Source organism: Cnuibacter physcomitrellae, from assembly GCF_014640535.1.
Lineage (GTDB): Bacteria > Actinomycetota > Actinomycetes > Actinomycetales > Microbacteriaceae > Cnuibacter > Cnuibacter physcomitrellae.
This window is the reverse complement of record NZ_BMHD01000001.1, coordinates 1597796-1654503: the sequence shown is the minus strand read 5'-3', so window position 1 is coordinate 1654503 and position 56708 is coordinate 1597796. Positions and strand designations below refer to the sequence as shown.

50 protein-coding genes (1 of these 50 cut by a window edge) are annotated in these 56708 nt (G+C 72.0%); 25 read left to right on the top strand and 25 right to left on the bottom strand.

Translation table 11 applies throughout. The features are described from left to right. Window positions 1–222: 222 nt before the first annotated feature. Window positions 223–795, bottom strand: coding sequence for an NUDIX hydrolase (locus IEX69_RS07685; protein ID WP_085020450.1), 573 nt, complete (start codon window positions 793–795; stop codon window positions 223–225). A 174-nt stretch (window positions 796–969) separates the two neighbouring features. Between IEX69_RS07685 and IEX69_RS07680 the strand changes: the two genes are divergently transcribed. Further along, window positions 970–1404, top strand: coding sequence for a hypothetical protein (locus IEX69_RS07680; protein WP_085020449.1), 435 nt, complete (start codon window positions 970–972; stop codon window positions 1402–1404). 308 nt (window positions 1405–1712) lie between these two features. Here the strand turns inward: IEX69_RS07680 and IEX69_RS07675 are convergent, their stop codons facing one another. The 4 genes from IEX69_RS07675 to IEX69_RS07665 all read right to left on the bottom strand — a co-directional run bounded on the left by IEX69_RS07675 (window position 1713) and on the right by IEX69_RS07665 (window position 7349). Continuing rightward, window positions 1713–1913 carry a DUF3073 domain-containing protein gene (locus IEX69_RS07675; protein WP_085020448.1) on the bottom strand — a complete coding sequence of 67 codons (201 nt, stop codon included), beginning with the start codon at window positions 1911–1913 and terminating at the stop codon, window positions 1713–1715. Between the two features lie 185 nt (window positions 1914–2098). Continuing rightward, window positions 2099–4129, bottom strand: a complete 2031-nt coding sequence (locus IEX69_RS07670; RefSeq protein ID WP_444542118.1) for an APC family permease — start codon at window positions 4127–4129, stop codon at window positions 2099–2101. Window positions 4130–4266: 137 nt separating this feature from the next. After that, window positions 4267–4392 carry a hypothetical protein gene (locus tag IEX69_RS21080; RefSeq protein ID WP_268235388.1) on the bottom strand — a complete coding sequence of 42 codons (126 nt, stop codon included), beginning with the start codon at window positions 4390–4392 and terminating at the stop codon, window positions 4267–4269. A 248-nt stretch (window positions 4393–4640) separates the two neighbouring features. Further along, window positions 4641–7349, bottom strand: a complete 2709-nt coding sequence (locus IEX69_RS07665; protein WP_085020446.1) for an ATP-dependent DNA ligase — start codon at window positions 7347–7349, stop codon at window positions 4641–4643. Between the two features lie 86 nt (window positions 7350–7435). On the opposite strand from IEX69_RS07665, the gene ku reads away from it, so the two are divergent. Beyond that, entirely contained in the window at window positions 7436–8389 is a 954-nt protein-coding gene (gene ku, locus IEX69_RS07660) for a non-homologous end joining protein Ku (protein WP_085020445.1), read from the top strand. A gap of 223 nt (window positions 8390–8612) precedes the next feature. Then, on the top strand, window positions 8613–9659 hold the full coding sequence (locus IEX69_RS07655) for a malate dehydrogenase (protein ID WP_085020444.1): 1047 nt from the start codon (window positions 8613–8615) through the stop codon (window positions 9657–9659). Window positions 9660–9794: 135 nt separating this feature from the next. Here the strand turns inward: IEX69_RS07655 and IEX69_RS07650 are convergent, their stop codons facing one another. Next, window positions 9795–11123 (bottom strand): alpha/beta hydrolase, encoded by a 1329-nt coding sequence (locus IEX69_RS07650; RefSeq protein WP_085020443.1) that lies wholly within the window; start codon window positions 11121–11123, stop codon window positions 9795–9797. A gap of 179 nt (window positions 11124–11302) precedes the next feature. On the opposite strand from IEX69_RS07650, the gene IEX69_RS07645 reads away from it, so the two are divergent. Beyond that, window positions 11303–12688, top strand: a complete 1386-nt coding sequence (locus tag IEX69_RS07645) for a glycine--tRNA ligase (protein WP_085020442.1) — start codon at window positions 11303–11305, stop codon at window positions 12686–12688. A gap of 338 nt (window positions 12689–13026) precedes the next feature. Here IEX69_RS07645 and IEX69_RS07640 read toward each other — a convergent pair whose 3' ends face one another. After that, window positions 13027–13971, bottom strand: a complete 945-nt coding sequence (locus IEX69_RS07640; protein ID WP_085020441.1) for an aldo/keto reductase — start codon at window positions 13969–13971, stop codon at window positions 13027–13029. Window positions 13972–14187: 216 nt separating this feature from the next. After that, complete coding sequence (locus IEX69_RS07635; protein WP_085020440.1) at window positions 14188–14715, bottom strand: GNAT family N-acetyltransferase; 528 nt, start codon at window positions 14713–14715, stop codon at window positions 14188–14190. A gap of 75 nt (window positions 14716–14790) precedes the next feature. Here IEX69_RS07635 and IEX69_RS07630 point away from each other — a divergent pair, with 75 nt between their 5' ends. Together IEX69_RS07630 and IEX69_RS07625 are read left to right on the top strand one after the other, a co-directional pair. Further along, the gene (locus IEX69_RS07630; protein WP_085020439.1) at window positions 14791–15609 is read left to right on the top strand and encodes an MBL fold metallo-hydrolase; all 819 of its coding nucleotides are present in this window, start codon (window positions 14791–14793) and stop codon (window positions 15607–15609) included. Window positions 15610–15683: 74 nt separating this feature from the next. Next, the gene (locus IEX69_RS07625) at window positions 15684–16280 is read left to right on the top strand and encodes an HhH-GPD-type base excision DNA repair protein (RefSeq protein ID WP_085020438.1); all 597 of its coding nucleotides are present in this window, start codon (window positions 15684–15686) and stop codon (window positions 16278–16280) included. A gap of 209 nt (window positions 16281–16489) precedes the next feature. On the opposite strand, the gene IEX69_RS07620 is transcribed toward IEX69_RS07625, so the two are convergent. Beyond that, entirely contained in the window at window positions 16490–17356 is an 867-nt protein-coding gene (locus tag IEX69_RS07620) for an LLM class F420-dependent oxidoreductase (protein ID WP_085020437.1), read from the bottom strand. On the opposite strand from IEX69_RS07620, the gene IEX69_RS07615 reads away from it, so the two are divergent. Next, window positions 17339–18295 (top strand): DUF6578 domain-containing protein, encoded by a 957-nt coding sequence (locus tag IEX69_RS07615; protein ID WP_157127251.1) that lies wholly within the window; start codon window positions 17339–17341, stop codon window positions 18293–18295. The two genes, IEX69_RS07620 and IEX69_RS07615, sit on opposite strands and share 18 nt — an antisense overlap. Window positions 18296–18364: 69 nt before the next feature. Continuing rightward, complete coding sequence (locus IEX69_RS07610; RefSeq protein WP_085020435.1) at window positions 18365–21112, top strand: HAD-IC family P-type ATPase; 2748 nt, start codon at window positions 18365–18367, stop codon at window positions 21110–21112. Between the two features lie 324 nt (window positions 21113–21436). On the opposite strand, the gene IEX69_RS07605 is transcribed toward IEX69_RS07610, so the two are convergent. Further along, the gene (locus IEX69_RS07605) at window positions 21437–22081 is read right to left on the bottom strand and encodes a helix-turn-helix domain-containing protein (protein ID WP_085020434.1); all 645 of its coding nucleotides are present in this window, start codon (window positions 22079–22081) and stop codon (window positions 21437–21439) included. A 35-nt stretch (window positions 22082–22116) separates the two neighbouring features. Here IEX69_RS07605 and IEX69_RS07600 point away from each other — a divergent pair, with 35 nt between their 5' ends. Beyond that, a complete protein-coding gene (locus tag IEX69_RS07600; RefSeq protein WP_085020433.1) occupies window positions 22117–23049 on the top strand; it encodes an NAD(P)/FAD-dependent oxidoreductase in 933 nt (310 codons plus the stop codon). 175 nt (window positions 23050–23224) lie between these two features. Here the strand turns inward: IEX69_RS07600 and IEX69_RS07595 are convergent, their stop codons facing one another. The 3 genes from IEX69_RS07595 to IEX69_RS07585 form a co-directional block, all read right to left on the bottom strand. After that, window positions 23225–23680, bottom strand: a complete 456-nt coding sequence (locus IEX69_RS07595) for a hypothetical protein (RefSeq protein WP_085020432.1) — start codon at window positions 23678–23680, stop codon at window positions 23225–23227. 68 nt (window positions 23681–23748) lie between these two features. Next, the gene (locus IEX69_RS07590; RefSeq protein ID WP_085020431.1) at window positions 23749–25005 is read right to left on the bottom strand and encodes an MFS transporter; all 1257 of its coding nucleotides are present in this window, start codon (window positions 25003–25005) and stop codon (window positions 23749–23751) included. A gap of 465 nt (window positions 25006–25470) precedes the next feature. Then, window positions 25471–26325: a maleylpyruvate isomerase N-terminal domain-containing protein gene (locus tag IEX69_RS07585; RefSeq protein ID WP_174604485.1), complete on the bottom strand. Its 855-nt coding sequence runs from the start codon at window positions 26323–26325 to the stop codon at window positions 25471–25473. Between the two features lie 111 nt (window positions 26326–26436). Between IEX69_RS07585 and IEX69_RS07580 the strand changes: the two genes are divergently transcribed. After that, complete coding sequence (locus IEX69_RS07580) at window positions 26437–26982, top strand: dihydrofolate reductase family protein (protein WP_085020429.1); 546 nt, start codon at window positions 26437–26439, stop codon at window positions 26980–26982. A 29-nt stretch (window positions 26983–27011) separates the two neighbouring features. Beyond that, window positions 27012–27368: a VOC family protein gene (locus IEX69_RS07575; RefSeq protein ID WP_085020428.1), complete on the top strand. Its 357-nt coding sequence runs from the start codon at window positions 27012–27014 to the stop codon at window positions 27366–27368. Between the two features lie 127 nt (window positions 27369–27495). Here the strand turns inward: IEX69_RS07575 and IEX69_RS07570 are convergent, their stop codons facing one another. After that, complete coding sequence (locus IEX69_RS07570) at window positions 27496–28161, bottom strand: SIMPL domain-containing protein (protein WP_085020427.1); 666 nt, start codon at window positions 28159–28161, stop codon at window positions 27496–27498. A gap of 95 nt (window positions 28162–28256) precedes the next feature. Between IEX69_RS07570 and IEX69_RS07565 the strand changes: the two genes are divergently transcribed. Further along, complete coding sequence (locus tag IEX69_RS07565) at window positions 28257–28571, top strand: tetratricopeptide repeat protein (protein WP_085020426.1); 315 nt, start codon at window positions 28257–28259, stop codon at window positions 28569–28571. A gap of 354 nt (window positions 28572–28925) precedes the next feature. Continuing rightward, a complete protein-coding gene (locus tag IEX69_RS07560; protein ID WP_085020425.1) occupies window positions 28926–29588 on the top strand; it encodes a 4a-hydroxytetrahydrobiopterin dehydratase in 663 nt (220 codons plus the stop codon). A gap of 70 nt (window positions 29589–29658) precedes the next feature. On the opposite strand, the gene IEX69_RS07555 is transcribed toward IEX69_RS07560, so the two are convergent. Together IEX69_RS07555 and yczE are read right to left on the bottom strand one after the other, a co-directional pair. After that, on the bottom strand, window positions 29659–29868 hold the full coding sequence (locus IEX69_RS07555) for a hypothetical protein (RefSeq protein WP_157127250.1): 210 nt from the start codon (window positions 29866–29868) through the stop codon (window positions 29659–29661). Between the two features lie 10 nt (window positions 29869–29878). Beyond that, the gene (gene yczE, locus IEX69_RS07550) at window positions 29879–30586 is read right to left on the bottom strand and encodes a membrane protein YczE (protein ID WP_085020423.1); all 708 of its coding nucleotides are present in this window, start codon (window positions 30584–30586) and stop codon (window positions 29879–29881) included. 62 nt (window positions 30587–30648) lie between these two features. Here yczE and yczR point away from each other — a divergent pair, with 62 nt between their 5' ends. Then, window positions 30649–32118 (top strand): MocR-like transcription factor YczR, encoded by a 1470-nt coding sequence (gene yczR, locus IEX69_RS07545; protein WP_085020422.1) that lies wholly within the window; start codon window positions 30649–30651, stop codon window positions 32116–32118. A 131-nt stretch (window positions 32119–32249) separates the two neighbouring features. Here yczR and IEX69_RS07540 read toward each other — a convergent pair whose 3' ends face one another. The 5 genes from IEX69_RS07540 to IEX69_RS07520 form a co-directional block, all read right to left on the bottom strand. After that, entirely contained in the window at window positions 32250–33005 is a 756-nt protein-coding gene (locus IEX69_RS07540) for an acyltransferase domain-containing protein (RefSeq protein ID WP_085020421.1), read from the bottom strand. Continuing rightward, a complete protein-coding gene (locus IEX69_RS07535) occupies window positions 32948–33505 on the bottom strand; it encodes a Dps family protein (RefSeq protein ID WP_085020420.1) in 558 nt (185 codons plus the stop codon). The genes IEX69_RS07540 and IEX69_RS07535 overlap by 58 nt, the downstream gene beginning before the upstream one ends. A gap of 55 nt (window positions 33506–33560) precedes the next feature. Continuing rightward, complete coding sequence (locus IEX69_RS07530) at window positions 33561–34043, bottom strand: pyridoxamine 5'-phosphate oxidase family protein (protein ID WP_085020419.1); 483 nt, start codon at window positions 34041–34043, stop codon at window positions 33561–33563. Window positions 34044–34086: 43 nt separating this feature from the next. Continuing rightward, complete coding sequence (locus IEX69_RS07525; RefSeq protein ID WP_174604484.1) at window positions 34087–35166, bottom strand: serine/threonine-protein kinase; 1080 nt, start codon at window positions 35164–35166, stop codon at window positions 34087–34089. A gap of 160 nt (window positions 35167–35326) precedes the next feature. Next, window positions 35327–36553, bottom strand: a complete 1227-nt coding sequence (locus IEX69_RS07520; RefSeq protein WP_085020417.1) for an AI-2E family transporter — start codon at window positions 36551–36553, stop codon at window positions 35327–35329. 126 nt (window positions 36554–36679) lie between these two features. Between IEX69_RS07520 and IEX69_RS07515 the strand changes: the two genes are divergently transcribed. Beyond that, the gene (locus IEX69_RS07515) at window positions 36680–37048 is read left to right on the top strand and encodes a DUF7882 family protein (protein ID WP_229756276.1); all 369 of its coding nucleotides are present in this window, start codon (window positions 36680–36682) and stop codon (window positions 37046–37048) included. 117 nt (window positions 37049–37165) lie between these two features. On the opposite strand, the gene IEX69_RS07510 is transcribed toward IEX69_RS07515, so the two are convergent. After that, a complete protein-coding gene (locus IEX69_RS07510; RefSeq protein WP_085020416.1) occupies window positions 37166–39325 on the bottom strand; it encodes a S8 family serine peptidase in 2160 nt (719 codons plus the stop codon). Between the two features lie 206 nt (window positions 39326–39531). On the opposite strand from IEX69_RS07510, the gene IEX69_RS07505 reads away from it, so the two are divergent. The 6 genes from IEX69_RS07505 (at window position 39532) to IEX69_RS07480 (ending at window position 49347) form a co-directional block, all read left to right on the top strand. Further along, entirely contained in the window at window positions 39532–42879 is a 3348-nt protein-coding gene (locus IEX69_RS07505) for an efflux RND transporter permease subunit (RefSeq protein ID WP_085020415.1), read from the top strand. Window positions 42880–43052: 173 nt separating this feature from the next. Then, complete coding sequence (locus IEX69_RS07500; protein ID WP_157127249.1) at window positions 43053–43223, top strand: hypothetical protein; 171 nt, start codon at window positions 43053–43055, stop codon at window positions 43221–43223. Between the two features lie 133 nt (window positions 43224–43356). Next, complete coding sequence (locus IEX69_RS07495; RefSeq protein ID WP_157127248.1) at window positions 43357–43617, top strand: hypothetical protein; 261 nt, start codon at window positions 43357–43359, stop codon at window positions 43615–43617. A 78-nt stretch (window positions 43618–43695) separates the two neighbouring features. Next, window positions 43696–44328, top strand: coding sequence for a TetR/AcrR family transcriptional regulator (locus tag IEX69_RS07490; RefSeq protein ID WP_085020412.1), 633 nt, complete (start codon window positions 43696–43698; stop codon window positions 44326–44328). Window positions 44329–44344: 16 nt separating this feature from the next. Further along, window positions 44345–47329, top strand: a complete 2985-nt coding sequence (locus tag IEX69_RS07485) for an MMPL family transporter (protein ID WP_085020411.1) — start codon at window positions 44345–44347, stop codon at window positions 47327–47329. Continuing rightward, window positions 47326–49347, top strand: coding sequence for a YhgE/Pip domain-containing protein (locus IEX69_RS07480; protein WP_085020410.1), 2022 nt, complete (start codon window positions 47326–47328; stop codon window positions 49345–49347). Before IEX69_RS07485 ends, IEX69_RS07480 begins: the two co-directional genes overlap by 4 nt. Window positions 49348–49374: 27 nt before the next feature. On the opposite strand, the gene IEX69_RS07475 is transcribed toward IEX69_RS07480, so the two are convergent. Further along, a complete protein-coding gene (locus tag IEX69_RS07475; RefSeq protein ID WP_085020409.1) occupies window positions 49375–50004 on the bottom strand; it encodes a TMEM175 family protein in 630 nt (209 codons plus the stop codon). Between the two features lie 53 nt (window positions 50005–50057). Next, window positions 50058–50978: a ketopantoate reductase family protein gene (locus tag IEX69_RS07470; protein WP_085020408.1), complete on the bottom strand. Its 921-nt coding sequence runs from the start codon at window positions 50976–50978 to the stop codon at window positions 50058–50060. A 145-nt stretch (window positions 50979–51123) separates the two neighbouring features. On the opposite strand from IEX69_RS07470, the gene IEX69_RS07465 reads away from it, so the two are divergent. From IEX69_RS07465 to IEX69_RS07450, 4 genes are all read left to right on the top strand, one after another. Beyond that, window positions 51124–52368, top strand: coding sequence for an MFS transporter (locus IEX69_RS07465; RefSeq protein ID WP_174604483.1), 1245 nt, complete (start codon window positions 51124–51126; stop codon window positions 52366–52368). Window positions 52369–52437: 69 nt separating this feature from the next. Further along, window positions 52438–53364, top strand: a complete 927-nt coding sequence (locus IEX69_RS07460) for an LLM class F420-dependent oxidoreductase (protein ID WP_085020406.1) — start codon at window positions 52438–52440, stop codon at window positions 53362–53364. 3 nt (window positions 53365–53367) lie between these two features. After that, window positions 53368–54396: a nitronate monooxygenase gene (locus IEX69_RS07455; RefSeq protein WP_229756275.1), complete on the top strand. Its 1029-nt coding sequence runs from the start codon at window positions 53368–53370 to the stop codon at window positions 54394–54396. 89 nt (window positions 54397–54485) lie between these two features. Beyond that, the gene (locus IEX69_RS07450; protein WP_085020405.1) at window positions 54486–55529 is read left to right on the top strand and encodes an RtcB family protein; all 1044 of its coding nucleotides are present in this window, start codon (window positions 54486–54488) and stop codon (window positions 55527–55529) included. A 165-nt stretch (window positions 55530–55694) separates the two neighbouring features. On the opposite strand, the gene argG is transcribed toward IEX69_RS07450, so the two are convergent. Beyond that, window positions 55695–56708 carry the 3' portion of an argininosuccinate synthase gene (argG, locus tag IEX69_RS07445; protein WP_085020404.1) on the bottom strand. 429 nt of this gene lie beyond the right edge of the window, so only the last 1014 of its 1443 coding nucleotides appear in the window; the start codon falls outside the window, past its right edge; it ends in the stop codon at window positions 55695–55697.

Here is a 56708-nt window from a genome sequence, read left to right as displayed (position 1 = left end):
CGGCCGTTCGTCACGAGATGCGCGCAACCGGCGCCGTCTGGGCGGGTGGTGTGCCGGATTCCGTGATGAGCGACGGTCGTGCGTGGCGGACTGGGCGGGTTGGCGGCGGTGGGGCGCAGGGTCCTCGTCGGGGTGGGCGCGTCGCCATCCCGGTCGTTCGTCACGGGATTCGCGCAACCGGCGCCGTATGGGCGTGTGGTGTGCGGGATTCCGTGATGAGCGTCAGGGGTGGCGGGGGAGGAGGGCGTCGAGGAGGGGGAGCTGGCCCGCGACGAGGCGCTCGCGAGCGAGGGGGAGCGGGGTCCACTCGGCGCGGTCGACCTCGGGCACCTCGAGGGTGCGGCCCGACCGCGGGGGCCACTCCAGCGGGAAGGTGTTGCTCGTGATCGACGGCGGGTCGAAGTCGGGAGCCTCGACGGCGAACGCCGTCACGATCTTGCCCGAGCGCTGGCGGAACTCGCCGAGCTCCTCGTAGGGCTCGCCGCCCGCCGGGCGCGGCGCCACGAGACCGGTCTCCTCGCCGAACTCGCGCAGGGCTGCCGCAAGCGGATCCTCGTCGGGTGAGTAGAGGCCCTTGGGGATGGACCACGCGCGAGACTCCTTGCGCGCCCAGAACGGGCCGCCCATGTGCGCGATCCATACCTCGAGCGAGCCCGACGCCGGTGGGTCTTCGCGGGTTCCGCCCGATGGCGAGCTCGACGACGCCTCCTGGACCGCGACGTCGCTCTGCGCGGGCGCAACCCGCGGAGAGGGCGTCCGCCGCCACACCACCAGACCCGCGCTCCGCTCCGCCATGTGTCCATCCTGCCCCGGGAGCGGCGTCCGCCGTCTGCGGTGCGGTCGTTCCGACAAGTCGCGCCATCCCGCCGGGAGGAAGGGGTCAGGACGAGCGCCCGAGGCGCCCCACCTCATTGCTGCCGCACCCGGATGCGCACCCCACGCCCAGCGGGAGTGCGCGAGAATGGAGGGGTGAGCAGCGAACGTCCCCCCGCACCCGGTCTCGTCGAGACGAGGCAGGCCGTGCAGGTGCGTCGCGCGCCGCGCTACTACCGGTTCATCATCCTCGGGCTGCTGCTCGGCGCGGTCGTCACTCTCGGCGTGACGTGGATGTTCCCCGAGCAGCCCGACTTCGGCCGCTGGCAGGTCGCGGGCCTGCTCGCTCTCTTCGTCGTGCCCGTCGGCGCCGCCGTGGGTGCGCTCGTGGCGCTCCTCATCGACGCGGCGAGTCGGCGCCGCGCCCGTCTCATCGAGGTCGACCACATCGAGGGTCGCGACGAGCCGATCGTGCCGCCCGCACCGCAGCCGGCTGCCGACACCACGACCACTTCCGCTCCGACGGCGTCGCAGACGGATGCGCCGACGGTGGCCGCCGAGCCCGCTCCGTCGAGCGACCCGCGCGACTAGCGCTCGCGGCAGGACGCGTCCGGCGTCCGTGCGCCCTGTATCCTTCCGGGCAGGCGCGGGTCAGCAGCGCCATGCGCCGTGGATCATGTCGGTCGGGCGCGGGTCAGCAGCACCGAGTGGCCATGGCGGTTGAGCCTGGGGCGGCGTCAGGGCCGGGCCGGCGCGAAGGGTTCAGGAGCACCGAGCGCACGCGGGAGCCCGCACCCCGACCATGTTGCCCGCAGCCCGGGAACCGGTCACGCCGGGCGCAGGCATCGGCACAGCGACGGGATCCGAGATCCCGCCGAACGAGAGCGCGCCGAGGGGGCTCAGGCGCGCTTCTGCTCGTTACCCGCCTGATAGGGGTCGAGTTCGTCGTCTTCGTCGTCGATCCACTTCGAGTAGTCGGGCTCATCCGACGACTTGCTGGTCAGCTCACGCTCCAGTTCGGAGTAGTTCGTCTCGGGGCTGTAGTACTTCAGCTCACGAGCGACCTTGGTGTGCTTTGCTTTTTGACGGCCACGCCCCATGCGAGACCCCCTCAGGTTCTGGCCGGGGATCGACGCCCCGGAAGATGATGAATATCAACGAAGACTCGGATGAGTTTAGCACGATGGCCCCTCCCCGCCTGGGCGCGCCGACGCTCTCGGCTGGCGCTCAGCAAGCGGGCCCGGGGAGGACTCAGCCGCTGCCACCGAGTGGACGCGTGAGGGGGTCAGCGAGAGCGGCGGTGCACCGACTCCGCCTGGTGCTGCGCCCGCTTCACGGGGCGCACCGGCTCTCCTCGGCGCTCCTGGCCGGGTAGGGGGCGCGAGCGGCGTCCGTACAGGACCTCGGAGGAGTCGAGCAGCCAGGGCACCAGGGCCACGGTGACGCCGTGCACGAGCATCAGCTTCTTGCGGATGCGCCGCGCCTTGTGGTTGTGCAGGAACGTCTCCCACCAGTGGCCCACGATGTAGATGGGCGTGTAGACGGTGACGACCTCGGAGCCGTGCTCCGCCCGGTGCTTCGCGATGTAGGAGCACAGCGGGTCGGCCACGTCGCGGTACGGCGACTCGATGATGTTGAGCGGGACGTCGATGTTCATCGACCGCCAGTCCGACTCGAGCTGCGCGGTCTGCTCGTCGTCGACCGCCATGTGCACGGCCTCGATCGAGTCGTGCCGTGCGGCGATGGCGTAGTCGAGGGCCTTCAGCACCGGCTTCTGCATCTTGCCGACGAGCACGATCGCGTGGTCGCCGCTGGCGCCGAACGTCGTGGTCGGGTCGACCTCGACCTCCTTCGTCACGTCGCGGTAGTAGCGGTTGACGCCCAGCATGAGGAACCACAGCACCGGCATGATCGCGAACACCAGCCACGCGCCGTGCGTGAACTTGGTGATCGTCACGACGATGAGCACCGTCGCGGTGAACACCGCGCCGACGGCGTTGATGACCAGGCCCCGGATGACCGCCGAGCGGTCGGTGCAGCCCTCGCGCAGCATCCGCAGCCAATGCTTCACCATGCCCGTCTGCCCCAGCGTGAACGACACGAAGACGCCGATGATGTAGAGCTGGATGAGCTGGGTGAGGTTGGCCTGGTAGACCAGCAGGATCAGCGAGGCGGCCGCCGCGAGGATGATCATGCCGTTCGAGAACACGAGGCGGTCACCGCGGGTGAGCAGCGCCTTGGGGGCGTAGGAGTCCTTGGCGAGCACCGACCCGAGCAGCGGGAAGCCGTTGAAGGCCGTGTTGGCCGCGAGGAGCAGCACGGCCGCGGTGGCGGCCTGGATGATGAAGAACAGCACCGAGTTGTTGCCGAACACGGCGGCCGCGACCTGGGCCATCAGGCTGCGCTGCGGTGTGGTGGCGCAGTCGGCGAAGCCGATGAGGTGACAGGCGTCCTCCGCGTAGTGCACGTTCGCGATGAGGGCGACCGCGGTGAGGCCGGCGAAGAGGAAGATGGCGATGCTGCCCATCGCGACCAGGGTGGCCTGCGCGTTCCTCACCTTGGGCGTGCGGAACGCGGGCACACCGTTCGAGACGGCCTCGACGCCCGTGAGGGCGGAGCATCCGCTCGAGAAGGCCCGCAGGAGCAGCAGGATCACCGCCGCCTGGCCGATGTTCTCGGCCTGCACGCCGAACTGGGCGCTCTCCGCGACCGGTGCGTCGCCGAGGGCGACCCGGGCCAGTCCGACCACGATCATGAGCGCGACGCTCGCGATGAAGACGTAGGTGGGGATGGCGAACGCCTTGCTCGACTCGCGCACGCCGCGCAGGTTCACGGCCATCAGCAGCACGACGAAGCCGATCGCGAGCTCGACCCGCCAAGGGTTCAGGAACGGCAGCGCCGAGATGATGTTGTCGACACCGGAGGCGACGGACACGGCGACCGTGAGGACGTAGTCGACGAGCAGGGCCGAGGCGACGATGAGCCCGGCCTTCTCGCCCAGGTTGCGGTGGGCGACCTCGTAGTCGCCGCCGCCGGACGGGTACGCCTTCACGAGCTGTCGGTACGACAGCATCACGACGACGAGGAGCAGGACGACCGCCGCCGCCACCCAGGGGGCGAACGACAGGAAGGCGAGCCCGCCCACGAGCAGGATCATCAGCAGTTCCTGCGGTGCGTACGCCACGGACGACAGGGCGTCGCTGGCGAAGATCGGGAGGGCCAGACGCTTCGAGAGGAGCTGCCCTTCCAGCTTGTCGCTGGGGAGCGGATCTCCGATCAACCAGCGTTTTGCTGAACGGGTCTCATTAACCACGATCGAGAACACTACTCACGCGGTCAGGCGTGTCAAGTCGGTGCGAGTGCATGATGTCGAGACGATATGAGACCGCCGCGAAGCGCGTTCTCACGCGCATTGCGGCGGCCTCACAGCGAGTGCGAAGGATGCGTTCCGGTCTACTCGTCCTCGGGGATCTCGCTGTCGGTGTACTCACCGTGCTCGGGCTCGGGGACGTTCACGTCGGCCGCCTCGGTGTCGGTGTACTCGCCCTCGCGCTCCTGGGGGCGCTTGTCGTCGCTCATGCCTGGGATCCTCCTCGATGTCCACGCCGGCGTTGTGCACTCCGGTCGGTTCGCTCGCGAAGCTACCACCACGGTGGGGCCGCCGAGAAGGGGTCGAGCGCACTGTGCACATCCGTGCGCCGGATGCGCGGCTGTGCAGGACTCGGCCCCGCTGCGGCGGAGGCGGGGAGCGCCTCCGCGCGGCATGACGTGCAGCCGTCGGCTCCACGGCCCGCCGGCGTCGTCTCGTCGGTGTCGAGGTCCGCGGGTCACCCCTCGCGGACGACGTCCGAGGGTTCCTTGTCGGTGCGCCAGCCGCGCCAGGACGGCTGACGCAGACGGTCGTCGCCCGTCCACTCCGCGAACTCGACCTCTCCGACGAGTTTCGGCGTCACCCACTGGGCGTCACGCGCGTCGGGACGGGGCACGTCGACGAAGGGGGAGGTCTTCCGCGCGAGCGGGGCGAGCTTCGCCGCGATGTCGGCGAGTTGACGATCGGTGAACCCCGTGCCGACACGACCGACGTACCGCAGGCCGCCCTCCGCATCCGGGACCCCGAGCAGCAGCGACCCCACCTGCGACGCCCGCCGTCCGTTGCCGGGGCGCCAGCCCCCGATCACGACCTCCTGGGCGAGGTGGTGCTTGAGCTTGATCCAGTCGCGCGTCCGGCGGGCGGTGTACGTGCTGGCCCGGCGCTTCGCCATCACGCCCTCGAGGCCCAGCTCCCGGCTCGACGTGAGGGCGTGGTCGAGATCGCCGTCGAAGGCCGGAGGCACGTGCAGACGTCCGGAGGAGGCGGGCAGGGCGTCCTCGAGCCGCCGCCGCCGCTCGTCGTAGGGCTCGTCGACGAGGGATTCGCCGTCCTCCTCGAGGAGGTCGAAGACCATGAGGTCGACCCTGACCCTCCTGGCCGCCGCCTCGACCTCGCGCGGCTTGCTCAACCCCATCCGCTGCTGCAGGCGGCCGAAGCTCGGGCGGCCCTTCGCGTCGAGGGCCACGACCTCGGCGTCGAGGAGCAGCTCGCGGTCGGCGGTGGCCGCCGCGAGCTCCTCGACGAGCTCGGGGTAGGCGGCGGTGACGTCGTTGCCGTTGCGGGTCACGAGGGCCACCCTGCCGTGGTCGGCGAGCACCAGGGCGCGGATGCCGTCCCACTTCATCTCGAACGCCCACTCGTCCTCATCGCGGATGTCGGTGGCCTGGCCGAGGGTGGCGAGCATGGGCGAAGGGATGCGCGTGCGGTCGAAGAGGTCGCGGTGAGCGGCGGGCGCGGCCGCGCGCTTCGTGCCGCCGGTGCTCTCGCGCTTCGCGGCGCTGCCGCCGCTGCTCTCGCGCGAGCCGCTGCCCCGCTTCTCGGCGCTGCTGCCGCTGTTCTCGCGCGAGCTGCTGCCGCCGCTGCTCTCGCGCTTCGCGCCGCTGCCGCTGTCGCGCTTCGCGCCGCCGTCGCTGGCGCGTTTCGCGCCGCCGCGCGTGCGCTCCTTCGACGCGGCGACCGAGGCCGGGTCGTCCCAGTCCACGCTGTGCTGATCCTTCATGAGGTGGATCAGCCAGTTCTTCGGATCCTTCCCTCCGCGGCCGCCGGTGCGGATGAGCGCCACCCTCCGGGGTTCGCCCAGACCGCCCGACGGCTGGCCGTGGAGCGTGGCGATCACCTCGTCGTCGCGCCACTTCTCCAGCTCGTAGGTGCCGAAGTCCCAGATGGTGACCGTCCCGCCGCCGTACTCGCCCTCGGGGATGGTGCCCTCGAAGGTGCCGTACTCGAGCGGATGGTCCTCCGTCATCACGGCGAGGTGGTTCTGGCCCGCATCCGTCGGCACCCCCTTGGGCAGCGCCCACGACACCAGCACGCCGTCGTGCTCGAGGCGGAAGTCCCAGTGCAGCCGCGAGGCGTGGTGCTCCTGGATCACGAACGACCGCCCGCCGGTGTCGGCGGGCGACGCCTCGGGCACCGGCTCGGGCGTCTTCGCCGCATCGCGCTTCGATCGGTACACAGTCAGCCTGTCGGGTTCGCCCGGATGCGCCTCGGCCTGGTCGTCGGCCCCGCGGTCCGAGTGCCACACGCCGCCCGGCGCCTCCACCGAACCGGGCGCGTCGGCGCTTTCGGCGAGTGGATCGACGCGTCGCCGCATCCGCGTCAGCACCTCGTCGAGCTCGAGGTGGCGGAGGTCCTTCGAGGCCAGCTCCCGCCAGGTGCGCGGCACGGCGACCGTGGGGCGGAAGCGTCCTCGCAGCGAGTAGGGGCAGATGGTCGTCTTGTTGGCGTTGTTCTGGCTCCAGTCGACGAGCACCCTGCCGGTGCGCAGCGACTTCTTCATGTCGCTGACGACGAGGTCGGGGTCGTCCGCCTCGAGGGCGCGCGCGAGCTCGTGAGCCACCGCCGACACCTGATCGGACGTCTGCTTGCCGTCGAGGGCGGCGTAGAGGTGGATGCCCTTGCTGCCGCTCGTGACGGGGACCGGGTCGAGCCCCATGTCGGTCAGGATGCGGCGGGCGCGCTTGGCCACCTCGACGCACTCGGGCAGGCCCGCGCCCTCGCCGGGGTCAAGGTCGATGACGAACCGGTCGGGGTTCTTGCGGCGGCCGTGCGCATCCACCCGCCACTGGGGCACGTGCACCTCGAGCGCCGCGATCTGGGCGAGCCAGACGAGCGTGGCCTCGTCGTTGACGAGCGGATAGGTCTTCGGGCCCTCGGAGTGCTCGATCTCCACCCGCTTGACCCAGTCGGGCGTCCCCGCGTCGAGGTCCTTCTGGAAGAACACCGACCCCGGGTCCTCGGGCGTCCCGACCCCGTTCACCCACCGCTTGCGCGTGGCCGGCCGGTTGCGCGCGTGCGGGATGAGGAAGGGCGCGATCTGCGAGTAGTACCGCAGCACGTCGCCCTTCGTCGTCCCGGTCTCGGGGTAGAGCACCTTGTCGAGGTTCGTGATCTTCAGCCGGTGCCCACCGACCGTGACCACCTGCTCGTCCTTCTTCGGGGCCATGCTCCATCCTCGCGCGTCCCTCTCCGGACGGCTACGGGGTGCCGGACCCCGTGGCGGGAGGAGGGGGCTGCGCGGTTGAATGGGACATGCGATCCATCTGGAAGGGCGCCATCACCTTCGGGCTGGTCAACGTGCCCGTGAAGCTGTACTCCGCCACCGAGGACCACGACGTCTCCCTGCACCAGGTGCACGACGCCGACGGTGGGCGGATCCGCTACCAGCGCGTGTGCGAGATTGACGGCGAGGTCGTCGAGTACCAGCACATCGTGAAGGCGTACGACGACGGCGACCGCACCGTCATCCTCACGAAGGAGGACATCGCCTCGCTGCCGGAGGAGAAGAGCCGCGAGATCGAGGTCGTGGAGTTCGTGCCGAGCGACCAGGTCGACCCGATCATGTTCGAGAAGTCCTACTATCTCGAGCCCGACTCCTCCTCGCCAAAGGCCTACGCGCTGCTGCGCAAGACGCTCGAGACCACCGACCGCACCGCGATCGTGCAGTTCGCGCTGCGCCAGAAGACCCGGCTCGGCGCGCTGCGTGTGGTCGACGATGTGCTGGTCCTGCAGGGGCTGCTGTGGGCCGACGAGATCCGCGAGGCGAACTTCCCCGCGCTCGACGAGACCACACGCGTCTCCAGCCGGGAGCTCGACATGGCGATGTCGCTGGTCGACCAGTTCTCCAGCGATTTCGAGCCCGAGAAGTTCACCGACGAGTACCAGGAGCAGCTGCGGACGCTCATCGAGGCGAAGCTCGACCAGGGCGACTCGGTCGACACCGACGAGACGTTCGGTCGCGCCGGCGACGACGACGAGGGCGGCGAGGTGCTCGACCTGATGGAGGCGCTGCGCCGCTCGGTCGACAAGAGCCGCGGGGCGAAGAACGGCGAGAAGGCCGCGCCCGCGAAGAAGGCGCCGGCGAAGAAGGCCGCGTCCTCGTCGGGGTCGTCGCGGTCGTCCTCGGCGAAGAAGCCCGCGGCCACGAAGTCCTCGTCGTCCACGGCGAAGAAGCCCGCCGCGCGGAAGAGCTCGAAGGCCTCGTGAGCCGCGTCGCCGCGCTCTCCTGAGCGAGGTCGCCGTCGAAAGGTACGCTCACGGCCCGCGCGGCCCGAATAGGGGCTCGTGCGAGCTGTGAGCGTACCTTTCGACGGCGACGGAGTCAGCAGCCGCGCTCTCGACGCCGTCCGCAGCGTCCCGACGCCGTCCGCAGCGGCCGACCCACCGCATCCACGGCTCCCGGCCCCCGATCGCGGAGGAGGATGGGGGCATGAGCACGCCGTCCTCGACCCCGCACCCGTCCGCATCCGTCACCGAGAGCACGCGGGCGGCGCATCCGCCCGTCACGGTCACCGTCACCGGCGCGGGCGGGCAGATAGGGTACGCGCTGCTGTTCCGCATCGCGGCGGGCGACATGCTCGGCGCGAGCACGCCGGTGCGGCTGCGGCTGCTCGAGGTCCCGCAGGGCCTCGCCTCGGCCGAGGGGGCGGCGCTCGAGCTGCAGGACGGCGCGTTCCCGCTGCTCGAGAGTCTCGAGGTGACGGACTCGCCCGAGCGCGCGTTCGACGTGACGAACATCGCGCTTTTGGTCGGATCGCGCCCGCGTACCGCCGGGATGGAGCGGGCCGACCTCCTCGCCGCGAACGGCGGCATCTTCGGGCCACAGGGCGCGGCGCTGAACGCGCACGCCGCCGACGACGTGCGCGTGCTCGTCGTGGGCAACCCCGCCAACACCAACGCGCTCATCGCCCAGCAGAACGCCCCGGACATCCCGGCCGACCGCTTCACCGCCCTCACCCGGCTCGACCACAACCGCGCGCTCGCCCAGCTCGCGGCGAAGCTCGAGGTGCCGGTGTCCTCGGTGCGCGACGTGACCATCTGGGGCAACCACTCCACCACCCAGTATCCGGATGTGTTCCACGCCCTCGCCGAGGAGCGTCCGGTGCGCGACCTGGTCGACGAGGCGTGGCTCGCCGAGGAGTTCATCCCGCGGGTGGCGGGGCGCGGCGCCGAGATCATCGACGCCCGGGGCTCGTCGTCGGCGGCGAGCGCCGCCTCCGCCGCGATCGACCACGTGCGCGACTGGGTGCACGGAACGCGGAACGGATGGACGAGCGTCGCGCTGCCCTCGACGGGTGCCTACGGCGTGCCCGAGGGGATCGTGAGCTCGTTCCCGGTGCACTCGATCGACGGACGCTGGGTCGTCGTCGAGGGCCTCGACGTGAACGCGTTCTCGCGCCGCCGCATCGACCTCTCCGTCGACGAGCTGCTCGAGGAGCGCGCCGCCGTCGCCGCCCGCGGCCTCCTCCCCTCCTGACCCCGGCCTCCACCTCCGAGTGCCGCCCACCCACGGCGGAGGGGTTTGTCCAGGTTTCCGTCGTGTATCGGCGATTTCGCAGCGGAAACCTGGACAAACCCCCATGACACCGCCTCGCGGAGGGCGCGGGCGCGGCTACTCGGGTGGGGCGAGGGCGGGGTCGCCGGAGGAGAGGCCCCAGACGGGGAAGAGCACGTTGAAGGCGTGGGTGAACCCGAACTGGATCGTGGCGGCCTCGTGGCCCGTGCCGGAGGAGACGAACCGGTACGCGGTCATGCCCGCCGCCTTCGCGGCCTCGAACAGCTCCTTCGAGGCCCGCACGTAGCGGCCGTCGAACTGGCCCACCGTGAAGACCGCGATCATCGACGAGGGGTAGCTGCGCGAGTCGAGGATCGTCAGCGGAAGCTGCTCCTCGTAGGCGTCGGCGTCGCCGCCGAACCCCTCGTCGATGGTCTCCTGCTCGCTCCCGAGCGACGGCCCGAGCTCTCCGGAGATGTCGATGACCGAACCCCAGACGTCCGGATGCAGCGCCCCGAAGCGGATCGCGCATCCGCCGCCGTTCGAGAACCCCGCGATCGCCCAGGACGCCGGCCCCGGCATCACGTTGAAGGTCGTCCGGATGAACGCGACCACGTCGTCGTTGACGTACGTCGCGGCGTTGCCCTGGTACCCGTCGATGCAGAGCGGGTTGTTCGAGCCGTCGCCGCCGAGCTGGTCGACCGCCACCACGATCGGAGCGAGTCCGCCGGTCTCTTCGGTGAACTCGTCGAGGACCTGCCCGACGTCGTCGACGGCGGGGGAGCCGGGCTGTCCGCTCATGTAGACCACGACCGGCAGCGCGGGCGCGCCCGCCACCTGTGCCGCCGGGGGCAGGTACACGACCGCGTCGCGGGCGTCGAAGTCGGACGCGGGGGTCGGGATCTCCACGGTGCCGACGAGGGCGTCCTCGGGCATGTCGGCGGGCGGATCCCACGAGTCGACGAGGGGGCCTGCCGGGTTCGTGGAGTGCGGCGGGAGGGCGGAGAGGTCGAGCGCGGGGAGGGTCTCGATGTCGAGGAAGTCGCCGAGGGTCTTGTCGATGCCGAAGTCGGCGTTGATCCCGACGGCGGTGGTGAGCGCGAACACGGGGACCGCGATGATCGACACGACCCGCCGCCATCCGCGGGAGACGACGGCCGACGTGACGGCGGCCGCGATGCCCGCGAAGACCGCGGCGATCCAGATGCGGGTCTCGACGCTCATCGGGGTGTTGAACACGTCGAGCACGTTCTGCACCAGCAGGGTCACCAGCACGCCGAGCACCGCGCCGGCGCCGAACGCGATGCCGACCGGCAGCAGCCAGCGCTTCGCCGGGCGCCGGACGACGATCGCGAGGAGGAACGCGACCGCGACGACGTAGACGCCGACGAGCACCGGACCATCCACGATGCGGATGTCGAGGACCCGCGCCCAGAATCCCGTCACCCGCGGCACCGGGGCAGCGCGCGGCCGCGACCCCGGAGGCGGCCGCTCGTCTCCCGGAGACGACGGGGCGCCTCTGGGACGGCGTCGGGTGTGAGGCTCACGAAGGCCATTCTGCCCTTCACTAGACTTGACCTCGATCTCGCGCGTGCAGCCGGCCGCGCGACAACCACGGAGAGTTCATGGCCGCCGCATCCCGTCTCGATTCCGTCACCGCCCTCGCCAAGCGCCGGGGCTTCGTGTTCCCGACCGGTGAGATCTACGGAGGCACGCGCAGCGCGTGGGACTACGGGCCCCTCGGCGTGGAGCTCAAGGAGAACATCAAGCGCCAGTGGTGGAAGTTCATGGTGCAGCAGCGCGACAACGTCGTGGGGCTCGACTCGGCCGTGATCCTGCCGCGCCAGGTGTGGGAGGCCTCGGGCCACGTCGAGGTCTTCACCGACCCGCTGGTCGAGTCGCTGCACACCCACAAGCGCTACCGCGCCGACCACCTGCTCGAGGCGTACGAGGAGAAGCACGGCCACCCGCCGGAGAACGGGCTCGCCGACATCCGCGACCCCGACACGGGCCAGCCCGGCGCCTGGACCGAGCCCCGCAACTTCTCGGGTCTCATGAAGACGTACCTCGGCGCTCTCGACGACGAGTCGGGTATGGCGTACCTCCGCCCCGAGACCGCGCAGGGCATCTTCGTCGACTTCAACGCTGTGCTCAACTCCTCGCGGCAGAAGCCGCCCTTCGGCATCGGCCAGATCGGCAAGAGCTTCCGCAACGAGATCACGCCCGGGAACTTCATCTTCCGCACGCGCGAGTTCGAGCAGATGGAGATGGAGTTCTTCGTCAAGCCGGGCACCGACGAGGAATGGCACCAGTACTGGATCGACCAGCGCTTCCAGTGGTACGTCGACCTCGGCATCGACCCCGAGAACCTGCGGCTCTTCGAGCACCCGAAGGAGAAGCTGTCGCACTACTCCAAGCGGACGGTCGACATCGAGTACCGCTTCGGCTTCCAGGGCTCCGCGTTCGGCGAGCTCGAGGGTGTCGCCAACCGCACCGACTTCGACCTGTCGACGCACTCGAAGGCCTCGGGCACCGACCTGTCGTACTTCGACCAGGCCACCGGTGAGCGCTACACCCCGTACGTGATCGAGCCGGCCGCGGGCCTCACCCGGTCGCTGATGGCGTTCCTCGTGGATGCGTACCACGAGGACGAGGCGCCCAACACCAAGGGCGGCGTCGACAAGCGGACCGTGCTGCGCCTCGACCCGCGCCTGGCCCCGGTCAAGGCCGCGGTGCTGCCGCTGTCGCGCAACGAGGCGCTCTCGCCCGTCGCGCGTGAGCTCGCCGCGAGCCTGCGCCGCAACTGGAACGTCGACTTCGACGACGCCGGAGCGATCGGACGCCGCTACCGCCGCCAGGACGAGATCGGCACGCCGTTCTGCATCACGATCGACTTCGACACCCTCGAGGACCGCGCTGCCACCGTGCGCTCGCGCGACACGATGAGCCAGGAGCGCGTCTCCCTCGACCAGCTCGAGGGCTACCTCGCCGCCCGACTCCTCGGCGCGTAGGGGCGGATGCGGCGGGTTCCGCCCGCCGCGCGGCGCGTCGTGCCGCCGGCGGCGGCGACGGCGCGCGGGGCGGGCGGAACCCGCCGGTGCTGCACGGCATGGCTGCTGGCGGGGTGGTGCTGGATGGGCGGGGCATGTGGCCGGGTAGCGGGGGGATGCGGCGGGTTCCGCCTGCCCTGCGGCGCGTCGTGCCGCTGACGGCGGCGACGGCGCGGAAGGCGGGCGGAACCCGCACCGTGCGCCCGAGCGGGCGGAAGCGAGCCGCCGCTGAGCCCAGGCGGTCCGCCCCACCCGGCCGCGCCAAGAGCCAGCGCCGCTGAGCCCGGGCGAGCCGAACCCTACGGGCGGGGCCAGGCGGAGACGGCGTCGAGGCGCTCGACCTCCGCGGGGGTGAGCGTCAGCGAGCCCACCGCGAGGAGGGACGGCAGCTGCTCCACGGTGCGCGCGCTCGCGATCGGCGCGGCGACGGCGGGCTTCGCCGCCAGCCACGCGAGGGCCACCGTCGCGGCGGCGTCGCCGCGGTCGCGGCCGATGTCCTCCAGCGCATCCACGATCTCGAGTCCCTGCGGCGAGACGTACCTGGTCGCCGCCGACTGCCGCGTACCCGGGTGGTCGTCCTTCGAGCGGTACTTGCCCGTGAGGAATCCGCTCGCCAACGCGTAGTAGGGCAGGATCGACATCCCCTCCTCGAGAGCGAGCGGCACGAGGTGATCCTCCACATCGTTCCGGTGCACGAGGTTGTAGTGGTCCTGCAGCGCCACCGGACGGGCGAACCCGTTCGCGTCGGCGACCGCCAGCCACTCCCGCACCGACGCGGCCGAGAAGTTCGACAGGCCCACGTGACGCACCTTCCCCGCCCGAACCAGTCGATCGAAGGCCGCCGCCGACTCCTCCACGGGAGTCGCGGGGTCCTCCGCGTGGGCGTAGTACAGGTCGATGCGATCGGTGCGCAGCCGGGCGAGCGACGCATCCGCGGCTGCGGCGACGTTCGCCGCCGAGAGCCCCGGGAAGGCGGGATGCTTGGACACCTTGGTGGCGACGACGGTGGTGTCGCGGGCGCCGCGGGTCTGCATCCATTCCCCGATGATCGTCTCGGACTCCCCGCCGGAGTTGCCGGGCTTGCGCCACATGTAGCTGTCGGCGGTGTCGATGAGGTCGCCACCGCCCTCCGCGAACGCGTCGAGCACGGCGAGGGACTCGTGGCGGTCGGCGGTCCAGCCGAACACGTTGCCGCCGAGGGCGAGCGGGAAGACGTCGAGGTCGCTGGATCCGATCTGCACCATGCTCCGACGCTACTCGCCCGAGCCCGCCCTCGTGGATGCGGTCGATTCCGGGCATCCGAGCCGGGTGGGCCGGAAAAACGCAGGGGCTGGGAGCCCATGTCCCACCATCGTGGACGAGGGGCCGCGTCCCCTGCGTTTTCCACGGGACCCGCGAGACGAGAGGCGGGATCCGCGCCGGATGCGGGCGGCGGGGTCCGCGTCGACGGGCAGCAGCCGTCAGCGGAGCGGTTTCAGCATCTCCACCTCGAGGCCGCCGGCGGCGAGCGGGTACGGGAAGGTGTGGCCCGTCTCGACCCAGCCGCGCTTGCGGTAGGCGGCGCGAGCACGATCGTTGCGCTCGTGCACGTCGAGCATGAGGACGTCGCCGCGCTCGGCGGCCCAGCGCTCGATCTCGGCGAGCACCGCATCCGTGACCCCGCCCGACCCGCGGAACCCGGGCGCGACGTAGACGCCGAGCAGGTACGGGCGTCTCATGCCGAGCGGGATCTTCGAGGTCATCGACGCCACCCACCGCCCGTCGGCGGTGATCGCCACGGCGGTGATGGCCTCGGGCGAGGAGCCCTCCCTGGCCCGCTCGCGCCAGTCCCGCTCGCGGCGCCCGCGGGCGTGCTCGGTGGTCTCGAGATAGGCGAGCGGGGTGTCGTCGAGCATCTCGAGGCGCAGGGCGCGGACCTCGGCCCAGTCCTCCTCCACCGTGCGCCGCACCACGAACCCGTCGTGCGCGGCGAGGATCTCGGGCTCCATGACGCCGACCCTACGCGCGCCGCGCCCGCCTCGCGTGCTGACCGCCGCGCGAGGGCGCGCGCGTAGGGTGACCCCATGACCATCTGGACGTGCGCGACCTGCGCCATCGAGCATCCGGACACGCCGCAGCCGCCGACGGAGTGCGCGATCTGCAGCGACGAACGGCAGTGGGTGCCGAGGTCGGGTCAGGCGTGGACGACGCGCGAGGACCTCGCCGAGCGCGGCTACCGCATCGTGGTCGGCGAGCTCGAGCCCGACCTGTACGCGGTCGACTGCGTGCCCGAGCTCGGGATCGGGCAGCGGGGTCTGCTGCTGCGCTCGGGCGGACGCACCCTGCTCTGGGAGCCGCCGGGCTTCCTCGACGAGGAGGGCGTCGCCGAGGTGCGCGCCCTCGGGGGTGTGGACGCGATCGCGTCGAGCCATCCGCACCTCACCGGATCCTCGATCCAGTGGAGTCACGCCTTCGGCGGGGTGCCGGTGTACGTCGCCCGGGCCGATGAGCGGTGGATCCGCCGGCCCGACCCCGTGATCGAGCTGTGGGACGACGAGGTCGAGCTCGCACCCGACGTGCGGATGCTGGCGTGCGGCGGCCACTTCGCCGGCAGCTCGGTGGTGCACTGGGCATCGGGGGCGGAGGGGCGCGGGGTGCTGCTCACCGGCGACACGATCGGGGTGAACGCCGACCTGGCGACGGTGTCGGCGATGCGCAGCTATCCGAACTACATCCCGCTGCCGGAGAAGGCGCTGCGGCGCATCCTCGACGTCGTCTCGCCGCTGGAGTTCGACCGGCTGTACGGGGCGTTCCGTGTGATCGAGTCGGGGGCGTCGGAGTCGGTGGCGCGGTCGTTCGAGCGGTACATCGCGTGGATCAACGGGGAGATGCCGCTCGACTGAGAGGCCCGCGTGGGCCGCGGCGGGGCCGACGCGCTCTTCTCGACGGCCCCGGGGTCGCATGGGACCATGGACGCATGACCCCCGCGCTCCACATCACCGACGACGAGGCGGCCGACCGGCTGCTCTCGGACGATCCGCTCGCGTTGCTGATCGGGATGCTGCTCGACCAGCAGGTCGCGATGGAGACCGCCTTCGCGGGGCCGCTGAAGATCAGCGAGCGGATGCGCGCCGACGGTCTCGGCTCGTTCGATGCGGCCGCGATCGCCTCCGCGCCACCCGAGACGTTCGCGGCGCTGTTCGCGCAGACCCCCGCCGTGCATCGGTTCCCGGGCTCGATGGCCGGGCGTGTGCAGGCGCTCTGCCAGGCGATCGTCGACGACTGGGGCGGCGACGCCTCCGCCCTCTGGACGGAGGGCGACCCGGACGGCGCCACCCTGCTCAGGCGCCTGAAGGCGCTGCCCGGCTTCGGTGACCAGAAGGCCCGCATCTTCGTGGCGCTGCTGGGCAAGCAGTACGGGGTCGAGCCGCGCGGCTGGCGCGAGGCGGCGGGCGCCTACGGCGAGGAGGGGGCGTTCCGGTCGGTGGCCGACATCGTCGATCCCACGTCGCTGACGAAGGTCCGCGAGACCAAGCGGGCGGCGAAGGCGGCAGCGAAGGTCGCCTCCGCCTGAGTCGGACCCGGGCATCGCCCGCAGCCCTTCGGGTCCGCCGCGAAAAGGTCGCCTCAGAGCGATCACGACGCGTAGACGGCGTCGTGTCAGCTCTCAGGCGACCTTTCTGCGCTCACTGTCGTCCGCGGCGGCTTCATGCACAGCGCGGCGGTCACCGCCGAGCGCCGAAGCGCCGCGTCCACCACCGTCTGGGCCGGCGGGGCGACGTCCTACAGCGCGGCGAGCCTGGGCACGAGCGGCTCGAGCGCGCCGACCCAGGAGACCGGGTCGCCGCCCTGCGGCGCCACCTCGACGACCTCGACGCCGAGCGCTGCGTACGCCTCCATCGTGCGGAGGAACCCGTCCGGGTCCGTCGTGGGATCCCCGGGCCCCATCACCGACTTCGTGATCGCGTCGTAGTCGCGGCCGAGGTCGTCGCAGTGGCGGCGCAGGACGTCGAGCTTCCGCGCCACGTCCTCCGGCGCGGCGGCGAACAGGTTGCACGCATCCGCGTACTGGGCCACGAGGCGCAGGGTCTTCTTCTCGCCGCCACCGCCGATGAGGATGGGCGGGTGCGGTCGCTGCACCGACTGCGGCACGTTGATGGTCTCCGCGAGCGAGTAGTGCTTGCCGGTGTAGGGGCCCTCGTCGTCGCTCCACATCTGGAGACAGATCTGGAGCGTCTCCTCCAGCATCTCGAAGCGCTGCCCGATCGGCGGATACGGCACACCCAGCGCCAGGTGCTCGCGCTCGTACCAGGCCGCGCCGATCCCGAGCATCGCACGCCCCTGCGACAGCACGTCGAGCGTCGTGACGATCTTCGCCAGCAGCCCGGGGTAGCGGTAGGTGACGCCCGTGACCATGAGCGAGAGCCGCATCCGCTCGGTCACACCGGCCAGGAAGCCGAGCGAGGTGTACCCCTCGAGCATCGGATCGTGCGCCGTGCGGTACTGCTCCATCTGGAAGTAGTGGTCCATCATGGTGAACCACTCCGCGCCGATCCCCTCCGCCACGCGCGCGGTGTCGGCGAGCACGGGCGCGACCTGCTCCGCCGGGGTGTCGAGGGTGAAGTTCATGAAGTGGATGCCGAGTTTCACGCTCCCATCCCACACCTTCGACCGCGCTCGAACGCAAGGGTCCTTCCGCTGAGTATCGTGAGCGGCGTGATCGTGGACGTGGAGATGGCCTTCTGGGAGCTGCAGAGCGGAGGCGAGCCGTTCTCTGTCGACGATGTCGTGACCTGGGTGGTCTATTCAGCTGACCGTCCGGGCCTCGACCACAGGCGTCTCGTGGCGACGTTCAACGAGTACACGCCCGATGACGAGGTCTCGCTCTACGAGGTCACGGGAGTCGTACGGCGGATCGTCGTGGTGCGGCAGGCAGAGCGAGAGGTGCCGGGCACGTTCGGGAGGACGAACGATCCCTCGAGGGAGTCGCGGCGTGAGGTGCAGTCTGCCGATCGTGACGACGACGCCGCCGAGAGGAAGACCTCCTATGAGGTCGAGCTCGAGATCGATCCCGACGACCTGCCGCCGGAACGGCAGGAGGTGCTTCCCGCGCTCGTCCCGGATCTGCTGCAAGCCCGCGCGGAAGCCGGGAGATCGCTGCTGGCGTCGCCGGCAGGCAAGGCTCTCGGTCGGTTCTACGAGAGCTTCATCGCTGCCACGCAGGGTCGTGCCACCCTCGTGGCAGGATCCGGCCCTCTCGGAGCGACCTTCATTCCTCGCACGGCGAGGGGCGCCGAGCTCCGGTGGTTCGTCCGAGATGGCACAGTGACCGTCCACGCGGGAATGGGTAGCTGGAGGCTGCCTCTGGACATCGCGGGTATCGCCGAGCTCGATCGTCTGGCGTCGGCCGTGGCGGCTGGTGGCATTCGAGACGGAAGAGGCATTCGATCGCGTTCGACGCATGTCACCGCCGCCGATGGGGAGAAGTGGAGCGACGTCGAGCAACTCCCCGCGGGCACATTCGTGCGTATCGGCGGAGGACCGGATCGCCTCCGCGCACCCGCCAGGCGCTACGCGCCCTGGCGCTAGCGCCGCCACGCGCCTGGCGCTAGCGCGACGGGGCGGTCGATATGCTCGTCGCAGCGGACGGGAGGCGCCATGGGCACGGTCGGGCAGGGCGACGCGCGCGACGGCGCCGCGGCGGGCGGGAACGCCGGACCGCAGGCCGCGTACCTCGAGCCGGATGAGGAGTCGAGGAGCGTCGAGGCCCGGCCGGAGACGCCGGAGCGCGACGAGCCGCTCGACCTCGCGGGCCTCTCCGCGGCCGGCGTCGCCGAGCGCATCGCGGCGGGGGAGACGAACGCGTTCGTCGCCGACTCGAGCCGGAGCGTGTGGAGCATCGTCCGGGCCAACGTCTTCACGCTGTTCAACGCGATCATCGCGGGCTGCTTCCTGGTGCTGCTGCTCGTCGGGCGGTGGCAGGACGCGCTGTTCGGCTTCAGCGCCATCGCGAACGCGCTGATCGGCTCGATCCAGGAGTATCGCGCGAAGCTCGCGCTCGACCGCCTGGCGCTGCTCAACGCGGCCGACGCGCGGGTGCGCCGCGACGGCGTCGAGGTCGAGGTGCCGACGCAGGACGTCGTGAAGGGCGACCTCCTCGTCCTCCGCGCCGGCGATCAGGTGCCCGCCGACAGCGTCGTGGTGTTCTCGAACGGGCTGCAGCTCGACGAGTCGATGCTCACCGGCGAGTCGGATGCGATCGACAAGATCCCGGGCACGGAGGTGCTCTCGGGATCCGTCGTCGTCGCCGGCGAGGGGTACGCGCGCGCCGACAAGCTCGGCGCCGACAGCTTCGCCAACCGCTTCGCCGACGAGGCGAAGCGGTTCTCGCTCGTCGCCTCCGAGCTGCGCACCTCGATCAACCGCGTGCTGCGCTGGGTCTCGTGGATCATCGGCCCCGTCGCCCTGCTCGTGCTCAACTCGCAGGTGATCGCGGCCGGCGGATGGGAGCGGGCGTTCCAGGACGAGTCCTGGCGCCAGGCGGTGGTCGGCACGATCGCCGCGCTGGTGGCGATGATCCCGCTCGGGCTCGTGCTCATGACGAGCATCGCGTTCGCGGTCGGGGCGGTGAAGCTCGCACGGCAGAAGGTGCTCGTGCAGGAGCTCCCGGCGGTGGAGGGCCTCGCCCGCATCGACATCATCTGCCTCGACAAGACCGGCACGCTCACCGAGGGCGACATCGTGTTCGACGACGCGCATCCGATCGCCGTCGAGGATGCGCCGGGCTGGGATGCCGTCCTCGCCTGGTGGGGCGTGCAGCCCGACTCGAACGCCACCGCCAAGTGCCTCGCCGAGCGGTTCACCGCGGCGCCCTCCGGTGAGCCGGTGGGGAGGACCGCGTTCTCGTCCGCCCGGAAGTGGAGCGCGGTGAGCTTCGGGAGCGGATCGGGAGCGGAGGGCACCTGGGTGCTCGGCGGCCCCGAGATGGTGTTCCCTGCAGGTGCGGTGATCCCGGCGCCAGGGGCCGCGGGTGTGGGCGCGGCCGGCGAGCGGCGGGGGGGCGCGGGTGCGGTGGGCGGCCGCGCGGACGCGACGACCGGCGTTGCAGCCGCGGGCGCGGAGGCGGCCGGCGGAGGACCGGGCGGCGCCGCGCGTGCGGGCGACGGCGCCGGTGCGGTGCCCGGCGCATCCATCGACCTGCTCGAGTCGGCGGCGGCGCTCGCGGCGAGCGGACGCCGCACCCTCGTGCTCGCGCGCTCGCCGCACGGAGCGGAGGGGGAGCTCGACGCATCCGAGGAGCTGCCCGCCGACCTCGAGCCGGTGTCGCTGCTCACCTTCCGCGAGAGCGTGCGGCCGGATGCGCGCGAGACCCTCGCGTACTTCGCCTCGCAGGGCGTCGACGTGCGGGTGATCTCGGGCGACAACCCGCAGACCGTGGCGGCGATCGCGCGCGAGGTCGGGCTGGACGCTCCGCACGGCTTCGACGCCCGACAGCTGCCCGACGACGAGGACGAGCTCATCGACCTCCTCCGCGACGAGGTCGTCTTCGGACGCGTGACACCCGAGCAGAAGAAGCGCATCGTGCTCGCGCTGAAGGCGGCCGGACGCACCGTGGCGATGACCGGCGACGGCGTGAACGACGCCCTCGCGATCAAGGAGGCCGACATCGGCATCGCGATGAACTCGGGCTCTCCGGCGACGAAGGCCGTGGCGCGGCTCATCCTGCTCGACGGACGCTTCTCGCACCTGCCCGGAGTCGTCGCCGAGGGTCGGCAGGTCATCGCGAACATCGAGCGCGTCTCGATGCTGTTCCTCACGAAGACCGCCTACGCCACCGGCCTCGCAGTGGTGTTCGGCGCGATGCTGATGCAGTTCCCGTTCCTGCCGCGTCAGCTCTCCGTCATCGACGGGCTCACCATCGGGCTGCCCGCGTTCTTCCTCGCGCTCCTGCCGAACGCGCAGCGCTACTCGCCCGGGTTCCTGCGGCGGTCGCTGTCCTTCGCGATCCCCGCCGGCGTCGTCGTGACCATCGCCCTCGCGTTCTACTCGCGGATGGCGACGAGCCTCGGCATCCCCGAGGAGGAGCTGCGCACCGGCACCACGCTGGTCCTCACCATCATCGGGCTCTGGATCCTCGTGGTGCTTTCGCGCCCCATCACCCTGTTCAAGACGTTCATCGTCGGGGCGATGATGATCGGCTTGATCCTGGTGTACTCGATCCCGATCGTGGGCGACTTCCTGCAGCTCACCGACCCCGGCCCCGACACCGCGGTGCTGGTGATCGTCACCACCGCGGCGTCGATCGGCGCGATCGAGGTGGTCCGCGCCATCCACCGCCGCTTCCTGCGCTCGCTCGACGAGGCACGCCGGCGCGAGGCGCGCGCCGCGCGCTCGCGAGCGCGCTGAGCGCCGCCGCGCGGGGTGGCGGAGGACGTTCAGCACCGGATCCCGCTTACCCCGCGGCATATCGGGGAGGTTGGGCGGATTCGGTGTCGAGGTGGCGGTGATCGGCGGGAAGCGACGTTGCTGGTCACGGAATGTGGTCGACCTCGCGGAATAGCGCGGGGGTTGCTCGTATTCCGTGATGAGCGTCGGGCGATGGCGCCGCGACGCGTGGGCGGGTGACGTTCAGCACCGAATCGCGGAGACCCCGCGGCATATCGCGGCGGTTGGGCGGAATCGGTGTCGAGGTGACCGCGGGGAGCGCGGCGGGCGGCGGGAGGCGCGGGATCAGCGCGGGGAGGTGCTGGCGCGGAGGTGGAAGCGCTCGCCGGCGGTGCTGAACAGGTTGATGATCTCCGCCGTGCCCGGCCCGGGGTTGAGGACGGCGTGCGGCACCCTCGTGTCGAACTCGGCCGCCTCGCCGGGCTCGAGGATCACGTCCTGGTCGCCGAGGAGCACGCGGACGCGACCCGAGAGCACGTAGATCCAATCCCATCCCTCGTGGGTGGACTGGGTCGGCACATAGTCGGGGTGCACCGGCGGCAGCACCTCCTTGTACGCCTGCAGCGGACCCGAGCGCCGCGACAGCGGCATGAAGGTCTTGTCGCCCACCGCGAACGACCTGCCTCGGACGCGGGGATCCGTCGCACGCGACCGCGTGATCAGGTCGTCGAGCGGGACCCCGAGGGCCTCCGCGATGTCGACCACCATCTCGAGCGTGAGTCTGCGCTTGCCGCTCTCGAGCCGGGACAGGGTGCTCACGGAGATCCCGCTGCGCTCCGAGAGGTCGGCGAGCGTGAGCGACTGCTGCTGACGGGCGGCGCGGATGCGCTCCCCGGCTCCCGCCGCATCCACCGACGACGTCTGCGGACCGTGTGCGGGATGCTCGTGAGGGCGCGCCTCGAGCGTGGATTGCTGATCCGGCAAGCTCATTTGCCCGATCGTACACCGGCCATCAGGCTGGGTCCATGGAACAGGACCAGTGGGATGTCATCGTCGTCGGCGGCGGATCGGCGGGGCTCAGCGCCGCCCTCGTGTTGAGCCGCGCTCGCCGCCGCGTGCTCGTGATCGACGCGGCCGAGCCGCGCAACCGCTTCGCCGGGCACATGCACGGAGTGCTCGGCCGCGACGGATGGTCGCCGCTCGAGCTGGTGCGCGTGGGCCGCGAGGAGGTCGCCGGGTACGGCGGGGAGGTCGTGCAGGGGCGCGTCACCGCGGTGTCGTCGACCGGTGGCGCCTTCGAGGTGGTGACGGATGCGGTGGGCGGCGGACGCGCATCCGCCCGCCGACTCGTGATCGCGACCGGCCTGCGGGACGAGCTCCCCGCGGTGCCGGGGCTGGCGGAGCACTGGGGCGACGGTGCGGTGGCGTGCCCGTACTGCGATGGCTGGGAGTCGCGCGACCGCCGTCTGGGCGTGATCCCGACGGGGGAGATGAGCGCTCATTACGCGCAGATGATCCGGCACTGGTCGCCGGACGTCACGCTGTTCACCGGACTCCTCGGCGACGCGGCGCCGACGGGGGAGGACCTGCGTCTGCTCGCTGCTCGAGGGGTGCGGGTCGAGCCGCGCGGCATCCGCGGGGTGGTCGGGGAGCGTGGAGCCCTGGAGGGTGTCGAGCTCGACGACGGCACGCTGGTGGGGGTCGACCGGCTGTTCGTGAAGGGATCGCTCGCGGCGGAGTCGACCTTCGTCGCCGACCTCGGAGCGGAGATGACGGAGATGCAGGGCGTGTCCATCCCGGTGCGGGATGCCACGGGCCGCACGACGGTGCCGGGCCTGTGGGCGATCGGCAACGCGGCGAATCCCGCAGCGCTCGTCCCGATCGCGATCAGCGAGGGCGTGGCGGCCGCCACCGCGGTCAACGCGGACCTCATCTTCGCGGATCTCGCCGCGCTCTGACGCGCGCCGGCCGGCTGCGTGCCCGCGCGCGGGGCGGGGTGCCCTGCCGGTGCGCGCCGGCGGGCCGCGTGCGGCGTCGGGTGATCGTCGAAAGGTACCGTCAGACGCCGCGAACCGCCGTAGACGGGTCGTATCGGCGCTGACGATACCTTTCGACGTCGCTCTCCGCGGGGCCTCAGGCCGGACGGCGGAAGAAGCGGGCGGCGCGGCCGACCCACAGCACGGCGATGACGGCGGCCACGAGGACGGCGTCGATGATCGCGACGAGGTCGACGGTGTCGGAGCCCACGATGATGAGCACGTCCCACAGGATGTTGAGGCCCAGGATCACCGTGAGGATGACCCGTGCCGCCCGATCCGCACGCGAGATGAGCGACGCGAGCGCGAGGGTGAAGAATCCGAAGAGGATCGTGATCGCGCCCGCCAGGGTGACGCCGAAGGCGAGACCCTCGGCCTGGAGGTCCGCGTCGTACCGGAGCAGGATCAGCAGTATCCCGAACAGGAGCGTCAGGACCCCGACGACGTACGTGAGCACCACCACGACGGTGACCTCCGCGGGGCGTCGTGGCCGGGCGGCCGCCTCGGCGCCGCGCTCCACGGCCCTGTCGGTGCTCGCGCCCGCCTGCGTCATGCCCTCACTGTAGCGGCAGGGCCGGGCCGCGGTGCGTGCGGGGCGGGCCCCTGATCCGTCACTTTCCGCTAGTCGGCGCGGCCCGCACTCTCGGAAAGTGACGGATCGGGGTGGGGTCCCTCGGATGCAGCGGGCGGGGTGAGGGCGCGGAGGCCGGCCTGGGCTCCGCCGAGGGCGCCGACGACCGCGCCGACGGCCACCGCCGCGCTCACCCCGAGCCCGGCGGGGAGCAGCTGCACGAGGAAGCCGGACGCGAGCGTCCCCGCCGCCACTCCGACGGCGAACGCGCTCACCACCCAGGCGTTCGCCTCCGTGCGATGGCGCTCGCTCACGGTCAGCGGCGTCTGGGTGAAGACCTGGGTCAGCAGCGGGGGCAGCAGCAGCCCCGACGCGAAGGCCAGTGCGAGCCAGGCCGCGGCGGGGAGCATCCAGGCGGCGAGCGGGAGGTAGAGCACGGCGAGGCCGAGCGCGAGCGGGCGGATGAGGGCTGCCGCCGACGCGCGCGGAGGGAACCGACCGAACACGAGCGCTCCGGTGAGCGCTCCGCCGGCGTTGACCGCGATGGCCCACGAGCTCAGGTCGGGGGATCCGGCGAGGGCGGCGTACTCGGTCGCGACGATCGTCAGCGCCCCGACCGGCACCGCGGCGGCCGCCATGGTGAGGACGATCCGACGGAACGCCGCCGACGTGAGGGGCGACCCGTGCCGCCCGGTGGTCGGCGTGGTGGCCGCCGGCGCGCCGACCGCGGGTGCCGTCCGACCCAGGCGGGGATGCGCGGCGAACGCCAGTCCGCCGGCGAGGCCGATCGCGCCCATGAGGAGCACGTTCCCCTGCACCCCGGCGAGGGCGATCCCCGCGACCGTGGCGAGAGGACCCACGATGAAGCCCACCTCCTGGGCCGCGGCATCGAGCGCGAACGCCGAGGTGAGGCGGCGCTCCTCCACCAGCGCGGGCCACAGCGCGCGCAGCGCGGGCTCGATCGGCGGGGTGAAGAAGCCCGCCGCGGCGACCGCGACGAGACCCACTGCGGGGATCTGCACCGCGGCCCAGGCCGTGCCCACGTAGCCGGCGGTCGCCAGCAGCGTCGAGCCGACGAGCACCCCGCGGCGCCGTCCGCTCCGGTCGATCAGGCGGCTGAGGAGCGGTTGGCCGACCATCCCCGCGATCACGTACGTCGCGCCGACGATGGACGCGTATCCGTACTCCCCGCCTTGGCCCACCACGAGCCGCACCAGCGCGAGGGCCGCCATCGCCGACGCAAGCCGTCCGATGACGGACGTCGTGAGGAGGTAGGGCACCCCGCGGGTGCGCAGCACGGCGAACATCCGCTCCACGCTATCGCTCGCCGGCGTCACCCGTGCCCGCGCGGACGCGCGGTCGAGTGCTCACGATCGGCGCGGGCTCCGGGAGGGATGCAGCACATGGTGAGCACTCGCTGCTGCGCGTTCGGGGTGGGTGCCTGGCGGGGAGGGTGGATGCGCGGTCGAGTGCTCAGGATCGGCGCCGGGTCCGGGAGGGATGCTGCTAATGGTGAGCACTCGATGCTGCGCCCCCGGGCGGGTGCCTGGCGGGAGGGGAGGGTGCGCGGTCGAGTGCTCAGGATCGGCGCGGGCTCCGGGAGGGATGCGGCTGATGGTGAGCACTCGACGCTGCGCGCGCGGGCGGGTGCCTGGCGGGAGGGGATGCGTGGTCGAGTGCTCAGGATGGGGGCCATCTCTCGAGGGATGCAGCACATGGTGAGCACTCGACGGCGGTGACGGGCGCCTGGCGCCCGCGGCGGTGGAGCCGGCTCAGGGTGTGATCGCCGCGGAGACGACCCGCGCGGCAGCGGCGCGGTCGCCGGTGATGCTGAGCCCGGGGGAGTCGAGCGGGATCCGCTTCCACAGCGCCAGCAGGACGGAGGACGGCGGCCCGGCGAGTACGGCGTCGGAGGCAGTCCCCTCGACGCTCCCGCCACCCGCACCGCCGTCCCCGGTCAGTACCGGCGAGGCGGCCCCCGCACTCTCCCCGGCACCCGCACTCTCCCCGGCACCCGCACCGTCCGCGGCACCCGCGACCGCGCCCTCCGCATCCGCACCCGCGCCCCCCACGGGGCGCAGGACGAGGCCGAGGGCGTCGTCGAGCGGGGCGAGGCGGCCGAGGCGCACCTGGCGCGGGAAGAACATCCGCACGATCTCGTCGACCCCGTCGGCGGCGGTTGCGGCGTCGAGCGCGAGCGCGGCGGCCTCGGCGGGGTCGGCGCCCTGCGACTCGAGGGCGTCCCAGAGGTGCAGCGCGGTCTCGTGATGCTGGCGCCGCACCCAGAACGCGGCGGTGGCGGGCGGCGCCATCGTCCACGCGGGCTCGTCCCAGCCGCCGCGGGCGTCGATCGCTCGCAGGGCGGTGAGCAGCGCATCCGCCCCCTCGTCGAACCAGGCGAGCATCGGCTCGCGCTCGGTCGGGCCCGGGTCCTTCGCGTCGAGGCCGCGGTGCTCGACGAGTCCCGTGCGCGCGAAGCGGTAGATGGAGCCGACGTGCGCACCGAGATCCGCCAGCGTCCACCCGGGGCAGCCCGACACGGGGGCGTCGAGGTCTCCATCGGCGAGGACGTCGCGCAGGCGGGCCACCGCGGACGCGAGGCCGTCGAGGTGGGTGCGTGGGTCCACGGGGTCCGCCTTCCGGGTCGGGGTCCTTGCGGGATGAGCCGTGGAAGGCCCTTCCCCTCCGGCCCATGATCCCCCACCATGGAGCCGGACCACACCGGAAGGACTGCCATCATGCGCCTCGTCACTGCCCATCTCTTCTCCTCGATCGACGGCGTCGTGTCGGCGCCGCACGAGTTCCAGGGCGACGCCTTCGACGATGACCTCGGCGCCATGATGGGCGAGGCCATCGCCCGGCAGGACGCGATCGTCCTCGGCCGCGTGACCTACCAGGAGTGGGCGGCGTACTGGCCGACCGCCTCCCGGGACGGCGAATTCGCCGAGTTCATCAACGGCACGCCGAAGCACGTGGCGTCCACGACGCTGGCACCCGAGCTCGAGTGGGAGAACTCCTCCCTCATCGAGGGCGATCTCGTGGGCTTCGTCGAGGGCCTCAAGCAGCAGGACGGGGGCGACATCGCCGTGCAGGGCAGCATCAGCGTCGTGCGGCGGCTGCTCGTCGCCGGGGTGCTCGACCGGCTCACCCTGACCGTGCATCCGGTGTTCGCCGGCCGCGGGACGCGCCTCTTCGGCGACGAGGGGCCCCTCACCCGCGTGTCGCTGCTCGAGAGCCGCACCACGGCGAAGGGCAACGTCGTCTCCGTGTACGGCCCGCGCTAGCCTGGAGCACGTCGCCGAAGGAGGCCCGGATGCTCGAGGCAGTCGACCACATCGACCTCAAGGTCCCCGACCTCGAGGAGACGATCGCCTGGTTCGCGGGCCTCGGACTCGTCGAGGTGAGGCGGATCCCGGAGCGCGGCTCGGTCGAGGTCGCCCTCCCCGGCGAGGGCCAGGTCGTGTTCGAGCTGCGTGAGGATGCGACGCTCGACCGGATGGTCGTCGACCACATCGCCTTCCGGTCGCGGTCGCAGGCGGAGGATGCCGAGCGCATCACCGCGCTCACGGGCGCCGGATTCAGCCGGACCGACACGGTCATCCCCGTCACGGGGAAGACGATCTCCGACTTCACCGACCCGTGGGGCACTCGCTGGCAGCTCAGCGACTGACCCGGTGCGCTCGTCCGCTGAGCGGGCTTTGTCCACCGGATGTCCGTTCCTGCGGCCGAGAACGTGCGTCTCGTGGACAAAGCCGAGCGCGTGCGCGCGGCCTCGCGGGCCGGGTGGGTGCGCGCGTTCAGGAGGCGGCGAAGCGCGCGTGGACGCGGGCCGAGATCGTGACGTCCTCGGGCTTCAGGTCGAGGCCGCCCGACTCCTTCGCGGCGGCAGCGGCGCGGGCCATCGGCGCAGCCGGGGCGGCGGACTGCGGGCGCGACTCGTCCCCGAGCATCCCCGGGTCGGCGATCGCCAGCGGCCGCACGGTGGTCAGCCCGAGGCTCTGAGCGTAAGCGGAGGCGCGGGTCACCGCATCCTGCACCGCCCGGTGCTGCGCGTCGGCGCTGAGCCGCTCCTTCGTGACCTCGGTGAGCGCCCAGCGGATGCCCGTGATCGTCACGCCCTCGAGCGCCGCGGTCGACTCCACCCACGCCGCGAGCCTCGCGAGGTCGGCGAACTTGACCTCCGACGCCACCGCGGCGTGGTGCACGAGCGGCAGCTGCTTCCCGTCCTTGTTCCACGGGCGCTCGCTCCACACGCGCAGACGGTCGGCCGACCACCAGGTCACGGCGCCGTCGGTCCGCATCCGCTCGGCCTCTTCGGCGATCCGGCCGTGCAGCGACGTCGTGCGGGCGACGACCGGTTCGCGGTCGGGGCCCTGGAAGCCCACGCTCACCAGTACCGTCCCGCGCTCGGCGGGGTGGTGGTGATCGAAGTGGCCCTCGACGGTGATGACGGTCTCGCTCATGACGGCACCCTACCGGGGGTGCGTCCGCATCCTCTCGGAGGGGCGTCCGCATCGTGCCGGGAGGCGTCGGCATCCTGTCGGGAGAGGATGGAGGGATGAGCGACGAGAGCTGGGACGAGCGGATCGAGGCCTTCTGGCGCGACTTCGACGAGGACGACCGGGACGGCATGCGAGAGAGCATGCGGATGCTCGTGGCCGAGCGCCCCGACGGCGATGCGGAGGCGCTGTACGAGTGGGCGTCCGTGCACGACTCCCTCGGATACGAGCAGGAGGCCGTCGACCTCTACCGGTCCGCGCTCGAGGCCGGACTGGACGGGGAGCGTCGGCCCCAGGCGGTGATCCAGCTCGCGAGCTCGCTGCGCAACGTCGGCGAGCCCGACGCCGCCGTCGAGCTGCTGCTCCGGGGCTGACTCCGGAGTTCCGACGGCTTCTGCACCAACTCCGGACTCAGTGCGGCGTGTCGCGGCGAGAGTCCGGAGTTGGCTCAGCCCGGCCAACCAGGGGCGTGGCTGACCCCATGCCGGTGGCCGGGCGGATGCGGTCCCGTGCGCCCCGTCTGCCTTCCGGCTGGGACTGTTTCGAGCGAGCTAACTCCGGAGTTCCGGCCCGATCGGAGCCAACTCCGGACTCGGCACGGCGTGTCGCGGTGAAAGTCCGGAGTTGGCCCGGGCGCAGCACCGCGTCCGCGCACCGCGCGAGGCGCGCCGCGGCGGCGCCGGCGGCGGGGCGTGCGGGGGAGGCGGGACGGAGGTAGGACGGTGGGCATGAGCGACGCGATCTCTCCGCGGGAGTTCCGCGCGGCGGACGGCACCGCCGACTGGCGGGTGGTGGGCGACGGCGCCCGCGCCTGGTTCGACACCGGCGACTTCGCCACGGGCGCCGCCCTCGTGGCGGCCATCGGTCGGGCGGCGGAGGAGCTCGAGCACCACCCCGACCTCGACCTCCGCTACGCGGGTCTCGCCGTGCGGCTGGTCAGCCACGACCTCGGCGACATCAGCCGACGCGACCTCGAGCTGGCCCGCCGCATCTCGCAGGCGGCGAGCGAGCTCGGCGTCCGCGCCGACCCATCGCGGGTGCAGAGCATCCAGATCGCCATCGACGCCGTCGACGTCGCGGCCGTCCGAGCGTTCTGGCAGGCGGTGCTCGGGTACGAGCCCCGCGACGAGGCCGACCTCGAGGACGCACGCGCCGTCGGGCCGAACGTGTGGATCCAGCAGATCGAGGCGCGGCGGCCCGAGCGCAACACGATCCACATCGACGTCTACGTCGGCCGCGACCGCATCGAGGAGCGCATCGCGGCGGCGCTCGCCGCGGGCGGCCGGATCGTCCGCGACGCGGACGCCCCCGAGTGGTGGACGCTCGCCGACCCCGAGGGCAACGAGGTCGATCTCGCCCCCTGGCGCGACGACAGCGAGTGGAGCGCCTGACTCAGCCCGACGGGACGACCGCGAGAGGCCGTCCGCTCAGAGCCGACAGCCGGCGGCGGAGGTCCGGAGGCTACGCCTCGGGCCCCGACTGCGTCACGCCGTGGTGGGAGGGGATCGTCGGGTAGTGGTCGGATGCGGTCTCCTCGAGGGGCGCATCGGGGTCGCGATCGTCGGCGTCGAGCTGCGATGGATCGTCGGTGAGCAGCCCGTCGGGATCCTTCGGGTCGTGCTCGCCGGTGATGCGCTCGTCGTAGGGGATGCCGTGCTTGTCGTCGCTCACGATGCTCACGCTACCGCGGTGCGCTCCCGGCGGCAGCGGGCCCGGCCGCACCCGCGACCGCGGATCCGACGTCCCCCGCGGCACCGGCGCCGCCTGCATCCGCACCCGCCCGCCCCCGCCCGGTGCGCGCCGCCGCCACGCTGGGCGCGAGCAGCGGCAGCGTCACCGAGCACAGCGGGCCGATGAGCGCCGCGAACACGACCGTCCCCACGCCCACGTTCCCGCCGAGCAGCCACCCGATGAGCAGCACCGAGCCCTCGACGCCGGTGCGTCCCACCCAGATCGGCCATCCGGTGCGGGAGTGGATGCCCGTCATCAGTCCGTCGCGCGGCCCCGGCCCCATCCGCGCGCCGATGTAGATCCCGCTCGCCACCGCCAGCAGGATCAGGCCCGCGGCGAACACCAGCACCTGCATCGGCAGCGACGTCTGCTCGGGCACGAGCCAGAGGCCGAGCTCGATCGCCGGGCCGACCCACAGCACGTTGACGAGGGTGCCGACCCCCGGACGCTGACGCAGCGGGATCCAGAGCAGCAGCACGAGCAGGCCGATCACGTTGGTGAGGAGTCCGATGCCCCATCCCGTCACGTGCGACCAGCCCTGCGCGAACACCGTCCACGGATCGACGCCGATGCCCGCGCGGATCATCAGCGCATCCGCGAACCCGTAGAGGGTGAGGCCGGCGAGCAGCCGGAGGAAGCGGAGGGAGAAGCCGAGCATGAGAGCAATCCAATCGGCGCATTGGCTACCGATCAAGAATCCAATTCGGATACGGTGGTCCCATGTCTCCCACCCGGATCGGTACGCGCTCCCTCCTCGGCCTGCTCGGCGACTGGCGCGGGGCGGCCCCCGGCCCGTCGTATCTGGCGCTCTTCGACCGGATCCGGCTGCTCATCCTCGATGGTCGGATCGCCGCCGACACCCGCCTTCCGGCGGAGCGCGACCTCGCCGCCACTCTGGGCGTCAGCCGCACGATGGTGTCGGCGGCCTACCGCGAGCTGCGCGAGGCGGGCTACACCGAGAGCCTCCGCGGATCCGGGAGCGTCACCCGCCTGCCCGGACGCGCGCCGATCGGCGGGCACGACACCACCGGCGACTACATCGACTTCACGAAGGCGACCCTCCCCGCGCATCCCGGGCTCTATCCCGCCACGCAGCGGGTGATGGACGACTACGCGCGCCAGCTCGGCGGATCGGGCCTCGATCCGTTCGGACTTCCCGAGCTCCGCGAGGCGGTCGCGGCGCGGTACACCCAGCGGGGGCTGCCGACCTCGGTGGACCAGGTGATGATCACGATCGGCGCCCAGCACGCGATCTTCCTCCTCGCCCGCGTGCTGCTCGCCCGAGGCGACCGCGCCGTCGTCGAACTGCCGAGCTACCCGCACGCGTACGAGGCGCTCCGGGCGGCGGGAGCGCGCCTGGTGCCCGTCACGGTCACCGCGAAGGGCAGCGCCTCGGGCGACGATCGGCGGCACGGATGGGACGCCCAGGAGATCGAGCAGGCCTTCAGCCGCACCGGTCCGACGCTGGCCTACCTCATGCCCGACTTCCACAACCCGACCGGTGAGTCGATGCCGGAGGCGCTCCGGCCGCTGGTGCTGCGCGAGGCCACCCGGAACGGCGCCCTCGTCGTGGTCGACGAGACCACGGCAGAGCTCGACATCGACCGGTCGCAGTCCTTCCTGCCGTTCCCGGCGTACGGCGACGACGTGTCGAGCGAGTCCGCCGTGCTCCTCGGTTCGGTGGGGAAGACCATCTGGGCGGGCATGCGGGTGGGGTGGATCCGCGCACAGCCCGGCCTCATCCGGAAGCTCGCGGCGGCCCGATACGCGGGCGACCTGGGCACGCCGGTGCTCGAGCAGCTGGTCGTCGCCGACCTGCTGCGCGACTTCGAGGCCGTGCTCGACGTCCGGCGGGAGCAGCTGCGCGAGGGCCGCGATGCGGTGCTGCGGATGCTCGGCTCGCACTTCCCGGAGTGGCGCCTGCCCCGCGTGGAGGGTGGCCTCGCGGTGTGGGCCGGCCTCGGCGCGCCGGTCAGCTCCCAGCTCGCGCTCGCGGCCCGCGCCCAGGGCCTCCTCATCACGGCGGGCCCGCGGTTCGGGCTGGACGGCGCGCTCGAGCGCTTCATCCGCATCCCCATCGGGCAGCCCACCGCGGAGCTCGAGCGCGGCATCGAGGCGCTCGCCACCGCCTGGTCGGGCCTCTCCCGCGGCACCCTCCCGCCCGTCGACGTCTTCGCCGACGTCGTCTGACCCGCCCGCGGCGCAGCTTTCGCGCCCTGTTTGGCGTTTCGCTCGGTCAATGGGCGCGCGAAACGCCAAACAGGCCGCGAAACCTGGGATGGCGGGCGGGCGGGCGAGCGAGCGCGAGTGCGCGAGCGCGGCTACGCCGGGCGGAGGACGCCGACGGGCTGCGTCCAGCCGCGGCCGGCGCGGAGGCGCCCGGCGACGAGGCGCTCGAGCGACGTGCGCGGCACCACCGCCGCAGGGTCGAGCACCTCGGCGAGCGGGCGGCGGAACACGAACCGCGCCGCGGCCTCGGCGCCGTCCTCGCCCGACGGGTGGTCGGGGAGCACCAGCTCGAACCGCCGCGCGAACGCCGCGATGTTGCTCGCGGGAAGCTCGGCCTGAAGCACGGGGTCGAGCAGCCAGCTCGTGCAGCTGAAGCGGTCGCTCCCGGTGAAGGAGCGGATGCGCATGAGGGACGCGTCGACCGACGCGGGGTCGAGCGGCCCCTCCTGCGGGATGTGCAGCGCGTGCCCCCACTCGCCGGCCCGGCGCTCCACCTGCAGCCGACCGATCTGCACCACGTCCCCGCGCAGGATCTCGATCATCCAGTCCAGCACGGACGCGGCGTCATCCGGCCGATGCGACCGTCGCAGGTCGCCCAGGGTCGCCTCGACCACATCAGCAGGGATGCCCAGGGCGAGCTGCCTCTCGCGCGCCTCGGGCTCGAGCTCCAGAAGAACGGCGAGGGCAGCAGCATTCGACACCCCGTCGGAGGCCAGACGGGGGTCGGAATCGACGACCGGCTCCGGGTCGCGCAGGGCGTCCCGGAGCCGGTCGAGGAGGGCGTCGCTGCTCAGCGCTTGCCGCCGCGCGAGCCGGAGGGCGTGCGGTTCTCGGCGCTGACCATCCACGCCAGCTGCTCGAGGCGCTCGATGATGGCGTGCAGGATGTCGGCGCTCGTCGGGTCGGCGTCGTCGACCTCGTCGTGCACCTCGCGGATGCGCGCCACGGTCGCCTCGATGCGCTGGGTGATGAGGTCGACGGTGTCGGTGGTGAGGATCTCGCCGTTGGGGTACTCCGGCAGCGTGGTCGTCGCGGCCACGGTGTCGCTGCGGCCGTCGGGGGCGGCGTGCAGCGCGCGCAGGCGCTCGGCGACCGTGTCGCTGAACTCGCGCGCGGCGTCGACGATCTCGTCGAGCTGGAGGTGGAGGTCGCGGAAGTTCTTCCCCACGACGTTCCAGTGGGCCTGCTTGCCCTGGATGTGGAGCTCGATCAGGTCGACCAGCACGGCCTGCAGGTCGTCGGTCAGGGCCTTGGGTGCGACGAAGCCGTGCTCGGCGTTCTGGCGGCGGGTGTTGCGGGCGCCGCCGTCGGCGGGGACCTCGACGTGTCGTTCGATGGTGTCGGTCATCGGATGTCCTTTCCGTAGGGGGTGACGAGAGGGGGAGTGGGGAGGAGCGGGGCGCTCAGAGGTCGACCTGGTCGTTGCGGCCCACGTCGGGCTGCCCGCCGCTCACGGCGGCGCGTGCGTACTTCAGGAGGCGGATCGGGGCGGGGGAGTCGACCGCCCAGAACTCCGCCGACTCGGCGTGCACCTTCAGCAGGGCCACCGACGGGTCGTCGCGGCCCTCCGGGAACCAGGCCTCGGCGCCGGTCGACCAGAGCTCGTCGATCTTCGTCGCATCCCTGGAGATCGAGGCGGTGCCCGCGATCGACAGGAACCCCTTGCCCGATTCGATCGCCACGTTGACCGAGGGATCGGCGCGGACCTCGTCGGTCTTCTCGCTCGGGTCCTGGGTGAAGAACCAGAGGTCGCCGGTGAACGTGTCGTCCTGCACCGCGAGGGGGCGGGAGTGGAGGTCGCCGTCGGCGGTCCGGCTGGTCACGAACGCGACACGCGCCGCCTTGACGATGGCCGCGATGGTCTCGATGTCGTCCTGATCGCTCATGATCCCGACCGTACGCCGGGCCGCCGACGGTCGCAGCGGTTTGTCAGCCGCCTATCACCGAGCCGGCCGACAGCACGCCGATCAGCCAGGACAGCGCGCAGAGGGCGGCCACCCCGACCGCGACCGAGCCGACCACGAGGGCTCGGGTCTGCCGCTGCCGGGTGGCCTTCGCGCGGAAGCGCCTCTGCCGGGCCCGCGCCTCGCGGCGGGACGCCGGCGGCTCGGAGAGCTCGAGGAGCTCGGCGGTGGACAGCTCGGTGTCGCCGATCGTGGTGGTCTCGGCCTGCAGGCTCCGCAGCACCTTCGTGACGGCCTCGGCCGAGGGCCTCGCGGAGGGATCACGTGAGGTCATGACCGTGAGCAGCTCCTGCCACTCGGGCGGCAGGTCGCTCGGCACGTCCGCATCCTTGAAGATGCGCGCCGTGGCCGACTCGATGAGCGTGCCGGGGAAGGCCCGCTCTCCGGTCATGGCCTCGAGCAGCACGAGACCGAGGGAGTAGATGTCGCTCGCCGTGGTGAGCGCATCCCCCTTCGCCTGCTCGGGGCTGAGGTAGCTGGCCGTGCCGATCACGGCGCCCTCGACGGTGAAGCGGCTGCCGTCGACGAACTGCGCGATCCCGAAGTCGGTGAGCTTGGCGACGAACGGCAGGTCGCGTCCGGCGTTGTCGGTGAGCAGGATGTTCGCGGGCTTGACGTCGCGGTGCACGATCGAGCGCGAGTGCACGTAGGCCAGGCCGTCGGCGATCTGGGCGCCGATCACCGCCGTCTCGAACCCCGAGAGCGGTCCGCTCTTCACCAGGTCGCGGAGCGTGCGGTCGCTGGCGAGCTCCATGACGACGAAGCGGCGGGCCTCACCGCCGTCGAACGAGTGGGCGCCCGCGTCGTAGACGCTGACGAGGCTCGGATGCGCGAGCTGGGCCAGCAGATGGATCTCGCGCTCCTGGTCGATCCGCTCGGCGGCGGTGCTGCCCTCTGAGCTGAAGACCTTGACGGCGACCTCCCGACCGAGCACGGCGTCGCTGGCCTGGTAGACCGAGGCCATGCCGCCGGTGCCGAGGGTCGTGTGCAGCAGGTAGCGCTCGGACACGGTGTGACCGTGGGCGTGCTGCGAGACGTTGGGCACGGAGTGCTCCTGGCATCGGTCGCTGATCGGTTCGGGTCGATCGTCGAGGTGGACAGCAGCGCGCTGGGACGACGGGGTGAGCCGTGCCCTCATGGTATCCGGACGCGACCGTTTCGGCTCTCATCCGCGCCGCGAGGCTTGACCGCGGCGCGAGGACCCGCTAGGGGAGCTGTCGCGCCGAGTCGCCGGGCCACGTCTTCGCATCCTGGTGCGGCCACACCACCTTCTGGATGATGATGATCGCCGACGCGGCGACCGGGATCGCGACGAGCGCGCCCAGCACGGATCCCAGGGCGCCTCCGGCCACCGCGGCGATCACGACGATCGACCCCGGCACCTTCACCGCCCGGTTCATGATGCGAGGGCTGAGGACGTACGCCTCGACCTGCATGTAGATCACGTAGTAGATCGCGGCCGCGAGGGCGGTGGTGGGCGAGGCGAACAGGCAGACCAGCGTGATGATGACCGCACCCGAGAGCGTGCCGACCAGCGGGATCAGCGACCCGAGGAACGCGATGAACGCGAACAGCACGGGCAGCGGCGCCTGGATGATCGACAGGTAGATGAAGCTGAGGACTCCGTTGATGGCGGCGAGGGTGACCTGGCCGACGACGTACCGCCCCACGGCGCCCGTGACGTCCTCGGTGAGGGAGGCGAAGCGCTTCCGCTTGTTCGCCGGCACGAAGCGGTACGCCACGCGCTTCATGCTCCGCAGCGACGCGAGGAAGTAGAGGGTGAGGATCAGGACGATCACCGACCCGGTGAGACCGCTGGCGATGCCCGATCCCACCGCGAGCAGTCCGCCGCCGAGCGCCAGCAGGTTGTTCGGGTCCTGGATGAAGCCGGTCGCCCCCTGCATGGCCTGGTCGATGTCGACGGCGCCGCCCAGCTGGGCCTCGATGCCCTTGACGAAGTCGCTGTTGCCGAAGTCGCTGACGATCTGGGGGAAGTGGGTGATGAAGTTACCCGTCTGCTGCACGATCAGCGGGATCACCGTGAACAGCAGGCCCGCGAACACGCCGATCACCGCGGCGAAGACGATGGCGATCGCCAGTCCCCTCGGCATCTTCCGCTCGAGCCACGACACCAGGGGATCCAGGCCCAGCGCGATGAAGAGGGCCAGGCCGACGTAGACGAGGACGGTGCTCAGCTGGGTGACCGCGCCGCCGATGAGCAGCGACAAGAGGACGCCGAGTCCGCCGACGAGCCCGATCCGGAAGGCGTTGACGCGCACCGGAGGGAAGCTGGACTCCCCGGCCACCGTGACGTCCGAGCCCTCGACCGGCGACATCGTCCCCTGCGCTGCGGCCGACTGCGCCGCGGCCGACTGGGCCGCTGCCGTCTGTGCCGGTGCCGACCGGGTCCCTCTGATCCGTCTGCCGAACATCCGGCACCTCCGCTTCCTCTGCGGTCACCCTACTGCGCCGCCGCCACCACGGCTCATCCGGTCGGGGCGCCCCGCAGGCGCAGGCCACCCTCGTGATCCGCACCCCCGCGCCCCTATGATCGGCGTATGGGAAAGCTGATCTACGGGAGCTCGGGGATCGAGATCGAGTTCGACGATCGCACCCTGACACACCTCCAGATCGTGATCGCCGCCAAGCTGCGTCGCAGGGAGAGCTTCTTCTTCTCCTGGAAGGACGACCCGGCGGTGGGCGACGGCCGTTCGAGCATCTGGCTCGACGCCTCCATCCCTCTCTACTTCAAGTACGCGGGCGGACGCGTCCCGGCGATCAACCGCGACTGGATCGAGGTGCTCACCGCCTCGAGCAACGGCAGCGGCGGGCTGCAGTTCAGCGAGGAGCCGCGAGGGCCCGTGGGTCAGGCCGCGGCCAACGGGTCCGGCAACGGGCTCACCACCACTCCCGCGACCGTCCGCTGACACCGCGCCTCGACCGTGCGCTGACGACCGGCCCCGCGCGACGGGATGTCCGGTGACCCGGGCTGAGCGGAGACGGCCGCGCGCGGGCGCTCGCGGCCGTCCACCGGCTCACCGGGTCTACCGTAGCCTGCGCCTGCGCTGACCGATCGCGATCCCGACGCCCAGCGCGAGCACCCCGACGAGCGCCCAGGGGAGCTCCGGGGCGGCGCCGGTGTCGGCGAGGCGATCTCCGCCGGCCGCGGCGGGCACGGGGACCGGCGCAGGCGAGGGGCCGGGCGGAGCCGGGCTCGGGCCCACGAGCGCGGCGAGCAGTCCGTCGGGGTCGACGAGACCCGCACCGATCCAGGCCGGTGTCGTCGCGCCCGCGTAGGCCTCGTTCGCCGAGACGTCGTCGGCGGTGAGGATCATCTGCTGCCGGATCTCGTCGGCGGTCGCCTGAGGCGCCGCGGCCTGGGCGAGGGCGGCGACGGCCGCGACGGAGGGGGCCGCCGCCGACGTCCCGTAGAACCGCCAGACGTCGGGCTGCTCCGTGCTGTTCTGGCCGAAGAACGTGGTCTGCTCGCCGTCCACGCCGGTGATCTGGGGCTTGAACAGGGTGAGGGGCGAGGGATACCTCGGCGAGGGCGTCCGATCCGCGTGCACGGGTTCGAAGAGGTACGTCGACGGTCCGGACGAGGAGAAGTCCTCGAGCTGCGACGTGTCGAGGACGGACGCGGCCGCGACCGCGATCGTGGCGGGGTCGCCCGCGTGCGCCCAGACCGTCGGGCCCACGACCACGTCAGGTGACGTCGTGTCCTGGAGCGCGCTCAGGGACAGTCCGCTCGTCTTCCACTTCACGCGCAGCTCCGCATCGGGAGTCGCCGTGGCGGGATCCATCCGCTCGCGCACGAGGACGAGGTCGTAGTCGGCGCTGGCGCGGACGGGCACGGAGACGGAGATCGAGGGTGTGTCGCGGTCCGCCTGCACCGGCAGGTTGACGAGCGTCCCCGTCGCGTGGTCGAGGAGGAGCGGGATGATCGTGGTCGTCAGGCCGTACATCGGCTCCGACCACTGCGTCATGAGCGTGCCGCCCTTCTCCGCCGTCGCGGCGGTCAGCGCGAGGGTGGCGCGGGGCTGGTCGGTGCCGCCCGACATGTCGGCGCAGTCGATCGTCCCCGTCGGCGACCACTGGTCGACGATGTCGAGCACCGCGGTCGGGCAGGTCATGGGGTGGAAGGCGGTCGTCTCCCAGGAGCCGATCGACTGGCCCGGCTCGTCGCCGAGGGTGCCGATCGAGGTGGCGTTCCCCGCGGAGCTGAGGAGGGTGACGCCGTCGTCGTTCGCCTCGGCGATCGCCGAGGCGACGAGCCCGCGCTGCCAGAGGGTCTCCTCGGGGAACCACACGTCGTCGACGATGACCGTCGCGCCGGCCTCGTGCAGCATCCGGACCGAGTCGGCCAGCGTGCTCTGTCCCGGACCCGCCGCCGCGAAGAGCAGGGTCGCCCCGGGGGCGGCCGAGTGGATGATCTGAGCCATCGCACGCCCCTCGTCGCTGCCCTGCCCGGTCGTGTCGTCGACGAGCACGCGCACGGCGGTCTCGTAGCCGCAGGGGTTGCCCGGTCCGGGGAGCGCCCCGGCGGCGACGTCCTGCGCCGGGGTCGTGAGGGCGTGCGGGGCGCCCGCGAACGAGTCGGAGAGGATCCCGACGACGACCCCGGTGCCGTCGACGCCGAACTTCTCGCGGACCCCGGCGGTGCCGAGCGCCGAGTCGACGTCGGAGGGGATGCTGCGGCAGGACGGGGCGGCCGCGGCAGCGACGTCCGGTGCGCCGGCGGCCGGGCCTCCCAGCGCGGGGGTGTCGGAGGTCACACCGCTCAGCGCGGGCGAGACCTCGACCACGCCGGGGATCGCGGCGAGGTCGTCGAAGCGGCTCGGGGCGACGGAGACGAACACCTCGGGCGCGCTCCGCGCCGTCCTCGCGATCTCGCCGAGGCCGGTCACCGCGGCCAGTCCGGCCTGCAGCGCGTCGTCGTCGGCGAACACCACTCCGACCAGGACGCGGGCGGCGTCGTCCACCACCAGGGCGGAGGCGCCGTCGGTCGACAGACCCGACGCGGCCTCACCCTCGGCGGAGCCCGGGGCCGCGCCCGACTCGGCGAGCTCGGTGAGCGCCGGGTTCACGATGGGCGCCTCGTCGCCCGAGACGGGCTCCGCGTGGGCGGGCCCGGCGATCAGGAGGACGGCCAGCGCGGTCGCGCCCAGGCAGGCGGCCAGCGGGCGGTGTCGGATCGATGTCACTGCTTCCCCTTCAGCGTCGGGTGCACGGCCGACGACCCCGGAATCGTCTCGGACACGGCCCGCCTCCGGGGTGAAGACGAGCAGAACCACCTACGTCGGATCGCGCGTGCTCGGGTGACGCTCGGGTTGACGTCGTCCCCGGATGGGATGCTTGTCCTCGGGGACCGCTGTGCGCGGGCCACGAGGACACCGAGAGAGGATCCTGGATGAGCTTCCTGGCCGTGCTGAGCATGAGGAACCGCGCGCTCATCGCCCTCATCACCGTCGTCGTCGCCGTCTTCGGCGGCGTTGCGCTCACGAGCCTCAAGCAGGAGCTCATCCCGTCGATCGAGTTCCCCAGGATCACCGTCGTCACCTCGTATCCCGGGGCGAGCCCCGAGGTGGTGAACGACGAGGTGTCGACGCCGATCGAGGCCGCGATCCAGGGCATCGAGGGCATCGAGTCGACGTCGGCCACGTCGAGCACGAACCAGTCGGTGGTCAACGCGTCGTTCACCTACGGGACCGACCTGGCCGGCGCCGAGCAGAAGGTCACGCAGGCGATTTCCCGCATCTCCGGGAGCCTCCCCGAGGACCTCGACCCCCAGGTGGTCAGCGGGAGCATCGCCGACCTGCCGGTGATCGCGATCGCCGTGACGTCGGGAGCCGACGCCGACGCCGCAGCACAGAAGCAGCTCGCGTCGCAGCTCGACACCATCGCCGTGCCCGCCCTGGAGAAGGCCGACGGCGTGCGCGCGGCCGATGTGTTCGGCGCCATCGGGCAGCGGGTCACCATCACCCCGAACCAGGGCGCGCTGCTCCAATACGGCCTGACCACCCGCGACATCACCAACGCCGTCACGTCGAACGGCCGGCTCATCCCGAGCGGCAGCATCACTCAGGACGGCCAGACCTACAGCGTGCAGTCCGGCTCGAAGCTGTCGTCCACCGACGACATCGCCGCCCTCCCGCTGCCGGCACTCGGGCCGGACGGAGTCGTGACGATCGGGTCGGTCGCCTCCGTGGCGCTCACCGACGACCCGCAGACCTCGATCTCGCGCGTGAACGGCGAGCCCGCGCTCACCCTCTCGGTCACGAAGCTCCCCGCCGCGAACACGGTCGAGGTCTCCCACGCGGTCCGCGACGTCATCCCGACGCTCGAGGCCGACATCCCGGGCACGACCTTCACGGTGGTGTTCGATCAGGCGCCGTTCATCGAGCAGTCGATCGAGTCGCTCACGACCGAGGGCCTGCTCGGGCTCGGCTTCGCCGTGATCGTGATCTTCGTCTTCCTGCTGTCGATCAGGTCGACGCTCGTCGCGGCCATCTCCATCCCGACCTCGGTGCTCATCACCTTCATCGGCCTGCAGACAGCCGGCTACACCCTCAACATCCTCACGCTGGGTGCGCTGACGATCGCCATCGGGCGCGTGGTCGACGACTCCATCGTCGTCATCGAGAACATCAAGCGACATCTCGCCAGTCCGAGTGCACAGGGCCTCGCACCCGCGGCCGCCGGGCGGATGCGCGCCAAGCTCATCGTCGACGCCGTGCGCGAGGTGGCGGGCGCGATCACCGCCTCCACCATCACGACGGTCGCGGTCTTCCTCCCGATCTCGTTCGTGGAGGGTGCGACCGGCGAGCTGTTCCGGCCGTTCGCCCTCACCGTGACCATCGCCCTGCTCGCCTCGCTGCTGGTCGCGCTCACCATCGTGCCCGTGCTGGCCTACTGGATCGTGCGCCCGCCCAAGCCCAAGCCGGCGTCGGGGGAGGCCACGAAGACGACCCCCGCGGGGGCGAGCGCAGCGCAGGCGAGCGCGGACGGCGAGCCGCCCGTCCACCACGGCGAGCACGCGGGCGCCGCCCCGCACGACGTCCCCGACGCCTCGTCGCCGACGGCGGCCCCGGACGGCCACGGCGCCCACGCGCTCCCCGCCTCGACCGGCGCGACCGCCGTGCTCACCCGCCGGCGTGCGCAACGCGACGAGCCGGAGACGGCCGACGAGCCGCAGACCGCACTGCAGCGCCGCTACCTCCCGATCCTCGGCTGGACGCTCCGCCACTCGTGGATCACCCTCGCCGGCGCGATCGTGATCCTCCTCGGCACCGTCCCGCTGCTGGGCCTCCTGCAGACGAACTTCCTCGGCTCGAGCGGCCAGAACACGTTCACGGTCACCCAGTCCGTCCCGGTCGGCTCGAGCCTCCAGTCCCAGTCCGACATCGCGTCGGCCAGCGAGGGCCTGCTGGAGGGCGTCGACGGGGTCGAGACCGTGCAGACCACCATCGGGTCGAGCGGCTCCCTGCTGCGCGACGCCTTCGCCGGCGGGGGCGGCGGGTCGATCACCTACAACGTGACGACGGCAGAGGGCGCCGACCAGGAGGCCATCCAGGCGGATGCGCGCACCGCGCTGGAGGGTCAGCCGGACCCGGGCGAGATCAGCGTGTCGGCCTCGCAGGGCTTCGGCGGGTCCAGCGACATCACGGTCGACATCACGGCGACGAACCAGGGCGACCTGCAGACCGCCTCGGATGCCGTGCTCTCCGCGGTGCAGGGTCTCGGCGGCGTCGCGGAGGCCACGTCGAGCCTCAGCGCATCCCTGCCGTTCGTGCAGGTCGCCGTCGACCGCCAGAAGGCCGCGGCCGCGGGCCTGTCCGAGGTCGCGGTCGGCACGATCGTGTCGCAGACCCTGCAGCCGACCAGCGTCGGCTCGATCACGATCGACGACACCCAGTACACGATCTACCTGCAGTCGGCCGAGCCGCCGCAGACCACCGATCAGCTCCAGAGCCTCCCCATCCCCACCGCGACCGGCGTCGTCCCCCTGTCGTCCCTCGCCACGGTGAGCATCTCGGAGGGGCCGACGGCGATCACGACCGAGCGCGGCGTGCGCACCGCCTCCGTCACGGTGACCCCGAGCGGCGACGACCTCGGCGCGTCGAGCCGCGAGCTGCAGGCCGCGATCGACGGCGTCTCGCTGCCCGCGGGCGCGTCGGCCACGCTGGGCGGCGCCACGGCCGATCAGGCGGAGGCGTTCGGCCAGCTGTTCCTCGCGCTGCTCGTCGCCATCCTCATCGTGTACGTCGTCATGGTCGCGACGTTCAAGAGCCTCATCCAGCCGCTGCTGCTGCTGTCGTCGGTGCCGTTCGCGGCCACGGGCGCCATCCTGCTCCAGGTGATCACGGGTGTGCCGCTGGGTGTGCCCTCCATCATCGGCCTCCTGATGCTGGTGGGCATCGTGGTCACCAACGCCATCGTGCTCGTCGACCTGGTGAACCAGTACCGGACCCGCGGGCTGAGCGTGAGGGAGGCCCTCGTCGAGGGCGCCTCGCGGAGGCTCCGCCCTATCCTCATGACGGCGCTGGCGACCATCTTCGCCCTCCTCCCCATGGCCATCGGGCTCACCGGTGGGGGCGGCTTCATCTCGCAGCCGCTCGCGTTGGTCGTGATCGGCGGACTCGTGTCGTCGACCGTGCTCACGCTCATCGTGCTGCCGGTGCTCTACAACCTCTACGAGGGCGGTCGTGAGCGTCGCGCCCGCCGCCGGGAGGAGCGCGCCGCCGCCCGCCTCGCCTGACCGCTCGGGGCATCGAGTGCTCGGTCCTGGTCGTCGTTCCACCGCGGATGCGACCAGAACTGAGCACTCGTCGGCCTCAGGGCGTAGGGTGAGGGGCAGATTCGAGACTGCGACGGTGCAGCTGGCTCGGGGGCAAGCCCGTGCGCCGTGGCGAGAGCACGGGAGGCGCGACGGTGCGCAAGGAACGACGGGGGAACGCGGTCGCCGCACTCTGCGGCGCGCTCATGCTGGTGGCGGGGTTGGTCATGATGGCCGGCGGTGTCGAGGCGGGGCTCCTCGTCACGCTGTTCGGCGGCACGACGTCGATCGTGTTCGCCGTGGCCGCCATCCGCATGCGCATGTGAGCTCGGGCCCCTCGCCGGGAGGCCGGATGAACGGGACGTGAAACGTCATAACGGTTCGGTCTCGAGGGCCTTCGGCGGGCCTTCGGGGGCGTAGCGTCGAAGTCGACCGCGTGGACGACGAGAGGGGAGACCCGTGGACGACAGACCTGGTGTGCCCGACGTCGTGACGAGCTTCGTGGGCTTCTTCGTCGCCGTCGGACTGGCCCTCGGCGTCACCGCGATCCTCGCCGACAAGCCCGCGCTGCTGCTGTTCTCCCTGGTCTCCTTCGCGTTCGCCGTGTCGTCCCTGGTGCTCGGTCATCGGGGCCGTTCCCGCGCCGAGGCCGACCGGGCGGTGGCCGCCGAGGAGCTCGAGATCGTGGGTGAGGCGCGGGTCGTCGACGAGCGACTCTGACGACCGCGAGAGGCGAAGGACGCGCACTCTGACCGATCGTTCAGTTTCCGACCGATCGGTCAGGCTACTCTCGAGGGCATGAGCCCGACCCCAGCGGCCCGTCCGGGTCCCTCCGCCCGCCCCGCCGCGTCCACTCGACCCGCTGCGTCCACCCGACCCGACGCCGCCGACGACCTGCGCGCCATCGCCCTGCGGATGTTCGCCCAGACCGGGTACGCCGGGACCAGCCTCCAGCAGATCGCCGACGCCGCCGGCTACTCGAAGTCGAGCGTGCTCTACCACTTCTCCTCGAAGGAGGCGCTCTTCGAGTCGGCCATCGAGCCCGCGGTGAAGACGCTGGGCGCCTTCCTCGACAACAGCGTCCGCCGCGTCCGCTCCGCCGAGGAGCTCGAGGCCTTCGTCGAGGAGTTCATCGACGTCATGCTCGCCCACCGGTCCGAGGTGCACATCATCATCAACCAGGGCCGGACGCTGGCCGACATCGGGCTCATCGACGAGGCGCTCGGGTACATCGAGCGCATCGGTGAGTCGGTCATGGCCGAGCTGCCGTCGGCGACGGAGCGCATGCGCCTCAGCATCGCCCTCGCCGGCGCCGCCTACATCCTCGCCGTCTCCCCGGTCGATCCGGACGACGACGAGATGCCCGTCGACGAGGTCAGGGAAGCCCTCGTCGAGGTCCTCACCGACCTCCTCCGCCCGCTGTCGGCCTGACCCAGGAGAGCTTCCCATGGCCACCTTCCTCTACCGGATCGGACGGTTCGCCTACCGGCGGGCCTGGTACGTCATCGCCACCTGGGTGCTCGCGCTCGGCGCGGTGCTCGGAGCCGGGCTCGCCCTCGGCGGCCAGTTCCAGGAGAGCTTCACGATCCCGGGCACCGAGTCTCAGCAGACCATCGACCAGCTCGACCGCGTCTTCCCGCAGGTGGCGGGGGCGTCGGCGCAGGTCGTGTACCAGGCGCCGAAGGGCTCCACCGTCGACGACCCCGCGGTGAAGCAGGCCATCCAGGACATGGCGACCACGATGGGCGATCTCGACCAGGTCGCGGCCGTCGTCGACCCGTACTCGGAGTACGCCACCAACGCGATCTCCGAGGACCGCACCATCGCCTATACGCAGGTGCAGTTCGACGGGCCCGCCACCGACGTCACGACGCAGACGCTCGACGAGCTGCAGGCGGAGGCCGCCCCAGTGGAGGCGGACGGCGTCCGCGTGGAGTTCGGCGGCTCGGTGTTCCAGGAGGTGTCGTTCGGACTGACCTGGACCGAGGCGGTCGGCGTGCTCTTCGCCGGCGTGGTGCTCTTCGTCACGTTCGGATCGCTGCTCGCGGCCGGGATGCCGCTGCTGTCCGCGATCCTCGGGGTCGGGCTGTCCTCCGGCGCGATCATGGTCACCGCCGCCTTCACCACCGTCTCCAGCACGGCGCCGATGCTCGCGGTGATGATCGGGCTCGCGGTGGGGATCGACTACGCCCTCTTCATCCTCTCGCGGCATCGATCCCAGCTCGCGCAGGGCCTCGATCCGGAGGAGTCGGCGGCGCAGGCGGTCGCCACCGCCGGCGGGGCCGTGGTCTTCGCGGGGGTCACCGTCATCATCGCCCTGCTGGGGCTCCTCGTCGTGGGCATCCCGTTCCTGTCGGTGATGGGTGTGGGCGCCGCGTTCGCGGTGCTGGTGGCGGTGAGCATCGCCGTGACCCTCATCCCCGCGATCATGGGGGTCGCCCGGGGCCGGCTCGTCCCGAAGGCGGGCTCGCGCGCGCAGCGACGAGCGCTCGCGGCCGCGGAGCACGAGGGCGAGGGCACGGCGAGACCGTCGCTCGGCGGCCGCTGGGTGCGGATCGTGATGAAGGCTCCGATCGTGTTCATCGTCGCGATCATCGGGCTGCTGGGGGTCGCGTCGATCCCGGCGCTGAGCCTCGACCTCAACCTCCCGACGGCCGCGTCCCAGCCGGAGGACGACACCGCCCGTCAGGCCTACGACCTCATCGCCCAGGGCTTCGGGCCCGGCTACAACGGCGCGATCGTGGTCGCGGCCGACATCACGCAGACCACCGACATCCAGGACGACCTCGCCGGCATCCGCTCCGACCTCGAGGCCGTCGACGGGGTCGCCTACGTGGGGCAGGGCCTTCCCGATCAGGGACTGGACACCGCGATCTTCCGCGTCGTGCCGACCACCGCGCCCGACGATCCCGCCACGAAGGAGCTCGTGCAGCATCTCCGCGACCTCAAGGGCGAGATCGAGGACCAGTACGGCACGCCCATCACGGTGAGCGGTCAGACCGCGGTCGCGATCGACGTCTCGACCCAGCTCACCAACGCGCTGCTGCCCTTCGGCGTTCTCGTCGTCGGGCTGTCCATCGTGCTCCTCGCGATGGTGTTCCGGTCGCTCGCCGTGCCGATCAAGGCCGCGCTCGGCTTCGCCCTCTCGGTCTGCGTGTCGTTCGGCGTCACCGTCGCGGTGTTCCAGTGGGGGTGGCTCGCCGACCTGCTGCACGTGACGTCGACGGGTCCGATCATCAGCTTCCTGCCGATCCTCCTCATGGCCATCCTCTTCGGCCTCGCGATGGACTACGAGGTGTTCCTCGTCTCGGGGATGCGCGAGGAGTTCGTGAAGTCGGGCGACGCCCGGCGTGCGGTGCGGGTGGGCTTCCAGCACGGCGCGCGCGTCGTCACCGCCGCCGCGCTGATCATGTTCTTCGTCTTCTTCGCCTTCGTGCCCGAGGGGGACGGGGCGATCAAGATGATCGCGCTGGCGCTCGCCGTGGGCGTCTTCGTCGACGCCTTCCTCGTCCGCATGACGCTCGTCCCGGCGGTGATGACGCTGCTCGGCCGGCGGGCCTGGTCCCTGCCGCGCTGGCTCGACCGGCTCCTGCCGAACGTCGACGTCGAGGGGGAGGGGCTTCGCGCCCACATCGAGGCGAAGGCCTGGGCGGATGCGCGGCGGGGCGACGTCCTCACCGCGGAGGGCCTGCGCGTCGACGGCGTCCCCGCCACGGTCACCGCGTCGGCGCCGGAGGGTGCGATCGTGCTGCTCGCCGGCGATCCGGGAGCTCGGCGACTCGTCGCGGGCGCCCTCGCGGGACGCGTCGCCCCGGCGGGCGGCCACCTGCAGGTGCTCGGACATCCGCTGCCCTCGGCGCGGACCCGGGTCGAGCGGCTGTCCGCGCTCGTCGACCTCGACGGGGGTCCGGCGGGCTCCGGACCGGTCAGCGACGCGGAGACGGTCGGCGAGGCGATCCTCGAGCGGATGCGGTGGGGGCGCTCGGCCCTGCGTCGCGTGCCCCGCGAGGAGGTCGAGGACCTCGTGCGCAGGTTCGACGATGCACTGGCCACCGCCTCCGCCTCCGACGGGCGTGTGTCGATCCACACGCCGCTCAGCGCGCTCTCGGCGACCGGACTCGCCCTGCTGCGGATCGCCCTCGCGGGAGCGCAGGGCGCCCGGCTCGTCGTCGCCGACCCCGGCGACGCGCCGCTCGCGGTGGGGTCGGAGGCGTTCCTGTCCGCCGTCGCCGCGGTGGTCGGGTCGGACGTCACCGTGGTGATCGGGGTCCCCGTCCCCGCTGCGTCTGCGACCTCCGCCGAGTCCGACCTCGACGGGCGGGCGCTGGTGCGCATCGACCTCGGCGGGAGCCCCGCCGTCACGCCGTCCGCGGGCTTCGCGGGCGGCACCCGATCCCTCGATCCCGCCCGACTCGAAGGAGCCCACCGATGAGCGACGTGACCCCCGCCCGCTCGACCGCGCCGTCCTCCCCGACCGCGCCCGTGCCGTCCGTCCCGTCGGCGGCGTCGCGGCGACGCACCCGCATCGCGCTCATCGTCGTGACCGCGATCGCCATCGTCCTGACCCCCTTCGCCGTGAACGGGCTGTTCGCCGGGGCGCTGTCGAACGTCGACCAGTCGATCAGCAGCATCCCGGCCGCCATCGTGAACGAGGACCAGCTCGTCACGACGACGAACGCCGACGGGACGCAGTCGGTGAACTTCGCCGGCCGCGGCCTCGTGACCGAGCTGACGGGCTCGGGCCAGAACGGGTTCGACTGGACCGTCACCAACGCCGACGACGCCGCAGCCGGCCTCGCCGACGGCACGTACTACGCGGTCCTCACGATCCCGAGCGACTTCTCCGCCACGGTGAACACGCTCGGCACCCCCGACCCGAAGCAGGGCCTCATCGACATCCAGACCGACGACGCGCACGGGTACCTGTCCGGCGTGCTCGCCTCGACCGTCGGGACGGCGGTGCAGGCGGGGTTCGGGCAGACCATCACCGCGACCGTCGTGAACGGCATCTACACGTCGTTCGGCACCGTGGGCACGAGCCTCAAGGATGCGGCCGCGGGCGCGACCCAGCTGGGCTCGGGCGCCGGGCAGCTCGCCGACGGCGCCACCCAGCTCTCCGACGGTCTCTCGCAGTACACCTCCGGCGCGTCGACGCTCGCCTCGGGCGTCGCGCAGTACACCGACGGGGTGACCTCGCTCAGCTCGGGAGTGACCCAGTACACCGGAGGCGTCGGCCAGCTCGCGAGCGGCGCCGACGAACTGCGCACGAAGACCGCCCAGCTCGGCGACTTCGGCACCGGTGTGGCCTCGTACGCGTCGGGCGTCACTCAGCTCACGCAGGGGCTCTCGCAGCTGAGCGCGGCCGCGCAGGCGGGGCTGCTCACTCCGGAGCAGGTGCAGGCGCAGCTCGCTGGTCTCGCCGCCGGCGCTTCCCAGCTCGACGCCAACAGCGGCGCGCTCGCCGAGGCGGGGAACGGCATGCCGGCTCTGCAGAGCGGGATCGGCGAGCTCGCCTCGGGCGCCGACCAGCTCGCGGCGAACGGCCCGGCCCTCGTCTCGGGCGCCGAGCAGCTGGCCGCCGGTGGTCCGGCGCTGAGCTCCGGAGCCGACCAGCTCGCGGCGAACGGCCCCGCGCTCGTGCAGGGCGCGCAGCAGCTCGGGGCAGGTGCCGCGCAGCTCCAGAGCGGGGCGGGTCAGCTCGCGTCCGGCCTGACCACGGGGGCGGACCAGCTCGGGTCGCGCACGAGCTCGGATCCGCAGTCCGCGGCCGACGTGATCGCTCAGCCGGTCGCCGTCGACGTGAACACGGCGAATCAGGTCTCCTCGGTCGGCCAGGTCGTCTCGACGGTGATGATCCCGGTCGCCCTGTGGATCGGCGCGCTCGCCCTCTTCCTGTGGCTGCGGCCGTTCTCGAGGTCGATGCTCGCATCGCCCGCGTCCACGGGCCGGCTCGTCGGCCGGACCTTCCTCCGTTCGGCTGTCTTCGGCGTCGGCCAGGCCGTGGTCGTCGTCGCGTTCCTGCACCTGGCGTTGGGCGCATCCTGGAGCCTGCTGCCCGCCACCCTCGGCTTCTCGCTGCTGGTGTCGTTCGCGTTCATGGCCTTCCACCAGTTCCTCACGACCGCGTTCGGGCGGATGGGGGCGTTCGTCTCCCTGGTGCTCCTGGCGCTCCAGATCGCGTCGACCGGAGGGCTGTATCCGGTGCAGCTGCTGTCGGCGCCGTTCCAGGCGATCAACACGGTGAGCCCGCTCGCCTACGCGGTCTCGGGGCTGCAGGCGATCCTCGCGGGTGGATCGGCGTCGACGGTGTGGACGGCGGTCGCCGTGCTGCTGGTGACGCTCGCGGTCGGCCTGCTGCTCGCGTGGGCGGTGCTCGGGCGGCGGCGGAGGCCGACGGCGCTGGGCTGGGTGGTGCCGGCGTGGTCGGCGCGCCGCCCGCGCCGGGTCTGAGCCGGCTCGGATGAGCGCGGGCGGCGGTCAGCGCGGCCCGGGCGTCGCGGTCCTGCGCTCTCGGGCGACCTGGATGCGGCGCGTCACCACCTGGGCGGGCACGATGAGGAGCAGCGTCCAGAGGTGCGTCCCCGGCACCAGGATCGTGACGCCGAGGGCCACGAACAGGGCGACCGTCACCGCGAGGGCCGGGACGTAGCTCAGCGCCTCACGGCCGCCCGAGATGAGCTCAGGACGGGCCCGGACGAGGAGGATCTGCGCCAGCAGTGCCGCCGCCGTCACGATCATCGTGCCGATGTACAGGGCGGCGGCCCCCGCGTCGTCGTGGCCGCTGGCGATGATCTCCGTGGGGAAGGGCAGGAAGACGATCGACGCGAGCCACAGCATGTTCAGCCAGATCAGGCCTCTGGTGTAGCCCGTCAGGTAGTCGTACACGCGGTGGTGGGCCATCCAGAACACGGCGATCACCGCGAAGCTCAGCCCGAAGCCGAACAGGCGTGTGGCGTTGTGGAGGAGCAGCTCGCCGACCGTGTCGATCCCGTTCTGCCCGAGCTCGGCCGCGAGGTCGATGAGCGGCAGGCCGAGCAGCGTGATGGCGATGGCGACGACCGCGTCCGAGAAGTTCACCAGCCGGTCGAAGCTGCGCTCGTGTGCCATGGACACATCCTGCCAGGCCGCCTCGCCCTCCGCCGAGGGCGGACGGGCGCGGCTCAGCGGCGGTTCTCGTAGACGCGGATGCGGGCGTACGCGGCAGCGAGGAGGGGCGTGTCGATCCCGCGGCGGACGGCTCGTTCGACGAGGTCGCCGAGGATGTGCTCGTTCTCGACCGGGAGACCCTGCCGCAGGTCGCGGAAGAGGGACGTGGTGAACGACGAGCCGGGCTCGGTCAGCGCGGACTGGACGGTCTCGAGCGCTCGCGCCGTGGGCGGGTAGCCCTCGGCCGTGGCGACGGCGACCACCTCGTCGATGATCCGCAGTGCCGACAGCGCTCCCGTCGGCGTCGCGACGATCTCGCCGACGGCGCCGTCGTGGAGGCTCGTCACCGCGCCGCCCGAGGCGAGGAACACCCACTTCTGCCACATCATCGCCCGCACGTCGGGCGTGAGACGCGTGTCGAAGCCCTGTCCCACGAGCTCGGCGGCGAGGGCCGTCGTGCGGTCCGACTCTCCGCCGGCGAGCTCGCCGAGGGTCAGGCTCGCGCCCGGGGCGAGCCTCCGCACGACGCCGCCCTCCTCGAGCTGCGCCGCGACCACGCACAGCCCGCCCAGCACGCGCTCGCCGAACGCGTCCTGCAGTCGGTCGAGATGGCGCATCCCGTTGAGCAGCGGCAGCACCATCGTGTCCGGACCGACGAACGGGGTGATGTCGTCGATCGCCGCGTCGAGGGCGAAGGCCTTCACCGAGAGCACCACCGCGTCGAAGGGACCGGCGGAGCCCGCGTCGGCCGCGGTGACGGTCTGCGGATGCTCGTGCACGGTCACCGTGTCGCCGACCGCGACGCGCAGGCCCTCGCGGAGCAGCGCATCCGCCCGCCTCTCGCGCACGAGGAAGGTCACGTCGCGCCCGGCCTCGATCAGCCCCGCGCCGAAGTACCCGCCCACGGCCCCCGCCCCCACGATGAGCACCCGCATGGTCTCTCCTCACTCGTCGAGGGCGGCCGCGCGACGTCCGTCGGTCGCTGCAGCACACCCGGAAAGAGCGTACCCATGAGCGCGTCAGCCGCGGTTCCCGGGTGTGCTCGGCGGACGGAGTGCCGCCCGTAGGATGGATCGGACGATGAGCATCCTCGACCGCAGCCGCAGCGTGTGGCCGATCCTCACCGGCATCGTCTTCATCGGGTTCATCCTGCGCGGGCCGATCGTCGCCGTGGCCCCCGTGACGGGCGCGATCAGCGCCGACCTGGGGCTCAGCGCCGCCCAGATGGGCCTGCTCACCAGCCTGCCGGTGCTCTGCTTCGCCCTCATGACGCCGTTCGCGTCCCTTTTCGTGGGGAAGGCCGGCGCCAACCTCGCGACGACGGTCGCGATCGTGGGGGTCGGCATCGGCACGATCGTCCGCTCGGCGGGCGGTGAGACCGCCGCGTTCACGGGCACGATCATCATGGGCGCGTTCATCACGATCGGGAACGTCGTGATGCCGGTCATCATCCGCCGCGACGTGCCGGCGTACCGCGTCGGGATCGTGACGGGCGCGTACACGTCGGCCATGAACGTGAGCTCGATGGTCACCTCGCTCGCCACCGCGCCGCTCGCGGCGGCGTTCGGATGGCAGGTCGCGCTGCTGGCCTGGGTGTCGCTGGCCGCGCTGGCCGCCGCGGCCTGGCTGTTCGCGGTGGGTCCGCGCGCCGCCGTGCACTGGGGGCCGTTGCGGCCCGCGATCGAGACCGGGGCCGTCGACACGATGATCGTCGACACCCGGGGCATCCCCGTCCTCACCCGGCGCGAGCCGCGCACCTGGAAGAACCTCTCGGCGGTCCTCCTCGCCCTCGCCTTCGCCGGGCAGGCGTTCACGTACTACGGCCTGACGGCGTGGTTCCCGACCATCCTCGAGGATCGGGTCGGGTACGACGCCACGACCGCGGGCGCCAGCGCCTCCGTGTTCCAGATCGCCGCGGTGGTGGGAGCGTTGGGCGTGCCGCTGCTCGCCTCGCGCGCCGGCATCCCCCGGACGTTCGCGCTCGTCGCCGCCCTGTGGATCAGCTGCCCCGTGGGGCTGCTCCTGGCGCCCGACGGCTGGTTCGCCTGGGCGTTCCTCGGCGGCGTGGCCCAGGGCGGCGGCATCACGATCGTCTTCATGCTCGTCGTCGAGATGGCCCTCGACGGCACCCACTCGCGCCGGCTCTCGGCGATGGTGCAGGGCTGCGGATACGCGCTCGGCGCCACCGCCCCCACCCTCGTCGGCGCCGTCCACGACGCCACGGCCGACTGGGACGGCTCCCTCCTCGTGCTCGTGATCTCGACCCTCGTCTTCACCACCGCGGGCCTCGCCGCCACCCTCCGCGCCACCCGCGCCCTCCGCTGACCTACCCCGTCCCGCGCGAAACCGAGAGGGGGAGGTGGGATGAGGGGCGGGGCCTGGCAGGATGGGGGCGTGGAATTCAGGATCTTCACCGAACCCCAGCAGGGCGCGAGCTACGACGATCTCCTCGCGGTGGCCCAGGCCACCGAGAAGCTCGGCTTCGACGCCTTCTTCCGCTCCGACCACTACCTCCGCATGGGTCCCGGCGATCCGAACCCCGGCCCCACGGATGCGTGGACGACCCTGGCCGGGCTCGCCCGCGAGACCAGCCGCATCCGCCTCGGCACCCTCGTGTCGAGCGTCACGTACCGCTACCCGGGTGTGCTGGCGATCCAGGTGGCCCAGGTCGACCAGATGTCGGGCGGACGCGTGGAGCTCGGTCTCGGCACGGGCTGGTTCGAGGAGGAGCACCGCGCCTACGGCATCCCGTTCCCGCCCAAGCGCTTCTCCATCCTCGAGGAGCAGCTCGAGATCGTCACCTCGCTCTGGGCGACCGAGCCGGGGAACACGTACTCGTTCAAGGGCCAGTACTACGAGCTCGTCGACTCGCCGGCGCTGCCGAAGCCGACGCAGTCGCCGCTCCCCGTGATCGTGGGCGGCAAGGGCACGAAGCGCACGCCGCTCCTCGCGGCCCGCTACGCGAGCGAGTTCAACGTCCCGTTCCCCGACCCGGGCACCCTCCCCGGCCTGTTCCGCAACGTGCGCGAGGCGTGCGTCGAGCTGGGCCGCGATCCCGACGACATGGTCTACTCGACCGCTCTCGTCGTCGCGGCCGGATCCGACGAGGCGACCGTCGCCCGTCGCGCGGCGGCGATCGGCCGCGAGCCGGCGGAGCTGCGGGAGAACGGCCTGGCCGGCACCGCATCCGAGATCGTCGACAGGATCGGGGAGCTGCGCGAGCAGGGCGTCGAGCGCGTCTACCTGCAGGTGCTCGACCTGCACGACCTCGATCACCTCGACTTCATCGCCCGCGAGATCGTGCCCCAGGTCGGGGACTGACCCGTGCCCGACGGCTCCCGATTCGACGTCTCGGGCCTGGAGGCGCCCGTCGTCCAGGCCCCGATGGCGGGCGGCGTCTCCACGCCGGCGCTCGCGGCCGCGGTGTCCGCCGCGGGCGGGCTCGGGTTCCTGGCGGCGGGCTACCTCACGGCCGACCAGGTGCGCGAGCAGATCGTCCAGACGCGGATGCTCACGGATGCGCCGTTCGGCGTCAACGTGTTCGTCCCCGGGCAGTCCATCGCGGATCCGGAGCAGGTGGCCGAGTACGCGCTCTCGCTCACGGCCGAGGCCGAGCGGCTCGGCGTCTCCGTGGGGGAGCCGCATCCGGACCACGACGACTGGCACGCCAAGATCGCCCTCCTCGAGGAGACCTCCCCGTCGGTCGCGTCCTTCACGTTCGGAGTGCCGTCGCCGGCGGTCGTCGCCCGGCTGCAGGAGGCGGGGGTCGCCGTCGGCGTCACCGTCACCTCGCTGACCGAGCTGGTGGAGGCGAAGGCGTCGAAGCCCGACTTCGTCGTCGCGCAGGGGCCCCTCGCGGGCGGGCACCGCGGTACGTTCGACCCCCTCGCGCTGCCGAGCGAGCAGCCGCTCTACGCCCTCCTGGCGGAGCTGTCGTCGAACACGCGCCTGCCGATCGTCGTCGCCGGCGGCCTCGCCTCGTCGGAGGACGTCGAGGGTGTGCTCGCCGCGGGGGCCGCGGCGGCGCAGGCGGGCACGGCGTTCCTCCGCTCCGACGAGGCCGGCACGCCCCCCGCGTACCGCGCGGCCCTGGTCTCGGCCGAGTACCCGCGCACCGCCCTGACGAAGGCGTTCACCGGCCGGTGGGCCCGGGGCCTCGTCAACGACTTCATGCGCGACCACGAGTCGGACGCCCCGTTCGGGTACCCGGAGGTGCACCAGGTCACGTCGCCCCTCCGCAGGGCGGCCGCGGCGGCCGGCGACGCCCAGCGGATGGCGCTCTGGGCGGGTGTGCACCACGACCGCGCCCTCGCGGCCCCCGCCGCCACGATCCTCTCCACCCTGGTCCCGTAGTCCTCTCCTCCGGTCGTCCGCTTCCGCAGCCGAACGGATCCGTGTATCCTGCAAGGCTCGCTCCGGGGGGAGCGAGCAGGAAGCACACCATGGAGAGAATCACCGAACGCCTGCTCAGCTGGGCGTCCATCCTCGACCCGAACGCTCGGGAACAGGCCATCACGACGGCGGCGATGCCGTTCATCCACCCGCACGTCGCCTTGATGCCGGATGCGCACCTGGGCAAGGGCGCGACGGTCGGCAGCGTGATCCCCACGCTCGGCGCGATCATCCCCGCCGCCGTGGGGGTCGACATCGGATGCGGCATGATCGCCGTGCGCACACAGTTCACGGCCGGCGATCTGCCCGCCGACGACGCCGGGTTCGACCCGGCCTCCTACGCGGCGAACTGGGTGCTGCAGCTGGGGTCGCTCGGCTCGGGCAACCACTTCATCGAGGTGTCGCTCGACGAACTCGACCGGGTCTGGCTCTTCCTGCACTCGGGCTCGAGGGGCGTGGGCAACAAGATCGCGACGCACCACATCGCGGTCGCCCAGGAGCGCTGCCTCCGCGACGGCGTGACGCTGCCCGACCGCGACCTCGCCTTCCTGGAGGAGGGGACGGAGGAGTTCGACCGCTACATCGCCGAGCTGCGCTGGGCGCAGGAGTTCGCGCTGCAGAACCGTGAGGAGATGATGGACCGCGTCGTGGCCGCGCTCGCCGACTGGGGCCCCGTCGACGAGCTCGAGCGCGTCAACTGCCACCACAACTACACCGAGCGCGAGACGCACTTCGGCGAGGAGGTGTGGCTGTCGAGGAAGGGCGCCATCGACGCGTCCGCCGGTCGGCCGGGCCTCATCCCCGGGTCGATGGGCACGCGCTCGTACGTCGTGGTGGGCCGGGGCGACGCCGACTCCCTGCACTCGTCGCCGCACGGCGCCGGGCGCGAGTACTCGCGGACGAAGGCGCGGAAGACGTTCACCCGAGATCAGCTCGACGAGGCGATGGCGGGGATCGAGTGGATCCGCTCCGACGCGTTCCTCGACGAGATCCCGCAGGCGTACAAGCCCATCGACCGGGTGATGGCGGATGCGGCCGACCTCGTCGAGATCCGCCACGAACTCCGCCAGCTCGTGAACGTGAAGGGGGACTGAGCCCGGGCGGGCGACCCGCGCTGCGCGGGTCGCCCGAGCCCACTCCGGGTCGGTGCCGCGCATCCGACGCAGGACGAGCGAGCGCACCCAGGAACTGCGGGTCGCGGAGGCCGGGAGCCGCGGTTCTTGGGTGTGCTCCGCGGCGCTGCGCGCCGCGGGCAGGGCTCAGTCGGTGCCGGCGTCGAAGGCGGCGGACTCCGAGGCGGCGTCGGTGGCGCGCTCGAGCGCCTCCTCCGCGGAGCTCGGGGCCGTCGCCGCGCCGAGGATGCGGTCGGCCTCGCCGACCTCCAGCTGACCGACGAGCTCGGCGGTTGGGCCCCCGATCATGCCGGCGGCGGCGTACTGCTCGAGCCGCGACCGCGAGTCGGCGATGTCGAGGTTGCGCATCGTGAGCTGGCCGATGCGGTCGTCGGGGCCGAAGGCGGCGTCGCCGACGCGCTCCATCGAGAGCTTCTCCGGGTGGTACGACAGCGCAGGCCCGGTGGTGTCGAGGATCGTGTAGTCGTCGCCGCGGCGCAGACGCAGCGTGACCTCGCCGGTGACGGCCGATCCCACCCAGCGCTGCAGCGACTCGCGCAGCATCAGCGACTGCGGGTCGAGCCAGCGTCCCTCGTACATCAGGCGGCCGAGGCGGCGACCCTCCGTGTGGTAATTGGCGACCGTGTCCTCGTTGTGGATCGCGTTGAGCAGCCGCTCGTACGTGATGTGCAGCAGCGCCATGCCCGGAGCCTCGTAGATGCCGCGGCTCTTGGCCTCGATGATGCGGTTCTCGATCTGGTCCGAGACGCCGAGCCCGTGGCGTCCGCCGATGGCGTTGGCCTCGTAGACGAGCGCGACCGGATCGGCGTACTCGACGCCGTTGATCGCGACGGGCCGTCCGGCCTCGAAACGGACGGACACCTCCTCGGTCGCGATCTCGACGTCCTCGCGCCAGGCGGCGACGCCCATGATCGGCTCGACGATGTCGAGTCCGGCGTTCAGGTCCTCGAGGTTCTTCGCCTCGTGGGTCGCGCCCCAGATGTTGGCGTCGGTCGAGTACGCCTTCTCGGTGGAGTCGCGGTACGGGAAGCCGCGGGAGACGAGCCACTCGCTCATCTCGGTGCGTCCGCCGAGCTCGCTGACGAAGGTGGAGTCGAGCCACGGCTTGTAGATGCGCAGCGACGGGTTGGCCATCAGGCC

What these genes read in the sequence shown, in the direction of transcription:
- IEX69_RS07685 (WP_085020450.1), bottom strand. Translation starts at nt 795, where the DNA reads ATGGCGGAGCGGAGCGCGGGTCTGGTGGTGTGGCGGCGGACGCCCTCT.
- IEX69_RS07675 (WP_085020448.1), bottom strand. Translation starts at nt 1,913, where the DNA reads ATGGGGCGTGGCCGTCAAAAAGCAAAGCACACCAAGGTCGCTCGTGAG.
- IEX69_RS21080 (WP_268235388.1), bottom strand. Translation starts at nt 4,392, where the DNA reads ATGAGCGACGACAAGCGCCCCCAGGAGCGCGAGGGCGAGTACACCGAC.
- IEX69_RS07665 (WP_085020446.1), bottom strand. Translation starts at nt 7,349, where the DNA reads ATGGCCCCGAAGAAGGACGAGCAGGTGGTCACGGTCGGTGGGCACCGG.
- ku (WP_085020445.1), top strand. Translation starts at nt 7,436, where the DNA reads ATGCGATCCATCTGGAAGGGCGCCATCACCTTCGGGCTGGTCAACGTG.
- IEX69_RS07655 (WP_085020444.1), top strand. Translation starts at nt 8,613, where the DNA reads ATGAGCACGCCGTCCTCGACCCCGCACCCGTCCGCATCCGTCACCGAG.
- IEX69_RS07645 (WP_085020442.1), top strand. Translation starts at nt 11,303, where the DNA reads ATGGCCGCCGCATCCCGTCTCGATTCCGTCACCGCCCTCGCCAAGCGC.
- IEX69_RS07640 (WP_085020441.1), bottom strand. Translation starts at nt 13,971, where the DNA reads ATGGTGCAGATCGGATCCAGCGACCTCGACGTCTTCCCGCTCGCCCTC.
- IEX69_RS07635 (WP_085020440.1), bottom strand. Translation starts at nt 14,715, where the DNA reads ATGGAGCCCGAGATCCTCGCCGCGCACGACGGGTTCGTGGTGCGGCGC.
- IEX69_RS07630 (WP_085020439.1), top strand. Translation starts at nt 14,791, where the DNA reads ATGACCATCTGGACGTGCGCGACCTGCGCCATCGAGCATCCGGACACG.
- IEX69_RS07625 (WP_085020438.1), top strand. Translation starts at nt 15,684, where the DNA reads ATGACCCCCGCGCTCCACATCACCGACGACGAGGCGGCCGACCGGCTG.
- IEX69_RS07610 (WP_085020435.1), top strand. Translation starts at nt 18,365, where the DNA reads ATGGGCACGGTCGGGCAGGGCGACGCGCGCGACGGCGCCGCGGCGGGC.
- IEX69_RS07605 (WP_085020434.1), bottom strand. Translation starts at nt 22,081, where the DNA reads ATGAGCTTGCCGGATCAGCAATCCACGCTCGAGGCGCGCCCTCACGAG.
- IEX69_RS07600 (WP_085020433.1), top strand. Translation starts at nt 22,117, where the DNA reads ATGGAACAGGACCAGTGGGATGTCATCGTCGTCGGCGGCGGATCGGCG.
- IEX69_RS07595 (WP_085020432.1), bottom strand. Translation starts at nt 23,680, where the DNA reads ATGACGCAGGCGGGCGCGAGCACCGACAGGGCCGTGGAGCGCGGCGCC.
- IEX69_RS07590 (WP_085020431.1), bottom strand. Translation starts at nt 25,005, where the DNA reads ATGTTCGCCGTGCTGCGCACCCGCGGGGTGCCCTACCTCCTCACGACG.
- IEX69_RS07580 (WP_085020429.1), top strand. Translation starts at nt 26,437, where the DNA reads ATGCGCCTCGTCACTGCCCATCTCTTCTCCTCGATCGACGGCGTCGTG.
- IEX69_RS07575 (WP_085020428.1), top strand. Translation starts at nt 27,012, where the DNA reads ATGCTCGAGGCAGTCGACCACATCGACCTCAAGGTCCCCGACCTCGAG.
- IEX69_RS07570 (WP_085020427.1), bottom strand. Translation starts at nt 28,161, where the DNA reads ATGAGCGAGACCGTCATCACCGTCGAGGGCCACTTCGATCACCACCAC.
- IEX69_RS07565 (WP_085020426.1), top strand. Translation starts at nt 28,257, where the DNA reads ATGAGCGACGAGAGCTGGGACGAGCGGATCGAGGCCTTCTGGCGCGAC.
- IEX69_RS07560 (WP_085020425.1), top strand. Translation starts at nt 28,926, where the DNA reads ATGAGCGACGCGATCTCTCCGCGGGAGTTCCGCGCGGCGGACGGCACC.
- yczE (WP_085020423.1), bottom strand. Translation starts at nt 30,586, where the DNA reads ATGCTCGGCTTCTCCCTCCGCTTCCTCCGGCTGCTCGCCGGCCTCACC.
- yczR (WP_085020422.1), top strand. Translation starts at nt 30,649, where the DNA reads ATGTCTCCCACCCGGATCGGTACGCGCTCCCTCCTCGGCCTGCTCGGC.
- IEX69_RS07535 (WP_085020420.1), bottom strand. Translation starts at nt 33,505, where the DNA reads ATGACCGACACCATCGAACGACACGTCGAGGTCCCCGCCGACGGCGGC.
- IEX69_RS07530 (WP_085020419.1), bottom strand. Translation starts at nt 34,043, where the DNA reads ATGAGCGATCAGGACGACATCGAGACCATCGCGGCCATCGTCAAGGCG.
- IEX69_RS07520 (WP_085020417.1), bottom strand. Translation starts at nt 36,553, where the DNA reads ATGTTCGGCAGACGGATCAGAGGGACCCGGTCGGCACCGGCACAGACG.
- IEX69_RS07515 (WP_229756276.1), top strand. Translation starts at nt 36,680, where the DNA reads ATGGGAAAGCTGATCTACGGGAGCTCGGGGATCGAGATCGAGTTCGAC.
- IEX69_RS07505 (WP_085020415.1), top strand. Translation starts at nt 39,532, where the DNA reads ATGAGCTTCCTGGCCGTGCTGAGCATGAGGAACCGCGCGCTCATCGCC.
- IEX69_RS07490 (WP_085020412.1), top strand. Translation starts at nt 43,696, where the DNA reads ATGAGCCCGACCCCAGCGGCCCGTCCGGGTCCCTCCGCCCGCCCCGCC.
- IEX69_RS07485 (WP_085020411.1), top strand. Translation starts at nt 44,345, where the DNA reads ATGGCCACCTTCCTCTACCGGATCGGACGGTTCGCCTACCGGCGGGCC.
- IEX69_RS07480 (WP_085020410.1), top strand. Translation starts at nt 47,326, where the DNA reads ATGAGCGACGTGACCCCCGCCCGCTCGACCGCGCCGTCCTCCCCGACC.
- IEX69_RS07475 (WP_085020409.1), bottom strand. Translation starts at nt 50,004, where the DNA reads ATGGCACACGAGCGCAGCTTCGACCGGCTGGTGAACTTCTCGGACGCG.
- IEX69_RS07470 (WP_085020408.1), bottom strand. Translation starts at nt 50,978, where the DNA reads ATGCGGGTGCTCATCGTGGGGGCGGGGGCCGTGGGCGGGTACTTCGGC.
- IEX69_RS07465 (WP_174604483.1), top strand. Translation starts at nt 51,124, where the DNA reads ATGAGCATCCTCGACCGCAGCCGCAGCGTGTGGCCGATCCTCACCGGC.
- IEX69_RS07450 (WP_085020405.1), top strand. Translation starts at nt 54,486, where the DNA reads ATGGAGAGAATCACCGAACGCCTGCTCAGCTGGGCGTCCATCCTCGAC.